Source organism: Candidatus Cybelea sp. (assembly GCA_036489315.1).
Lineage (GTDB): Bacteria > Vulcanimicrobiota > Vulcanimicrobiia > Vulcanimicrobiales > Vulcanimicrobiaceae > Cybelea.
In genome coordinates this window covers 1-52813 of sequence record DASXFZ010000009.1, presented here as the reverse complement: position 1 = coordinate 52813, position 52813 = coordinate 1, and the positions used below count along the sequence as shown (strand labels likewise).

Annotated in this window: 57 protein-coding genes; 35 read left to right on the top strand and 22 right to left on the bottom strand. The window is 64.4% G+C overall.

Annotated features, from left to right (window positions below; all coding sequences use genetic code 11):
* From VGG51_01640 to VGG51_01625, 4 genes are all read left to right on the top strand, one after another.
* The coding region (locus VGG51_01640) for a hypothetical protein (protein HEY1881727.1) at positions 1-532 on the top strand (532 nt) is incomplete at its 5' end.
* Between the two features lie 56 nt (positions 533-588).
* Positions 589-2436 carry a prolyl oligopeptidase family serine peptidase gene (locus VGG51_01635; protein HEY1881726.1) on the top strand — a complete coding sequence of 616 codons (1848 nt, stop codon included), beginning with the start codon at positions 589-591 and terminating at the stop codon, positions 2434-2436.
* A 5-nt stretch (positions 2437-2441) separates the two neighbouring features.
* Positions 2442-3380, top strand: a complete 939-nt coding sequence (locus VGG51_01630; protein HEY1881725.1) for a hypothetical protein — start codon at positions 2442-2444, stop codon at positions 3378-3380.
* 10 nt (positions 3381-3390) lie between these two features.
* Positions 3391-4359 carry a N(4)-(beta-N-acetylglucosaminyl)-L-asparaginase gene (locus VGG51_01625; protein HEY1881724.1) on the top strand — a complete coding sequence of 323 codons (969 nt, stop codon included), beginning with the start codon at positions 3391-3393 and terminating at the stop codon, positions 4357-4359.
* 29 nt (positions 4360-4388) lie between these two features.
* On the opposite strand, the gene VGG51_01620 is transcribed toward VGG51_01625, so the two are convergent.
* A complete protein-coding gene (locus VGG51_01620) occupies positions 4389-5249 on the bottom strand; it encodes a hypothetical protein (GenBank protein HEY1881723.1) in 861 nt (286 codons plus the stop codon).
* A gap of 234 nt (positions 5250-5483) precedes the next feature.
* Between VGG51_01620 and VGG51_01615 the strand changes: the two genes are divergently transcribed.
* The 3 genes from VGG51_01615 (at position 5484) to VGG51_01605 (ending at position 9493) form a co-directional block, all read left to right on the top strand.
* Positions 5484-5897: a hypothetical protein gene (locus VGG51_01615; protein ID HEY1881722.1), complete on the top strand. Its 414-nt coding sequence runs from the start codon at positions 5484-5486 to the stop codon at positions 5895-5897.
* Between the two features lie 79 nt (positions 5898-5976).
* Entirely contained in the window at positions 5977-7020 is a 1044-nt protein-coding gene (locus VGG51_01610) for an NHL repeat-containing protein (protein ID HEY1881721.1), read from the top strand.
* A gap of 112 nt (positions 7021-7132) precedes the next feature.
* Positions 7133-9493, top strand: a complete 2361-nt coding sequence (locus VGG51_01605; GenBank protein ID HEY1881720.1) for a choice-of-anchor tandem repeat GloVer-containing protein — start codon at positions 7133-7135, stop codon at positions 9491-9493.
* A gap of 6 nt (positions 9494-9499) precedes the next feature.
* Here the strand turns inward: VGG51_01605 and VGG51_01600 are convergent, their stop codons facing one another.
* Positions 9500-10450 carry a hypothetical protein gene (locus VGG51_01600; protein ID HEY1881719.1) on the bottom strand — a complete coding sequence of 317 codons (951 nt, stop codon included), beginning with the start codon at positions 10448-10450 and terminating at the stop codon, positions 9500-9502.
* 76 nt (positions 10451-10526) lie between these two features.
* Between VGG51_01600 and VGG51_01595 the strand changes: the two genes are divergently transcribed.
* The 3 genes from VGG51_01595 to uppS are packed head-to-tail and all read left to right on the top strand — an operon-like array spanning position 10527 to position 12174.
* Positions 10527-11126 (top strand): hypothetical protein, encoded by a 600-nt coding sequence (locus VGG51_01595; protein ID HEY1881718.1) that lies wholly within the window; start codon positions 10527-10529, stop codon positions 11124-11126.
* Positions 11123-11485 carry a transcriptional regulator gene (locus VGG51_01590; protein HEY1881717.1) on the top strand — a complete coding sequence of 121 codons (363 nt, stop codon included), beginning with the start codon at positions 11123-11125 and terminating at the stop codon, positions 11483-11485. Before VGG51_01595 ends, VGG51_01590 begins: the two co-directional genes overlap by 4 nt.
* On the top strand, positions 11482-12174 hold the full coding sequence (gene uppS, locus VGG51_01585) for a polyprenyl diphosphate synthase (protein ID HEY1881716.1): 693 nt from the start codon (positions 11482-11484) through the stop codon (positions 12172-12174). Before VGG51_01590 ends, uppS begins: the two co-directional genes overlap by 4 nt.
* An 8-nt stretch (positions 12175-12182) precedes the next feature.
* On the opposite strand, the gene VGG51_01580 is transcribed toward uppS, so the two are convergent.
* Together VGG51_01580 and VGG51_01575 are read right to left on the bottom strand one after the other, a co-directional pair.
* Positions 12183-13388 carry a class I SAM-dependent methyltransferase gene (locus VGG51_01580; GenBank protein HEY1881715.1) on the bottom strand — a complete coding sequence of 402 codons (1206 nt, stop codon included), beginning with the start codon at positions 13386-13388 and terminating at the stop codon, positions 12183-12185.
* Between the two features lie 2 nt (positions 13389-13390).
* Positions 13391-14905: an arylsulfatase gene (locus VGG51_01575; protein HEY1881714.1), complete on the bottom strand. Its 1515-nt coding sequence runs from the start codon at positions 14903-14905 to the stop codon at positions 13391-13393.
* A 120-nt stretch (positions 14906-15025) separates the two neighbouring features.
* Between VGG51_01575 and VGG51_01570 the strand changes: the two genes are divergently transcribed.
* From VGG51_01570 to VGG51_01540, 7 genes are all read left to right on the top strand, one after another.
* Entirely contained in the window at positions 15026-15256 is a 231-nt protein-coding gene (locus tag VGG51_01570; protein HEY1881713.1) for a hypothetical protein, read from the top strand.
* Between the two features lie 247 nt (positions 15257-15503).
* On the top strand, positions 15504-16637 hold the full coding sequence (locus tag VGG51_01565; protein HEY1881712.1) for a homoserine dehydrogenase: 1134 nt from the start codon (positions 15504-15506) through the stop codon (positions 16635-16637).
* The gene (locus VGG51_01560) at positions 16637-17626 is read left to right on the top strand and encodes an alpha/beta fold hydrolase (GenBank protein ID HEY1881711.1); all 990 of its coding nucleotides are present in this window, start codon (positions 16637-16639) and stop codon (positions 17624-17626) included. Before VGG51_01565 ends, VGG51_01560 begins: the two co-directional genes overlap by 1 nt.
* Positions 17620-18813 (top strand): PLP-dependent transferase, encoded by a 1194-nt coding sequence (locus tag VGG51_01555; protein ID HEY1881710.1) that lies wholly within the window; start codon positions 17620-17622, stop codon positions 18811-18813. The genes VGG51_01560 and VGG51_01555 overlap by 7 nt, the downstream gene beginning before the upstream one ends.
* Before the next feature lie 172 nt (positions 18814-18985).
* Positions 18986-19765, top strand: coding sequence for a hypothetical protein (locus VGG51_01550; GenBank protein HEY1881709.1), 780 nt, complete (start codon positions 18986-18988; stop codon positions 19763-19765).
* Between the two features lie 10 nt (positions 19766-19775).
* The gene (locus tag VGG51_01545; GenBank protein ID HEY1881708.1) at positions 19776-20789 is read left to right on the top strand and encodes a hypothetical protein; all 1014 of its coding nucleotides are present in this window, start codon (positions 19776-19778) and stop codon (positions 20787-20789) included.
* A 64-nt stretch (positions 20790-20853) separates the two neighbouring features.
* On the top strand, positions 20854-21141 hold the full coding sequence (locus tag VGG51_01540; protein HEY1881707.1) for a DUF3303 family protein: 288 nt from the start codon (positions 20854-20856) through the stop codon (positions 21139-21141).
* 9 nt (positions 21142-21150) lie between these two features.
* Here VGG51_01540 and VGG51_01535 read toward each other — a convergent pair whose 3' ends face one another.
* Positions 21151-22092 (bottom strand): formylglycine-generating enzyme family protein, encoded by a 942-nt coding sequence (locus VGG51_01535; GenBank protein HEY1881706.1) that lies wholly within the window; start codon positions 22090-22092, stop codon positions 21151-21153.
* A 153-nt stretch (positions 22093-22245) separates the two neighbouring features.
* Positions 22246-22920 (bottom strand): hypothetical protein, encoded by a 675-nt coding sequence (locus VGG51_01530; protein ID HEY1881705.1) that lies wholly within the window; start codon positions 22918-22920, stop codon positions 22246-22248.
* Positions 22921-22992: 72 nt separating this feature from the next.
* Here VGG51_01530 and VGG51_01525 point away from each other — a divergent pair, with 72 nt between their 5' ends.
* Positions 22993-23229, top strand: a complete 237-nt coding sequence (locus VGG51_01525) for a hypothetical protein (GenBank protein ID HEY1881704.1) — start codon at positions 22993-22995, stop codon at positions 23227-23229.
* Positions 23230-23325: 96 nt separating this feature from the next.
* A complete protein-coding gene (locus VGG51_01520; GenBank protein ID HEY1881703.1) occupies positions 23326-23757 on the top strand; it encodes a DUF5069 domain-containing protein in 432 nt (143 codons plus the stop codon).
* Positions 23758-23765: 8 nt separating this feature from the next.
* Here the strand turns inward: VGG51_01520 and VGG51_01515 are convergent, their stop codons facing one another.
* Positions 23766-24200: a DUF6582 domain-containing protein gene (locus VGG51_01515; protein ID HEY1881702.1), complete on the bottom strand. Its 435-nt coding sequence runs from the start codon at positions 24198-24200 to the stop codon at positions 23766-23768.
* 45 nt (positions 24201-24245) lie between these two features.
* Here VGG51_01515 and VGG51_01510 point away from each other — a divergent pair, with 45 nt between their 5' ends.
* On the top strand, positions 24246-24647 hold the full coding sequence (locus VGG51_01510; GenBank protein HEY1881701.1) for a DUF488 family protein: 402 nt from the start codon (positions 24246-24248) through the stop codon (positions 24645-24647).
* On the opposite strand, the gene VGG51_01505 is transcribed toward VGG51_01510, so the two are convergent.
* Together VGG51_01505 and VGG51_01500 are read right to left on the bottom strand one after the other, a co-directional pair.
* Positions 24610-25047 carry a DUF5069 domain-containing protein gene (locus VGG51_01505; GenBank protein HEY1881700.1) on the bottom strand — a complete coding sequence of 146 codons (438 nt, stop codon included), beginning with the start codon at positions 25045-25047 and terminating at the stop codon, positions 24610-24612. The two genes, VGG51_01510 and VGG51_01505, sit on opposite strands and share 38 nt — an antisense overlap.
* A gap of 2 nt (positions 25048-25049) precedes the next feature.
* On the bottom strand, positions 25050-25763 hold the full coding sequence (locus VGG51_01500; protein HEY1881699.1) for a carbonic anhydrase: 714 nt from the start codon (positions 25761-25763) through the stop codon (positions 25050-25052).
* A gap of 77 nt (positions 25764-25840) precedes the next feature.
* Between VGG51_01500 and VGG51_01495 the strand changes: the two genes are divergently transcribed.
* Positions 25841-27523 carry an amidohydrolase gene (locus VGG51_01495; GenBank protein ID HEY1881698.1) on the top strand — a complete coding sequence of 561 codons (1683 nt, stop codon included), beginning with the start codon at positions 25841-25843 and terminating at the stop codon, positions 27521-27523.
* Here VGG51_01495 and VGG51_01490 read toward each other — a convergent pair.
* Together VGG51_01490 and VGG51_01485 are read right to left on the bottom strand one after the other, a co-directional pair.
* Positions 27508-28209, bottom strand: coding sequence for a CADD family putative folate metabolism protein (locus VGG51_01490; protein ID HEY1881697.1), 702 nt, complete (start codon positions 28207-28209; stop codon positions 27508-27510). The two genes, VGG51_01495 and VGG51_01490, sit on opposite strands and share 16 nt — an antisense overlap.
* Positions 28210-28260: 51 nt before the next feature.
* Positions 28261-29454 (bottom strand): inner membrane CreD family protein, encoded by a 1194-nt coding sequence (locus VGG51_01485; protein HEY1881696.1) that lies wholly within the window; start codon positions 29452-29454, stop codon positions 28261-28263.
* A 115-nt stretch (positions 29455-29569) separates the two neighbouring features.
* Between VGG51_01485 and VGG51_01480 the strand changes: the two genes are divergently transcribed.
* Positions 29570-30697, top strand: a complete 1128-nt coding sequence (locus VGG51_01480; protein ID HEY1881695.1) for a cyanophycinase — start codon at positions 29570-29572, stop codon at positions 30695-30697.
* A gap of 21 nt (positions 30698-30718) precedes the next feature.
* Here the strand turns inward: VGG51_01480 and VGG51_01475 are convergent, their stop codons facing one another.
* Positions 30719-31594 carry an AraC family transcriptional regulator gene (locus VGG51_01475; GenBank protein HEY1881694.1) on the bottom strand — a complete coding sequence of 292 codons (876 nt, stop codon included), beginning with the start codon at positions 31592-31594 and terminating at the stop codon, positions 30719-30721.
* Between the two features lie 196 nt (positions 31595-31790).
* Here VGG51_01475 and VGG51_01470 point away from each other — a divergent pair, with 196 nt between their 5' ends.
* From VGG51_01470 to VGG51_01450, 5 genes are all read left to right on the top strand, one after another.
* On the top strand, positions 31791-33041 hold the full coding sequence (locus tag VGG51_01470; protein ID HEY1881693.1) for a hypothetical protein: 1251 nt from the start codon (positions 31791-31793) through the stop codon (positions 33039-33041).
* A 243-nt stretch (positions 33042-33284) separates the two neighbouring features.
* A complete protein-coding gene (locus VGG51_01465; protein HEY1881692.1) occupies positions 33285-35339 on the top strand; it encodes a S9 family peptidase in 2055 nt (684 codons plus the stop codon).
* A gap of 29 nt (positions 35340-35368) precedes the next feature.
* Positions 35369-36280: an NAD(P)-binding domain-containing protein gene (locus VGG51_01460; GenBank protein ID HEY1881691.1), complete on the top strand. Its 912-nt coding sequence runs from the start codon at positions 35369-35371 to the stop codon at positions 36278-36280.
* The gene (locus tag VGG51_01455; protein ID HEY1881690.1) at positions 36264-36767 is read left to right on the top strand and encodes a GNAT family N-acetyltransferase; all 504 of its coding nucleotides are present in this window, start codon (positions 36264-36266) and stop codon (positions 36765-36767) included. The genes VGG51_01460 and VGG51_01455 overlap by 17 nt, the downstream gene beginning before the upstream one ends.
* A gap of 17 nt (positions 36768-36784) precedes the next feature.
* Positions 36785-37861, top strand: coding sequence for a copper amine oxidase N-terminal domain-containing protein (locus VGG51_01450; GenBank protein ID HEY1881689.1), 1077 nt, complete (start codon positions 36785-36787; stop codon positions 37859-37861).
* Here the strand turns inward: VGG51_01450 and VGG51_01445 are convergent.
* Positions 37858-39405: an APC family permease gene (locus tag VGG51_01445; protein ID HEY1881688.1), complete on the bottom strand. Its 1548-nt coding sequence runs from the start codon at positions 39403-39405 to the stop codon at positions 37858-37860. The genes VGG51_01450 and VGG51_01445 overlap by 4 nt on opposite strands.
* Before the next feature lie 53 nt (positions 39406-39458).
* On the opposite strand from VGG51_01445, the gene VGG51_01440 reads away from it, so the two are divergent.
* Complete coding sequence (locus VGG51_01440; GenBank protein ID HEY1881687.1) at positions 39459-39869, top strand: VOC family protein; 411 nt, start codon at positions 39459-39461, stop codon at positions 39867-39869.
* Positions 39870-39886: 17 nt separating this feature from the next.
* On the opposite strand, the gene VGG51_01435 is transcribed toward VGG51_01440, so the two are convergent.
* On the bottom strand, positions 39887-40621 hold the full coding sequence (locus VGG51_01435) for an RDD family protein (protein HEY1881686.1): 735 nt from the start codon (positions 40619-40621) through the stop codon (positions 39887-39889).
* Between the two features lie 44 nt (positions 40622-40665).
* On the opposite strand from VGG51_01435, the gene VGG51_01430 reads away from it, so the two are divergent.
* Positions 40666-41658: a stage II sporulation protein M gene (locus VGG51_01430; protein ID HEY1881685.1), complete on the top strand. Its 993-nt coding sequence runs from the start codon at positions 40666-40668 to the stop codon at positions 41656-41658.
* Here VGG51_01430 and VGG51_01425 read toward each other — a convergent pair.
* The 5 genes from VGG51_01425 to VGG51_01405 are packed head-to-tail and all read right to left on the bottom strand — an operon-like array spanning position 41636 to position 46583.
* Complete coding sequence (locus VGG51_01425; protein ID HEY1881684.1) at positions 41636-42985, bottom strand: DUF58 domain-containing protein; 1350 nt, start codon at positions 42983-42985, stop codon at positions 41636-41638. The genes VGG51_01430 and VGG51_01425 overlap by 23 nt on opposite strands.
* Positions 42978-43934, bottom strand: a complete 957-nt coding sequence (locus VGG51_01420) for a MoxR family ATPase (protein ID HEY1881683.1) — start codon at positions 43932-43934, stop codon at positions 42978-42980. Before VGG51_01420 ends, VGG51_01425 begins: the two co-directional genes overlap by 8 nt.
* Positions 43931-44938 (bottom strand): DUF4350 domain-containing protein, encoded by a 1008-nt coding sequence (locus VGG51_01415; protein HEY1881682.1) that lies wholly within the window; start codon positions 44936-44938, stop codon positions 43931-43933. The genes VGG51_01420 and VGG51_01415 overlap by 4 nt, the downstream gene beginning before the upstream one ends.
* Entirely contained in the window at positions 44884-45648 is a 765-nt protein-coding gene (locus tag VGG51_01410; protein HEY1881681.1) for a DUF4129 domain-containing protein, read from the bottom strand. Before VGG51_01410 ends, VGG51_01415 begins: the two co-directional genes overlap by 55 nt.
* Positions 45645-46583 (bottom strand): hypothetical protein, encoded by a 939-nt coding sequence (locus VGG51_01405; GenBank protein ID HEY1881680.1) that lies wholly within the window; start codon positions 46581-46583, stop codon positions 45645-45647. Before VGG51_01405 ends, VGG51_01410 begins: the two co-directional genes overlap by 4 nt.
* Before the next feature lie 109 nt (positions 46584-46692).
* On the opposite strand from VGG51_01405, the gene VGG51_01400 reads away from it, so the two are divergent.
* Genes VGG51_01400 through VGG51_01390 form a run of 3 tightly spaced genes read left to right on the top strand, consistent with a single transcriptional unit; the run spans position 46693 to position 49276 of the window.
* Complete coding sequence (locus tag VGG51_01400) at positions 46693-47328, top strand: hypothetical protein (GenBank protein ID HEY1881679.1); 636 nt, start codon at positions 46693-46695, stop codon at positions 47326-47328.
* Positions 47322-48086: a hypothetical protein gene (locus tag VGG51_01395; protein HEY1881678.1), complete on the top strand. Its 765-nt coding sequence runs from the start codon at positions 47322-47324 to the stop codon at positions 48084-48086. Before VGG51_01400 ends, VGG51_01395 begins: the two co-directional genes overlap by 7 nt.
* A complete protein-coding gene (locus VGG51_01390) occupies positions 48086-49276 on the top strand; it encodes a serine hydrolase domain-containing protein (protein HEY1881677.1) in 1191 nt (396 codons plus the stop codon). Before VGG51_01395 ends, VGG51_01390 begins: the two co-directional genes overlap by 1 nt.
* Positions 49277-49340: 64 nt before the next feature.
* On the opposite strand, the gene VGG51_01385 is transcribed toward VGG51_01390, so the two are convergent.
* Positions 49341-49667, bottom strand: a complete 327-nt coding sequence (locus VGG51_01385) for an STAS domain-containing protein (protein HEY1881676.1) — start codon at positions 49665-49667, stop codon at positions 49341-49343.
* Positions 49668-49788: 121 nt separating this feature from the next.
* On the opposite strand from VGG51_01385, the gene VGG51_01380 reads away from it, so the two are divergent.
* The 3 genes from VGG51_01380 to VGG51_01370 all read left to right on the top strand — a co-directional run bounded on the left by VGG51_01380 (position 49789) and on the right by VGG51_01370 (position 51363).
* Positions 49789-50040, top strand: coding sequence for a hypothetical protein (locus VGG51_01380; GenBank protein ID HEY1881675.1), 252 nt, complete (start codon positions 49789-49791; stop codon positions 50038-50040).
* A 150-nt stretch (positions 50041-50190) separates the two neighbouring features.
* Positions 50191-50919 (top strand): hypothetical protein, encoded by a 729-nt coding sequence (locus tag VGG51_01375; GenBank protein HEY1881674.1) that lies wholly within the window; start codon positions 50191-50193, stop codon positions 50917-50919.
* 6 nt (positions 50920-50925) lie between these two features.
* The gene (locus tag VGG51_01370; GenBank protein HEY1881673.1) at positions 50926-51363 is read left to right on the top strand and encodes a hypothetical protein; all 438 of its coding nucleotides are present in this window, start codon (positions 50926-50928) and stop codon (positions 51361-51363) included.
* Here the strand turns inward: VGG51_01370 and VGG51_01365 are convergent.
* Together VGG51_01365 and VGG51_01360 are read right to left on the bottom strand one after the other, a co-directional pair.
* On the bottom strand, positions 51360-51581 hold the full coding sequence (locus VGG51_01365; protein ID HEY1881672.1) for a hypothetical protein: 222 nt from the start codon (positions 51579-51581) through the stop codon (positions 51360-51362). The genes VGG51_01370 and VGG51_01365 overlap by 4 nt on opposite strands.
* Complete coding sequence (locus tag VGG51_01360) at positions 51578-51745, bottom strand: hypothetical protein (GenBank protein ID HEY1881671.1); 168 nt, start codon at positions 51743-51745, stop codon at positions 51578-51580. Before VGG51_01360 ends, VGG51_01365 begins: the two co-directional genes overlap by 4 nt.
* Positions 51746-52813: the final 1068 nt, after the last annotated feature.

Below are 52813 nucleotides of genomic sequence, written 5' to 3'. Positions count from 1 at the left end.
CGTCGTGGGGCTCGATCCGCGAAGCTGCAGCGCAAACCTGCGCAGCATCGGCATTAAATCCGGTAATCCCCTCAGCGCCGACTACACGTCGTGCGGACACGCCCTGACCAGCGACGGATCGGATCCGGGAACGCTGTACATTCCCAATCCGCAGACCGGCACGTTCGATACGTTCGGGCAGTTTCGCCAGCCGTGGCAGCTGAATCTCGGCATGCAGACGTCGTACGATTTCAGCCCGCGCGTGACCGGCCGGCTCATGGTCACCAACCTGCTCAACCGCTGCTTCGGCGGTTCAAGCGCGCCGTGGACGGCGGCCTACCCTCCCAACTCCGTGATCTGCGGCTACGTCTCCAACACGTTCTACAACGGCGGCCACTTCTACAACGGCACGGGGCCCAACGATCTCGCCGCCAACGGCGTCAAAGAGAATCCGTACTTCGCGCAGAGTTTCGTGCCGACGTACAGCGACTCGTCTTCGGGTAACTATCCGCTTGCGTTGAACTTCTACTTCGCCCTTCAGGTGAAGCTGTAGTCCCCGCGATCTACTCGCTCGACGCCGGCAATCGCATCGCCGGCGTCTCGGGCGCGGTGATCTCGCCCGACGGCCGGGGCATCGCCTACGTCGTCTCGCGGTCGGTCGTGGAGCGAAACACGTCGGTAGACGAACTGCACGTGTATGACCTAAAGCTCCGGCGCGACCGCCGGCTCTCTCTCGTACACGAGTCGTACTCGAACCTCATGTGGTCGTCCGGCGACCGATTGGCCTATATCGCCGACGATCCGGCAACGAAGACCGATCAGATCTTCGCCCTCGATGCGCGCGGTCGGGAACAGCGCATCACCGCCGGCCGCACCGAAGTGATGGATGCGAGCTGGGCACCCGACGGCGTGCGCTTCGCCTTCGTTCGCCGTGACGCAGTGCCGGTACGCACCGGCGCCGCGAGTTTTCTCGACGGCTTTGCCGTGGGAGACAACGCGTATCTCGCGACGAAGGCGCCGGTGCCGGCGCATCTCTGGCTCGTCGACCTGCGGGGGCGCGAGCGGCGCTTGACCTCTGGCAGCGATTGGAGCCTGCGCGACGACCTTCCCTCGTGGTCGAGCGACGGCCGCTCGATCGTGTACGCTCACGCCGACGGCGTCGCTTACAGCCTACGCGACCGATCCTTCGTGGAGCGCGTCGACGCGGCAAGCGGAATGCGCCACGCGCTGACCCCGCAACGCCATTTCGAAGAAGGGCCGCTCTACGCGCCCGACGGGTCGAGCGTCGCCTACCTCTATCCGCGCGACGGTGATCCCGCTAATGAGTCCGAGGTGTTTACCGTCGCGGCGGCGGGCGGCGAGCCGCGCGACGTTTCCGGAGGCCTCGACCGCCACAGCGAGGCCTTCGCCTGGTACGATTCCTCGCGTCTGCTGATGCGCGTCTACGACCGCACGCGCGTTCGCCTCGTCCTCGGACGGACGGAGCGTGCAGGCTTTGAAGACGTCAGCACGGGTGAGGTCGCCGACGCTTCGATCGAAGCGCAGTGCGCCGCGCGCAATGGTGCCATCGCATTTACCGGTTCGACGCCGCTGCACCCCGACGAACTCTACTATCTGCCGTCGGCCTCCGCAGCTCCCCAGCGGCTCACGAACTACAACGGTACGATCGCGGCGCTCGATCTCGCCCATCAAACCGAGATTGCGTACGCCTCGGGCGGCTACATGCAGTACGCCGTTCTCACCTATCCCCCGGGCTACGATCCGCACCGCAAGTATCCGCTGCTGGTGCGAATTCACGGCGGCCCCAATCTCTCGTCGTTCGTTGCCTTCGATCCGTTCTATCAATACGCGGCCTCGCGCGGGTATCTCGTCCTGGCGCCGAACTATCGCGGTTCGACCAATGGCGGCAATGCATTCCAGCACGCGATCTTCGCCGATCCGAGCGTCGGCCCGGGCAACGACGTGCTCGCGGCGATCGATGCGGTCGTCGCGCGCAACATCGTCGATCCCGGCCGGATCGGCGTCTCGGGCTGGTCGTACGGCGGTCAGATGACGACCTGGCTGATCGGCCACGATACTCGCTTCAAAGCGGCAGTCGCGGGAGCCGCCGTCGACGACCTGGTCGTCGATTATGCGACCGCCGACGATATCGACGACGATCGCAACTCGCTCGGAAGCTCGCCCTTTGCGCCCGGCGCGCTCGCGCAGTGGAGGACCGCTTCGCCGTTGACGTACTTCGAGCGAATCACGACGCCGACGTTGATGTTTTCCAACGTCTACGACGTTCGCGTTCCGATCGTGGAGAGCTACGAGCTCTTTCACGCGCTGCGCGACCGAGGCGTCCCCGTGGAGTTCTACGCCTATCCTACTTCGGGCCATCTGCCCAGTGGGCCGGTGCGAACGGCCGACGTCTATCGCCGCTGGCTCGATTGGTTCGACCGTTACGTCAGGAGGTAGTTACGATGAAGCTCACTCTCGGCTCGCGCGCGAGCGGCGTTTTCGTTACGCTTGCGCTTCTTACCGGGTGCAGCGCGGCCGGAAATCAAGCCGGTCCCGTTGCCTACCCCGGACAACCGGCAACCGCAAAGGCAGCGGGAGATGCGTTGCTCTACGTCGTCGACAACGGCGCCAATACGGTCTCCTATCTTTCGTATCCCAAGGGCAAGACGCTCGGCACGCTGACGGGCTTCGGTTCGGTCAACGGCTCGTGCGTCGACGCGAAGGGCGACGTCTTCATTACCGATAGTCACAACTCCGAGCTCGACGAGTTCGCTCACGGCAGCAGAACAATCCGCAAGCGCCTCAAAGATACGCAGGATTATATGCTCGGCTGTTCGGTCGATCCGGTCAGCGGAAATCTCGCCGTGGCGGCCCAGCCGCGCGACAGCAGTCCGGGCGGAGTCGCCATCTTCACGCACGCAAAGGGCAAACCCAAGGAGTTCGAAGGCTCGCCCGTCTACCTTCCCAGTCACTGCACCTACGATGATAAAGGCGATCTTTTCGTCGATGGCTCCAACGGGCACGCCCAGTTTGCGCTGGCCGAGCTGCCGGCGAAGAGCAAAGCGTTCGTGACGATTACGCTCGACGAGTCGATCGCTGCTGCCGGCGGCCTGCACTGGGACGGAACCTACCTCGCGGTCGACGATCAGGGTGTCGGTTATCAAGGCTCGACGGTCTACCGTTTCGCGATTTCGGGCAGCTCGGGAACGACCGTCTCGAAGGTCGCGCTGCGCGGCTCGCGCGATGTCGACGATTTCTGGATCGACGGCGGCAAGCTCATTGGGCCCGACCAGGGGGTGAGCTCGGCGGTCGTTCGCGTTTGGAAGTATCCGGCGGGCGGAAAGCCCCAGCGCAGTTTCGGTTCTTTCGTCTTTCCCGTTTCGGACGCCGTGAGTTTGTAGGAGAGCATTGATGGAAGGTATCGACCGACGCGACTTTTTACTCGCTGCCGGCGCGGCCGCGACGCTCGCGGCGACGGCGCCGGCGGCGGCTCAGGGCGGCAGCGGCCCAGTCTTTCTTTCGACCTGGAAATGGGGCATCGAAGCCAACGCGCGCGCGGCGCAAGTCTTCGCCGCCGGCGGGTCGGTGCTCGACGCGCTCGAGAAAGGCATCAACCTGGTCGAAGACGATCCGAACGTCGATAGCGTCGGCTACGGCGGGTTGCCCAACGCGCAGGGAGAGGTCGAGCTCGACGCCGGCATCATGGACGGTACGACGCATCGCGCCGGGTCGGTCTGTAACCTCCACAAGATCAAGAACCCGATCTCGGTCGCGCGACTGGTTATGGAGAAGACGCGGCACACGACGATGGCCGGCGAAGGCGCGTTGCAGTTCGCGATCGAGATGGGCTTCAAACCGATGCAATTGCTGACTCCAAACAGCCTCGAGGCATGGCTGAAGTGGAAGAACACGCCCAACCACAAGACGTTTTGGATCGACGCGGATCATCACGATACGATCGGCATGGTCGCAATCGACGGTAAGGGGCAGGTCGTCGCGGGGTGTTCGACGAGCGGGCTCGAGTGGAAGATCCCCGGACGCGTCGCCGACTCGCCGATTGTCGGCTGCGGCTACTACGCCGATGCGTCTGCGGGGGCAGCCTCGGCCACGGGCAACGGCGACGTGATGGCTAACTACTGCACGTCGATCTACATCGTCTCCCGAATGGCCGCCGGCGCGCACCCGCAGGAAGCCTGCAACGATTTGATGCGTTTCATGGCCAAGAGCGCGCCCGATCTGCACGGCGGCGAATACTGCGTGATCGCGATCGACACGCACGGTGAGATCGGCGCGGCCTCGATGAACGCGAAGATGCCGCTGCAGTACGTGCTCTGGCGCAACGGAGCCAACGCCATGCACACCGCGGCGGCCCTACTTTAGCTGAAAGTCACCGTCGACCGAGGCGCGCCCTACTTGTAGGTCTGCACGCAGGTGTGCGTAGCGTCGCTCAGCTCCGGCTGCGTCGTGTACTGCTTAGAGCCGAAGCGATCGTTGGCGAGATTGTGCCAGGCGCAGTCGTCGCCGATCTCGCCGTCGACCCCGCGCCAGCCGCTGAAGGGCTGCGGGTCGGTGATCGCCTCTCCGTATTCGTCGCCGGCCATGATCGTGACGCCCTCATCGGCACCGCTCTCGTCAGAGGGGGGCTTGATGCTGTTTTTGCCGCAGCCGTCCGAGTCGGGCGTGTACGGGAAGTTAATATACGCCAGCAGATCGTTCTTCTTGTAGTAGGTATAGCTGTGATAGGCGCACCAGTTCGCCGGGAAACCTTGCATGCTGCGGCCGTGCGGCGTCGCGACGAGGTAGACGCCCTGCGGATCGTACTTCAGGTGAGACAACGCCTTGATCGCCTCCGCGGCCACTTGCTGATCGGTCGGACTGCTGGGCACCGCCGATTCGTCGCTCCACGTTCCGCCGAACTGATCCTTCGGATTGGTGATGTACACGTTCTTTTTGCCGACGGTCTCGTAGTATTGCGTATAGATGTTGTTGTGTGCGCTGCCTCCTAGGCTCTTGGCGTACGATTCGAGCAGGCTCTGCACTTTGTTCGGGTCGCCGTACTTCTTGTAGCCCCAGAAGACGAGATACAGCTTCGGGGCGGTCAGCACGGCGCCGCCGTTGTACCACAGCAGCAGCTGGTCGGGATGTGCGCGGGCGGCAGAGGTCGCTGGCGGGGGGAGTTGTGTGGTGGTGGTGCTCGAGCAGCCGTACGAAACGATTGCCGCGGCGCATCCAAGTGCGGCCGCGAGCCGGGGAACGTATAACGCGCGCATGCTCTCCTTTACGAGGCCTTGGCGAAATTTGCCTCGAAGCAGCGCTTACTTCGCGCGAGCTATTTCGATCGGAGGTCCTTCATGCGCAATGACATTCGCCTGGCTCCTTTGCTTGTGGGATCTTCATACTTTTCGGCGTCTTCATACTTTGGGACACGCCATATTCGCCGTACGCTCCGCCGATCAACAGCATCCGGTCACCCGGAAGCCTGTTGATCGAAAAGCCGTAAGCCAATGGCGCTCGTCGCGGCGGTCCTCCTCGGTTTCCTGGCTGGGCTGCGCACCTTCACGGCACCGGCCATCCTCTGGCTGATGCGGCGGCCCGGCCCGCTTGCCTATGTGCTCGCCGTGCTCGCGCTGCTCGAAGACGCCGGCGATCTGCACCCCGGCGCACCGGCGCGCACGCAACCGCTCGGGCTGATCGCGCGAGCCTGCAGCGGTGCCTTTTGCGGCTGGACGGTAACCGCGCTGGGCGGCGCCCCGATCTTTGCCGGCGTGCTGCTCGGCGCCCTCGCCGCGGTGGGCGGAGCCTTCGCCGGATTGGCCGCCCGAAAGCTCGCGATCGAGCGACTCGGACGCCTCCCCGCGGCGCTGCTCGAGGACGCCGCAGCGATCCTTGCCGCAGCCGCCGTGGTAGCGTTCGTCTAACCCGAACGCCGGAGGCCTACGCAACGGAAACTCGAAGCGGAGAGCAACGTTTTTTTTCATGCGGTAAGAAAGGGTCTGAATGCGGCGTTGCGCCTCTGTTTGGCGGGGATCGTTCCTCGCTTTCCTCGTTGCTTGCTCTGCGAGCAACAATGGAAGCATCCCGCCGGCGACTCCGCTCGCGCCAACCGGACTGCAGGGCAACGCCGCCCCGGATGCAACCAGCCACGGGACGCTCTTCGTGGCGAACTATTACGTGAGCACGATCTCCGTTGTGCCCCCGGGCTTCAAAGCCCCAACGCGGACGATCTCAAACGGGGTCAGCTACCCCGATTCGCTCGCCGAGGGTAAATCCGGAATGCTGTACGCCGGCAATTACGGCTCACCAAGCGGGAGCTTCACGAGCACGGTTACCGCCTACCCGCACGGCGGCGGAAGTCCGTCGAGGACGATCAGCAACGGAATCTTCGGCCCCTATACGATGGCAGTCGACAACGCCGGCCGGCTTTACGTCGCGAATAACGGCCACGATACCGTCACCGTTTATTCCGGCCGCAGCAATACGCCGGTAAGAACGATCGTGCGAGATATTCGCAACCCGCAGGGCCTCGCGTTCGACGGCAAAGGGAATCTCTACGTCGCAAACTTTGCCGCTAACAGCGTCAGCGTCTATCCGCCCACGAAGAACGAACCGTTGAGGATCATCAAAGCCGGCATGGCCGGCCCCTCGTCGATTGCAATCGATGCCGCCAACAATCTCTACGTTGCTAACGAGCGCGGCAACTCGATTACTGTCTACACGCCGGGCCAGTGGAGCACGCCGCGCCGGCTCACGGCGGGGATTCACCAGCCGATCGCGATCCGCACCGACGGTGTTACGCTCTACGTGCTGAACTACTTGCGCAACGTGCTGGCCGCCTACGACGTGCAGACGCTCAAACGCGTCGCGGCGACCTCGACGGGGATTGCGTGCCCGAGCACGATGACGATGAACCAGGACAGCTCGCTCTACGTTGCCAGCACCTGTCCGAGCGGCGTCACGGAGTACTCCGCGTCCGGCCTGCGCCTGCAGCGGACGATTACCAAGGGCATCAGCGATCCGGTCGCCCTCGTCGTCTCTCCGTAGGCTCGCGCTTCTCACGGTCCTCGCCGGCTGCCACAGCGCCGGTACCGGCGCGCTGACGCCGGCGTTACGGGCTGGCCCGTTTCATGCCGGGGCGGCTTCGAAGATTCGGCACGTGGTCATCATCGTTCAGGAAAATCGCACGGTCGACAATCTCTTCAACGGCCTTCCCGGCGCCGACACCGTGCACAGCGGACTCAATTCCAAGGGATTACGCATCCCGCTGCGGCCCTTTGGCTTAACGACGCCGTACGATCTCGGCCACACACACGGCTCCTTTGAAACCGAGTACGACGGCGGCAAGCTCGACGGCTTCGACAAGGTGACCGGCCGCTGTTTCAACCTGAATCTCTGTCCGGCCCCGCAGATCCGCGCGTACGGCTACGTTCCGCGCAAAGCGGCCGCACCGTACTTCGTTATGGCCGAGCAGTACGCGTTTGCCGACCGAATGTTCCAGACGAACGAAGGCCCGAGCTTTCCGGCGCATCAGTACATCGTCAGCGGGACCTCGAGCGTCGGCAGCGGCTCCTCGCTGCGCGCTGCCGATAATCCCTTTACGCTCGCCGGCGTGCCGACCGGAGGGTGCGACTCGCCGGCGGGTTCGCTCGTTGCGTTGATCGACGCGAAAGGAGCGGAGCATCAGTACGTCTATCCGTGCTTCCGCCGGATCGCACTGATGGATCTGATCGATGCGAAATCGCTGACCTGGCGCTACTATCAGGCGAGTGCCGGCGCGGGGTTATGGAATGCGCCCGATGCGATCGTGCGCGTCCGCGATAGCCGCGAATTCGCACGCGACGTCGTCAGGCCGTCCGCACAGGTGCTCAAACACATCGCCGGCGGAAGGCTCGCCGACGTCGTTTGGATTACGCCGACCGGCCTTGCCTCCGATCACGCTCGCTCGACCAACGGCTCCGGCCCGTCGTGGGTGGCGGCGATCGTCAATGCGATCGGCAAGAGTTCGTACTGGGGTTCGACGGCGATCTTCGTGACCTGGGACGACTGGGGCGGCTGGTACGACCACGTGGCTCCTCCCCGCTACAACTCATACGAACTGAGCTTCCGCGTACCGTTGATCGTCATCTCGCCGTACGCCAAGAGCCGGTACGTCTCGCATCGGCAGCACGAGTTCGGCAGCATTTTGAAGTACGTCGAAGAAACGTTCGGCTTACCGTCGCTGCACACTACCGACGAACGCGCCGACGATCTCTCCGATTGCTTCGATTATTCGCAGGCGCCGCGTACGTTTAAAACGATTCCCGCGCCCTTGCCGCCGAAATACTTCTTGCAGAACCCCTTGGGCGGCGGTCCTCCCGACGACGACACGACGTATCGCGAGCTCTACAGTTTCGGAGCGAAAGCCAACGACGGCAAAGCGCCCGCCTCGCATCTAACGGCGAGCGGATCGGCACTTTATGGGACGACACAGTTCGGCGGCGCGAGCGGTTCGCGCTGCCCCTCCGGCTGCGGGACGATCTACTCGATCGACGCGACGGGGAAAGAGCGCGTGACCTATCGCTTTGCCGGCGGTGACGGCGGTGCCGCTCCCAGCGCGGGGCTAACGCCAGTTGCCGGGGGATTATTCGGCACGACGAGCCTCGGCGGCGCAAACGCAAACTGCGCGGGCGGATGCGGGACGATCTTCAAAGCGAGCCGCGCCGGAAGCGGCGCAACGACGCTCTACCGCTTTGCCGGAGGGGCCGATGGTGCCGCGCCAAACGGCCGGCTCCTGGCACTCGGGAATAAGCTCTACGGCACCACGCAGTTCGGCGGGGCGCGAAACGCACTGTGCACGAACGGCTGCGGCACCGTTTTCCGAGTCGGCGCCGGCGGTAAGCTGGAGCACGTGCTGCACGCTTTCAAAGACAGCGGCGGCGATGGCGACCAACCCGTCGCGGGTCTCATCGACGTCGATGGCGCGCTCTACGGCGCGACGCAGTACGGCGGCACGAGGACGCCGTTTTGTTCGCTCGGCTGCGGCACCGTTTTCAGGCTCGACCCACGCACTGGTGCGGAATCGGTCGTCTACCGTTTTCGGTACGGGCCAGACTCACACGACGGCGCCTATCCGGCGGGGCGGCTGCTCGACGTCGATGGGACCTTCTACGGAACGACGCTCGGCGGGGGCTCGGCCTCGCAAGGCACCGTCTTTCGGATAGAGCGCTCGGGAAACGAGCGCGTACTGCACAGCTTCTCGTGTTGCCGACCAGTACACGACGGCGCAAATCCGCTCGACGGCCTTACCGCTCTCGACGGCGTGCTCTACGGAACGACGAGCGAGGGGGGAGCGAACGAAAAGGGCACGATTTTTAGTATCGCCGGCGACGGCAGCGAGAGCCTTCTCTACAGTTTCGGCGACCGCCCGGACGGGTTGAAGCCGGCGGCGGCGCTCGAGTCGTTCGAGGGTCAGCTCTACGGAGTGGCCGATTACGGCGGCGCCGGCAGCGAAGGCGCGATCTTCAGCTTTTCACCGTAGCGCCGCTTAGCGGGTGACGATCGCCGCGCCGATCGGATCGTGCACGCCCGGAACGCTCGCCAGGGGCTTCCCGCCGGCGGGGAAGGCCCAGCGGTCGGTGCCGCTCGTGCCTTGCGGACAGTAATTGCCGCCGAAAAGCCGGCCGTTTGCGAGCACCGTCTGCGCGATGTCGCACGAGCCGCGCAGTTCGATCGTCTTCGTAACCGCGGCGGTCCTTCCGGAGATCGCAGCCTCGTAAAGACACGACGTCTTTTTTCCGCCGCACTCTTGATCGCCGATCACAAGCGACGAACCGCTGTGCATGATCGTGCCCGGGAAGTGGAGCGTCGCGCCGCGGACGGTTACCGTCGACATGTGCGACGCTCCGGTAGGCAGCAGCGAGAGCGTGAAGACGTTGTCCTTCGTCAGGCCGTCGGTGAAGAGGTTGCCGTGCCGGTCGTACCCGGCGAAGTAGTAGTAGAACTGATTCGAGTCGAGATAGGGCCGCGGCGTACCGCGCGCGTTCTTGAAGACGAGCACTCCGCCCGGGCCGTAGAGATCGAAAAGATTGGTGACCGCGAGATCGCCATTGCGCGGGTCGACCGCGCATCCGACGGGGTACCCGGTCGAGTCGTCGAGCATTGCGACGGGACGCTTCGAACCAGGGCGAAATTCGAGGATCTGCTGCGCGCCGGTATTCGTAATCCAGACGTTGCCGTTGTTGTCGCTGCACTCGCCCTGCGGCTGAAAGAATCCCGTGATCTTTCCGACCATTTTTAAGGCAGGCACCGTGTAGATGTATACGTCGTAGTTGCGAAAGTCCGAGAGATAGAGAAGTGCGCCGGAAGCAGCGGCGGCGGCGTCCTCCCAGGAGGATCCGCTATCGGGCGATGCGGCTATGCGTCCGGGCGCCGCGCCCAGGCTCGCGCCGAACGAAACGGGCGGTTGCGGCGAGGCAGGCGTCGAGCACGCGGCCATCGCGAGCGCCGCGGCGAGCCCGAAGAGCCGGCTCCGAGGCTTGCTCGATGCGAAACTTTGTGATACAAAGTAAATAATGGAACTCCAGCAGGCGCTTTCGGATCTTGCGGAGGTTCGCGATCGCCTTGCCCAACTCCAGCGCTTCGAGGGGTACTCGGCCCCCGCCGCTGCGGCGAGCGGCGTCGTAGCGATCGTCGCTGCGCTCGTGCAGCGCGTGATCGCGCCGATGCCGCGGACGCTGGGAGAGCACCAAGCGTATCTGCTGATCTGGCTCTCGTGTCTCGCGGTTGCCTTGCTGCTCAACTACGGTGCGGTGACGGCCTGGCTGGTCAAGCATCGCGCGCCGGGCGCGCGCAGCCGCTTCCGGACCGCTGCAATCTCGATCTCCCCGAGCATCGTCTTAGGCGGCGCGCTGAGCGTTGCACTCATCGACCTCGGCGCGTATTCGCTTCTGCCGGGAACGTGGTTTGCGTTTTACGCGATCGGACTCTTTGCCTCGCGGGGTGCGATCCCGCCGTCGACGATCGTCGTTACGGCATTCTTCGCGCTGCTCGCGCTCGCGTTCTTGATTACGCCGCTCGTCGGCGCGGCGCTTACCTGGTGGGTGATGCCGTTGGGATTCGGCACCGGACAACTCCTCATCGGGTACTTCATTTGGGTGGATAGCCGGCCGTGAGCGAGCAGCAGGGCGCGCCTTTCGCCTATCCTCGGCTCGAGCGCATCTTTCACGAGCGCGGCCGGCTCGCGATTTGCACCTGCCTTATCGCGCATCCCGACGGCTTGAGCTTTACCGAGCTGCAAGGCGCGTGCGATCTCACCGACGGGAACCTCAACCGTCACCTGCACGCGCTTGCCGAGGTCGGAATCGTCGCGACCGACAAACAGCGCGGCGGTGGGCGTGCGCTTACGTCGTACCGCATCACAAAGCGGGGGCGTCAGCGCTTTCTTGCCTACGTCGACGAACTCGAGAGCGTCGTTCGCGACGTTCACGAACGGCGTGACTCGGTGCCTCGCTCGAAGCTGGCAACGACGTGATTCCTCGCCACGTCGCGATCATCATGGACGGCAATCGCCGCTGGGCACGGGAGCGCAAGCTGCCGGTCGCGGTGGGTTATCGTCAGGGCATCGCCGCGCTGCGGCGCACGCTGCGCGCCGCGCGGCGCGCAAAGATTCGCGTCGTCACCGCGTACGCGTTCTCCGAGGAGAACTGGAATCGCCCGGCCGCCGAGGTCGACCTGCTGATGGCGCTCTGCCTGAGGGCGGCGAGCGGCGAGCTGCGCGCGCTGCGTCACGAAGGCGTGCGAGTTCGCCTCTGCGGGCGCGCGGACCGGCTGCCGGCGGCGACGCGCCGCGCGCTGCAAGGTCTCGTTGCCGCGACGGCCCGCAACGACGAGGTGACCTTGAATCTTGCCATCGACTACGGCGCTCGCCGCGAGATCGGCGACGCCGTTCGCGCGCTCGCGCGGGAGGTCAATGACGGGCTGCGTTCCATCGATTCGATCGACGAGCGTGCCGTCGAGAGCCGTCTCTATACTGCGGGCCTTCCCGATCCCGATCTCGTCATCCGCACCGGCGGAGAGTATCGCCTTTCGAACTTCATGTTGTTCCAGGCCGCATACGCCGAGTTCTGGGCGACGCGGACCTATTGGCCCGACTTTGGGGAAGAAGAGCTGCGAGCCGCTTTAGAGGATTTTGCGCTGCGTCGGCGGCGGTACGGGACATAACCCGGAATCTAATTCAGAGCGAAGACGGCCTGATCCCACTGCCAGAGTTGTTCGAAGAAATCGCGAGCCGGCTCGCGCTCTTCACGTTCGCCGAGGATCTGCGCGATCGTGCGTTTTCCGTCGATCGCTTCGTACAGCCGCAGACGTGGTGCGTCGATCGGCAGATAAAGGTCGGTGTACGTGTGATTGCCGTTGATCAGCACCGCCGCCGCGCCCGCCGGCAGGCGTTCGCGAACCGCGATCGTGCCCGGTAGGCGAAGCGGCACGTAGCGCAGCCATGCGTCGCCGTCAAAACTGACGCCGCCGCGCGCCGGCGCGTCGTCGCGATAGGCGATAACCGAGTGGCGAACCATCGTTCCGCGCAGCAGCTCGAGCGCCGCATATTGTTCCGCCGCGCCGAGCCTTCGCAGCAGGGGCGCGTGCGGCGAGCTCGCGACCGCGCCGCACTCGGGGAGGTACGGTGCCTGGCGCACCCAGCGATCGAAGCGCAGGCCGGCGCGCTGGAGAAGGGCGAGAAGCTCCGTAACGGTATACGCGCGATCTTGGGGATGAAGCAGCGCGTCGGCGAGGCCGGCGACGCTGGTGAAATCCGGCGAACTGCGCAGCAGCGGTACGATAGGATGGTCGGGCGGCAACGCCTTGAGCGTCTCCGCGAGATCGGCAATTTCGTGCTCGCTCCAGCCGATGGCCAGACGGCGGCAGTATTCCTGCAGCATATAGACGCCGGCGCGGCCGTACGGCGCGTAGACCATAACGTGCATCGCGCCGCCGGGCAGCAGCGCCTCCTGCAGCGCTCGGAGGCCGGCATCGGGGTCCGACAGATGGTGCAGAACGCCGGTGCAGATAACGTAGTCGAACCGCTCCCCGAGTACGCCTGCGCGCTCGACCGCGAGTTGCCGCACGTCGAGATTATACAGTGAGTGCTTGCGCTTGAGCTCCTGCGTGTAGGCGATACTGCTCGCGCTGAGGTCGATGCCGACGACGCGGGCGCGGGGCCAGCGCAGCGCGTAATGCGCGGCTTGGGTCGTACCGCAGCCTGCGACGAGAATGCTCCGATCGTCGCGGTACCGTTCGCCGGGCCAGAAGAGGTAGGAATCGGCGCGCCAGCGAGCATCGTCGCAGGCGCGCCGGTAGGCTTCCAGGTCGTCGGCCGGCGGCGGGTAGGGGTGACTCTCGTAGAAGTCACCCACCCCTGCAATGGTATTGCGCGGCATCGTTAGCCGTGCGGGGTCTTTACTTGCTCCATGACCGAGTCGAGGTTGAACGAAGCGGGTTTTTGCCGCGGCGGGAACTTTTCGAAATCCGCGATCTGACCGGCGATCACCGCCTGCATCAGATACATTTGGGGCGCGTGATCGACGCTCCAGTCCCAGTACGTGTTTGAGTTGAAGTCGGCTCGCTCGAAGGGATCGCGCCGCAGGTTCATGATGTGCGGTACGCGCAGTTTCTCAAACGGTGCGGCCCACTGCTCCATCGTCGTGGCGCGCTGGAGCGCTAGATTGAACTTGTAATCGCCGACTCGTACGGCGACGATCTCGCCGTCGTCGCTAAAGTAAACGATCGACTGCCGTGGACTCACCTTGCTCTCTCCCCCAAAATACGGGATCTGATTGAAGCCGTCGAGGTGGACGTTGAACTTCTTGTCGCCGACTTTGGAGCCGTCGAGGAGCTGCTGCGTGACGTTCGGATTGCCGGCGGCGGCGAGTAGGGTCGGGAACATGTCGATGTGCGAAACGATGTCGTTATAAACCGAACCGGGCTTGATGAGACCGGGCCAGCGGATAAAACACGGGACGCGCCAACCGCCTTCCCAGTTGGAGTCTTTCTGGCCGCGGAACGGCGTGTTTGCGCCATCCGGCCAGGTGTCGTTCTCGGGACCGTTGTCCGTCGAGTACATGACGATCGTGTTGTCGGCGATGCCCAGCTCGTCGACCTTATCGAGCATCATGCCGATCTGCTCGTCGTGCACGACCATCCGATCGCTGTACGGGTCCTGGCCGCTCTTGCCGAGATTCTTCTCCGCCACGTGCGTGCGGAAGTGCATCGCGGTCGAGTTGTACCACAGGAAGAAAGGCTGATCGGCCTTGGCCTGCTTCTCCATCCACTCGAGCGCGGCGCTGGTGATCTCCTCGTCGACCGTCTCCATGCGCTTTTTCGTCAGCGGCCCGGTATCGGTGATTTTTTGCTTCCCGACGCGGCCCCAGCGCGGGTCGACCGTCGAGTCGTCGGCGCCCGTCGCCCAGCAATGGAGCACGCCTCGGGGCCCGAACGTCTCCTTGAACTTTGGATCTTTTGGATAATCTGGCAGCTCGGGCTCTTCCTCGGCGTTGAGGTGGTACAGGTTGCCGAAGAACTCGTCGAAGCCATGAACCGTCGGCAGAAACTCGTTGCGGTCGCCGAGGTGGTTCTTGCCGAACTGACCCGTAGCGTAACCGAGCGGCTTGAGCAGCTCGGCGATCGTCGGGTCTTCCGGCTGAAGGCCGACCGTCGCACCCGGCATTCCGACTTTTGTCAGACCGGTGCGAATCGGATTCTGACCGGTGATGAAGCAGGCGCGTCCGGCCGTGCAGCTTTGCTGGGAGTAGTAGTCGGTGAAGAGGCCGCCTTCATTCGCGACGCGGTCGATATTCGGGGTGCGGTACCCCATCATGCCGTTGCTGAACTTGCTAACGTTCCAGATGCCGATATCGTCACCCCAAAGGATGAGGATATTAGGCTTTTTGTCAGGCATTTCCGTATGCTCTCCTAGGTGTGTGGTCTTGGGAGTTTAGCGTAGCAAGCAAGACGGCGCCGCGCTACCCCAAAAACGCACGGCGTCGGGTTACGGCGGTAACTAGGGTATGCAGAGAGCATGAGCGACAAGCGATATTGGTTCAAGCGGCGCCGGTTCGGCCTGGGCTGGAGCCCGAAGACCTGGGAGGGATGGGCCGTGACCGGCGGCTTCGTGCTTCTGCAGGCTGCGCTGCCGGCGATCGTCGAGCGGTCCGGCGGCGGAGGCCGCCGGATTTACGGGAACCTGCGCTTCGGAATCGCGGCCGCGTTCGTAGCGCTGGCGTTTCTTACCGGCGAGCCGATCGCATAAGCCAGTCGAGTATTCACTCGCGTAACTTGACACCCCGGGTCCCCGGTGTTAAGTTACCTGCAATGTCTTTCTTTGCCTATAGCCCGACGATGTGCCCGATGTACGGCATGCGGATGCATGCGGCGGGGTCGTCGTGAAGCGCGCAGAGTAAGTTCGCAAACAAACGCTTCACACGCCCCTCGCCGAAAACGGCGGGGGGCGCGTCTTTTATCCTCGCTTTCCCATCGAAACAGGAGGCCGGGAAATCATGAAAACGACTGTGGGGGTCGGGCTTCTCGGGTGCGGAACGGTCGGCTCGAACGTCGCCGACCGTCTGCACCAAGAGCGCGATGCAATCGAGCGCCGGAGCGGCGTTCGTTACGAGCTTCGCGCGATCGCGATCGCCGATTCACTCAAGGAGCGCTCGAATTCGCTCGAGCGACGGCTATTTACCCGGGACGCGCGTTCGGTCGTCGACGATCCGCAGGTCGATCTGATCATCGAGGTGATCGGCGGAACGACGGAGGCTGCCGAGCTGGTCGAGCGCGCTCTGGAGCGCGGGCGGCACGTCGTCACCGCAAACAAAGACCTGATCGGCGAACATGGGCCGCGCCTGCAGGCGCTGGCGGCGTCGCGCCGCGCTGCGCTCCGATTCGAAGCCGCGGTCGGCGGCGCCATCCCGGTTCTGCGGACGCTCGATGAGGCGCTCGCCGGCGATGAAGTCTTCGGCGTCGCCGGCGTCGTCAACGGAACGTGCACCTCGATACTCTCGGCGATGGAGGACGGGGCTTCGTTCGTCGAAGCGCTCGCGCAGGCGCAGCGATGCGGCTACGCCGAGGCCGATCCCTCCAACGACGTCGACGGCATCGACGCCGCGCACAAGCTCGCGGTCATTGCCCAGCTGGCCTTCGGCCGATCGGTGATCTCACCGCGCATCCGGCGCATAGGGATCACCGAAGTGACGCAGCGCGACGTGGCGCGGGCGCGTATGCTCGGTCGCCGGATTCGGCTCGTCGCCGCAGCCCTGCGGACGGACGACGGAGTCTTCGCCGAGGTCGCACCCGTGCTCGTGGACGAAGATCACGAGTTCGGGCGTACCGCCGGTGCGGAGAACGTCGTCCAAATCCTCGCACGCGACGCGGGTGCACTCGTGCTGCGAGGCGCCGGCGCCGGCGGCGTGGCGACGGGTTCGGCCGTCCTCGGCGACGTTGTCAGCGTCTTGCGCGCGCTGGGGCAGGGGCGCGGATTCGACCTGCGCGGACGCACGAACTCGCTCGAGCCGGCGATCCGCGTCGATCCGTTCTTCAACCGCCTCGCGCACGCCGCCGAACTGCCCGGATATCCCATCTGGGACGACGAGCTGACGAGCGTGCCGTCATCGCGCGCTCTGGTGAACGCGTGATGCGGGAAGAAAGCGTCGCGATCGGCGCGTTGCCGCTGGATTGCGGAGAGATCTTGCCGGCGGTCGACCAGCTGGTAACGCTCTACGGCACGCCCGCCGCCGACGGATCGAACGTCGTGCTGATCGAGCACGCGCTGACCGGTTCGAGCCGCGTAGCGGACTGGTGGCCGGCAATTGCCGGTTTCGGCGCGCTCTTCGATCCCAGCGAGTGGTGCGTCGCCGGCATCAACGCGCTCGGAGGCTGCTACGGCTCGACGGGTCCGGCGGGCAAGCCGTTTCCGCGCATCACGGTCCGCGATATCGTTCGCGCGGAGCGGCGCGCACTGCGCAGGCTCGGAATCGAGCGTCTCGCGTTCACGATCGGCGGCTCGCTCGGGGGCATGCGCGCGCTGCAGTGGGCGGTCTGCGCACCGGAATGCGTCGGCGGCGCGATCGTCGTCGGCGCGCACGATCATCACAGCGCGATGGGCATCGCCCTCAACGCGCTGCAGCGTGAAGCGATCGAGCTCGACCCGGCCCGGGGCTTACGCTTGGCGCGCAAGCTCGCGATGCTCTCGTACAAGAGTGACGAGCTGCTCGCGCGCCGTCACGACCGGCGCTCCGATCGGTTCGGCCGTCCTTTCTTCGATGTCGAAGGCTACCTCGAACATCAAGCCGACCGGTTCGAGCGGCGAATGAACCCGGACAGCTATGCGGTCCTAACGCATGCGATGGATTCCTTCGACGTGCGACCTGCGGTTTGGCGCGCGTCGGAGCACAAGCCGGCGCTTACCTTCGTCGGCATCACCTCTGACTGGCTTTTCCGCGCACAGGACGTACGCGCGGCCGCCGAACGCTTCGCGCGCGCCGGCTTCGACGCAGCCTATCTCGAGCTGCGTTCCGATCACGGGCACGATGCGTTTCTGGCCGAATCGAACGAGCTCGCCGCGCTTTTGAAAACCCGCATCGCGCGGCCGTCTTTGGCCGCAGTTGGGAGCATTTCGTGCTGAACCACGGTTTCTCGACACGCGCGATCTGGAGCGGCCAGGATCCCTGCTCCGCGACCGGCGCGACGATCGTCCCCGTCTATCAGACGGCAACCTTTACGCTGCCGCAGATCGGCGTGACCAAGGGCTTCGACTACTCGCGTACGGTCAATCCGACGCGCAGCGCGATGGAACGCCAGCTCGCGTCCCTGGAAGGCGGATCTTTCGCTTCGGCCTTCTCCTCTGGCATGGCAGCAGTTGCGGGAGCGGTCTCGCTGCTGCGAAGCGGGGATCATATCGTCGCCACGCGAGACATCTACGGCGGGACGCACCGCCTCTTCACGACCGTGCTCTCGCGCTACGGGATCGACGTTACGTTCGTCGATACGGGCGACGTACGGGAGACCTGGGCGGCCGCGCGACCCGACACGCGCCTGCTGTGGCTCGAGACACCGAGCAATCCGCTCTTGCGGCTCTGCGACATCGCCGAGCTTGCGCGGACGCGTCCGGCGAGCGTTCTGCTCGCGGTCGACAACACCTTCGCCTCGCCGTTTCTTCAGCAGCCGCTCGCGCTCGGTGCCGATCTCGTCGTGCACTCGACCACGAAGTACATCGGCGGCCACAGCGACGTGGTCGGCGGTATCGTCATCAGCAGCGAGCGCGAGATCGCCGAGCAGATTGCCTATCATCAGAACTGCGTGGGCGCGGTGCCGGGGCCGTGGGACGCCTACCTCACGTTGCGGGGCACGAAGACGCTGGCGCTGCGGATGCGCGCGCACGTGCAGAACGCGCAGCGCGTCGCCGAATTTCTCGCCGCCCGCGACGACGTGGCCGAGGTCTACTATCCTGGGCTGGTGACGCACCCGCAGCACGAGTTGGCGCGCCGGCAGATGCGCGGCTTCGGCGGCATCGTCTCTTTTCGCCCGAAGGGCGGCGTGGAGCGGGCGCACGCGATCGCCCAATCGACGTCGATCTTTACTCTGGCGGTTTCGCTCGGAGGTGTCGAATCGCTGATCTGCAGTCCGGCGAGAATGACGCACGGCTCGCTGACGGCGGCGCAACGAGCCGAACTCGATATCGGCGACGATCTCCTGCGACTCTCCGTCGGTATCGAGGACGGCGACGACTTGCTGGCCGACCTGGGCGCCGCGCTCGACTCGACTCGGGGGTCGCTTCGAAGGATTGCAGACGCGCCGGCGTGTGTGGTATAGTAGCGCCCAACATGCTCGTACGCATCGCAACGGTTTCCTATTATCGCTATTACGGCTGCTCCAACCGGAGCCGGCACAGGTCGCCATTGCTTTAACGAACGAGTTTCGTCAAAATGCAAAGCCGCCTCGCCGACGCGAGGCGGCTCTTTTTTTACGAGGAGTCAAAAGCCAAATGAACGCGCTGTGCCCGCCCTCGATGGCGCTTGAAGAGTTCGAACGAGCCGTCACCGTCACGATCGACCGTCATCCGATCGTCGCGAGCAACGCTTATACCAGCTGGTTCTCGCGGGGCGAAGCTACCCTCGACGAGCTGCGCGACTTCACGGTGCAGTTCTCCGTCTTCAGCCATCTCTTCATCGAGGCGCAGTTGCGAAAGTGCATCAACGCGATCGACCTGCAAAGCTACCGCGCCGGCAAGGAGATCCTGATGAACGAGCTGGGGGTCGTCTTTACGAAGTCGGGCAGCATCGAAGGCGGGACGTTCCGCTTCGACGCGGGACACTTCGAGTGGCTTGCCCACTTTGCGCAGTCGCTGGGTCTACAGTGGGCACAGGTCGGGAAACGCCGCTGCGGACGAGCTTCGACGCTTGCGTTCTGCGAGGCATTGATGGCCTGGTACAGTTCCGAGGATGAATCGACCGCAGCCGGCGCCTCCTATGCGATCGAACACTGGGCGGCCGCGGGTTTTTGGAAGCAGCTGATCGCCGGCCTTCGGGTCGTGAAGCAGGCTCGCGTTCCGGCGTTGCCGCTGGGCTTTTGGACTTGGCACGACGCGCTCGAGGAGAATCACGCCGCCCACACCGATGACGAGCTGCGCGTGGCTTTTGCCAAGCCGACGTTTTCATCCGAGCGCTTTCTGGCCGCCGGAGAAGCGATGCTCGACGGGGTGGCGGGCTTTTGGAACGGGCTCGAAGCCGCACGCCTGTCACCGGAGCTCGCGCCGGCACGTTAAACTCCACATCATGAACCTTCGCAGGTTTGCGGCCGGCGTGGCGTGCGTCGTGCTGCTCGGCGCGCAGCCGGCGAGCCTTCCGCGCCAACTCGGCGCGCTCGCCGCGCAATACTACGCGCAAGCGGCGCGGATCGCGGTTGCGACCGGCCGCGACTCGACGATGGATTACTATCAGCGTTTGGTCGACGACGCCGCGACGTTCGGTTCGGCCGCACCGCCGGGCGTGAACGCTGCGTCTTGGGATGAGCTGAGGCAAAACTTTGCTCGGCTCGACTCGAGCCTCGCGACGCAGCTGCTCGATAGCGCCTACGCGCCGATGGCTTCGGTCCGGGGCCTCGGCGAGAGGTTCGTGCGTTCCTCTAAAGATGGAACGATGCAGCCCGTCGCCGTCTACGTGCCGCGTTCGTACTCGCCGTCGCGCCCTGCGCCGCTGTTGATTTTCTTGCACGGCCGTCTGCAGGCCGAGTCGCACCTGCTCTCGCCGCAGTACATCGCCGATCTTGCCGAGCAGACCGGTACGATCGTCGTGGCGCCGTATGCCCGCGGCTACTACGACTACAGTGGTTCGGAGAGCGACGTCTACGATGCGTTCGATGCGGCGAGCGGTGCTTTCAACATCGACGTTCATCGGCGGTACCTCGCCGGCTATTCGATGGGCGGATTCTCGGTATTCAAGATCGCGCCGCTGCATCCCAACGATTGGTCCGCGGTGATGTCGATCGCCGGATCGCTGCTGAACTCACGCGCGGGGCACGTCCTCTCGAGCCTCTCTCGGACCAGGTTCTACGTGCTGACCGGGGCGCGGGATCCGATCGTAACGACCACCTTCGCAATCGACACCGCGGTCTTCCTACGCGACTCGGGGCTCGCCGTAACGTTCTATTCGCAGCCCGATGGAACGCACTCGATCTACACGCTTCGCCCGATTTTCGCGCAAGCGTGGCTCGATATGGAACGCGGTGTCGTGCGTCCGCCGGCCGGCCTCACCGGCAGTGGCAGCCTCCCGGAGGCAGTCTCGCAGTAGGCGCAAGGTCCGCGCGGCCAAGGATTCTGCAGCTCTCCCCCTGAACGGCGGCGCTCACATGCGCATGATGATGACGATCCAGATTCCGGTCGACGCGGGGAACGCAGCAGTTGCCGACGGGCGGCTTTCAAAAGTAATCGGCGAGATGCTCGAGCGTTGGAAGCCCGAGGCCGCGTACTTTACCGCCGTCGGCGGCGATCGCGGCGGCGTTGTGGTCTTCGATCTCAAGGATCCCAGCGACATACCGTCGATTTGCGAGCCATTTTTCAACGAGCTCGGCGCGAGCGTCGAACTGACCCCGGTAATGACGCCCGACGAGGTCGCGGCTGGAATCGCGAAGGCGTTTCCTTAGCGAGATTCCCTACTCGTCGCGAAGGATACAGCGAAAGCCCAGATGGCTCATCGACGTATCGATCATCTGCGGCGATCGCGCGGCGGGGCGGAAACGAAGACAGTAGTTCGGTGCGCAGAGATGCGAGCCGCCCTTGAGCACCTTGCGCGGGATGCGAATGTTCGGCTGATTGGGATCGTAACTTTCACCGATGTTCGCCAGGCGCGCTTGTGCGCCGCCGCAGCACGGCTTGGATTCGACGGTGCCGGGCTGCGTGGAATACCAGTCGGTCGTCCACTCCCAAACGTTTCCGGCCATGTCGAACAGGCCGTAACCGTTGGCGGGAAAGCTGCCTACTGGTGAAGTGCGGCTGAAGCCATCGAGGTCGAGCGCCTGCCAGGGAAACTCGCCTTGCCAGGTATTTGCCATGTACTTTCCCCCGGGAATCATCTCGTCGCCCCACGTATAGACGGCACCGTCTAAACCGCCGCGTGCGGCAAACTCCCACTCGGCCTCAGTCGGCAGCGACTTTCCGGCCCAGGCTGCGTAGGCCTCGACGTCTTCAAACGCGACGTGTACAACCGGGTGCAACCCGGCGTCGTCGATTGCCGAATCGGGACCGAGCGGATGGCGCCACGAGGCGCCCGGCGTCCAGGCCCACCACTGCGACCAGTCGCGCAGATCGACGGGTCCGCGCGTCGGCCGGAAGACGAGCGATCCCGGAACGCACATTTCGGGAATCGCCCCCGGATATTGCGCTGGATCGATCGGTCGTTCGGCGAGCGTAACGTAGCCGGTCCCGTCGGCGAAACGCGAGAACTGCTCGTTTGTTACCGGGTGGCGGTCGATAAAAAAGGCGCCGGCTTCGGCGCGCCGCACGGGCCGCTCTTCGGGATAGAAGTCGTTGGAGCCCATCGCGAACTCTCCGCCTTCGATGCGCACCATGTCGTCCACGGCCGCCGTCCCTCTCATTTCTTTTCGCCTCACTCCTAAGCTCGTCAGTTTTTCGATCTTTGCCTCGCACCGCGCGAAATACTCTAAAGCTCGCCAGGCTGAGGCTCATTTATCTTTGGGTGACCGGCTCGCACGGTGCTGCGATCCGCGGGTTCGCGTCGTTCGCGTGCTCTAGCTTCCGAGGAGGTTTATGGCGCGCGCGCCGACGGCGATCACGGTGATCAGCGAAATGATGCTCTGCAGCATCATCAACATTTTGGCGCGCGGCCGCAGCGGAAGCACGTCCGTTGGACTGAAGGCGGCCGACGTGTTGAACGCAAGCGAAAGATAGTCGGCGAAAAGCGGCAGCCAGTCGGCGGGAACGTTGTCCTCGGGATCGCCCCGCGGAAAAGTGAAATCCGTGCGCCCTTTCCAGCCGGATACCCGTCCTGCCGGGCCGCCGCGGTCGATCTGCCAGTATGCCAGTGCGAAGATCAGGATGTTCTGCGTCCAGATCGCGATCGAGGTCGTCAGCAGCGTCAGGCCGCTGATTCCCGAATGTACCCTCGCCATGTCGCGCAGCAGAAGCGCGAGCAGCACAAGCTCCATTAGTGCGGCGAAGGGCAGGATGACGGCTGCGGTCGCGCCCTCTGCGCGGCGCCAAAAGAGGCTGCCGGGAGCCATGCCGGCGGCGACCATCGGTATGGCGAGCAGGGCGGCGGCCACGAACGGTGCCCACCGCGGCATCAACTGATAACGTCCCGGCAAAATCGCCAGAATCACCGGCAGCGCGAGCACGGCGAGCGCCGCGTAAACGCGGGACTGGCGGTGGATCGCAAGCGAGTAGGCCGTAGTCTGACTGTTCATAGCAATCCCTTTCGCTAGATGGCCGCGCCCGGTTGAGTTTGCTAGAATGATGACCCAAGGAGGGCTAAGTTCATGTTGAACGTCTCGCGCATCCTCGTTTTCGTACTCATCGCGTCATTTATCGGGACGAGCGCCGCCATCGCGCAGAACGCCCCGCCGCCGGGTCAGCCGGCTACGTCGAGCCAGCCCAAACAGCAAACGAAGAAGGGCAAATGCAAACAAAAAGGCTGTCCGAAGCAGAAGCAAAAGAAGGCCGCCAAGCAGCAGCAGGCGGCCCCGCCGCCGCAAGGCCAGGCGCCCCCGGGTTAGTCGCTATCGGATCCTAGGACTGCTTTATCGTTGCGCCGGGGCTTCGCGCGAAGCGGGGCCCCAGCGAACGCCGATTACCGAAGGAGAACGGCCCCGATGACGCCGCTCGATCTGCGAAAAGCGCCGCCGCGCGGTGTGCGCGAAAAGCTGCTCGGCTTTTACTTTCTTGCGCGAACGATCGATAAGCTGCGCGCCGAACTTCCCGGCGGAAGCCTTGGCGCCTACCTCAATCACGACACCGGATTCAGCGCCTGGGTCATTCGCCGTCTTGGGCTCGATATGGACGAGCTCAGAACGGTCGTTGCCGGCGCACCCGACGAAGCGGCGGTCGCGCGGTGGCTGGCGACGCGCGTCGATCCGAGCACGGCCTCCGCGCTCAACGCTAAACTCGAGGGCTTCGTCGTCGAGCGGATGTCACCCGAGAATCAGGCGCTGGTTCGAGGCCGTCATCCGGTGATGGCGGCGCGCCCCGACCTATCGAAGATTCTCGACGTTATCGAGGCCGATGACCAGCAAGCGTTTTCGTAGCGGTCTTCCTAGCCTGACTTTCGTTTCTTGCGGGTCGCCGCGGCCTTACGTGCGGCCGTGCGCAGCGTCCCCGTGCGACGCTTCGTCGCCACCGCCTTCTTTGCGGCCTTCTTGGCACTCCCCGTGCGCTTGCGTGTTGCCGATCCCTTACGCGCGCTTGCCGCGCGGTCGGGCTGAGGATGCACGCCGAGCTCTTGCCACGAGCCTTCGCCCAGGTCGACCCCGTAGTGCCTGGCCGCTTTTTTGATATTGGCAAACGCGAGTTCGCGGTCTTCCGCGGAGGCGTCGGTGACCTGGTCGAAGCGCGCGACCGCGTTGCGGACGTGCCGGGCGTCGGTCATCGGTTCTTTGCGCTGCTTGGGGAACGCGAAGACGCTGGCCGGCAGGTCGCTGCGCATCGTAAGCCGGCCGTGTTTTTCGTGAGGTTTCCAGGTAGCTCTCATGCGAAGTAACGTACCCTGCAGGAGGTCGGCCTACCCGGTGAAGCGATGATTGAAATCAAGCTCAAACGCGCGTACGACGAGCCGGCCGCCGGCGACGGATTTCGCATCCTCGTCGACCGGCTGTGGCCGCGCGGTATCAGTAAAGAACGCCTGCAGCTGGATGCCTGGGCGAAGGATCTGGCACCGAGCACGGAGCTTCGCAAGTGGTTCGCGCACGATCCCGCGCGGTGGGCAGAGTTCGCCAAGCGCTATCGGGCCGAGCTGAGGCAATCCAAGGCCGGCGATGCCGTTGACGCCTTGCTCGCATCGGCCAAGCGCACGAAGACGATCACGCTGCTCTTCGGCGCGAGAGACCGCGAGGACAACGAGGCCGTCGTTTTGCAGCGCCTCTTCGCGCGACGAGCCGGCCTTACGGCGAAAAAAGCCGCCGATCGTCCGCCTCGATGATATCGACGATGAACTCCAGCTCCGGATGCTGCGCGAGCGTCTGGGCATACTCGCTCCGAAAATATGCCTCGTCCTGTGCGTGCTTGGGCCTGATGCGGCGTAGCGTCTGATTGATGGCGGAATAGGCCGTGGCGTCCGTCCGCTCGCGCAGCCAGCGCGCCACGTCCTCTTCGCTTGCGCAGTCGCGTACGGCATCGCGTAGCTCTTCTTCAGTGACCCCGAGCCGCTCGAGCAGATACCCTGAAATTCCCATGATCTTTCGGTTGATGAAATAGAGGCCCGGGTCGCCGCCCGGCAGCGTCGCGCGGAGTTTGTCGATGGTCCGCGGCAGCAACATCAGACCGTCGAGCTCCGCGTAACAGCTGCGTGGAGCTCGAACCGTTAAATCGAGTGGTTTCAACCTTAGGAGACCAGCTTTACCTCACCCGTGCCGAGACGATACACGCCGCCGACGAGGAGCACGCTGCCGTCGCCGACGCCCTTGGATATGACGGGCGGACTATTCTTGAGTTTGGCGACGGCGGCGCTTACGTTGGCGGAGATGGCGTCGTCGATGCTGCCTTTGCGCTTCACGACGTCGGCGATGCCGGGCGCGATGAGCCGTTGAATTGTCGTTAGGTGCGGTGGGAGGGTCGCGTTGCTCTCGATTGCCGAGTAAACGGCCTTGATCGCACCGCAGTTTTGATGTCCGAGCACCATGATCAGGTGCGTTCCGAGGTGCTCCTGTGCGTACTCGATCGAACCGGTGACGAGATCGTCGGGGAAGTTGCCGGCAACGCGGGTCACGAACAGATCGCCGAGCCCCTGGACGAAAACGAAGTTCGGAACGACGCGCGAGTCCGCGCAGGTGAGGATCGAGGCAAACGGCGCCTGGCCTTCGACCAGCAGTTCGCGTTTTTCGGCGACCTTGCTCAGCGGCGGGAAATCGTTGCTCACGAAATGCTTATTTCCGGCCATCAGCCGTTCGAGTAGCAGCTTCGGGGGCACGGTCGAGGTCGAGGGTGGTTGGGCGAGAGCCGCCGTGTCGCAGAATCCCGCGCCGATCGCCGCAAGGGTACCGGTAAGAAAGGCCGCACGGTCCACGCGAAATCGACCGCCCGATCCGGGTTGATTCACAGCAAAAAACTCCTTCATCTTTGACGCGGCCGCAGCCGGTATAGGTAATTTCCGCGAAAGAAAGCAACGAGTAATTCGTGCAGAGGCCCAGGTTCCTTCGTTCGCTGTTCGCGCTCTTCGGCGCGCCCTGGCTTTCAGCCGCTCGGGCCGATGCCCAGAACGCGCCGGCCGATCTGATCGTCACCGGCGCGACGATTCACAGCGTCGACGACGCCAACGCTTCGCCCGAGGCCTTCGCCGTGCGTGGCGGCCGCTTCGTTCTGGTCGGCAGCATCGCCGCGGTCACGAAGCTGCGAGGAGCACAGACCCGCGTGCTCGAGCTTTCCGGAAAGACGGTGCTGCCGGGACTGATCGACGCGCATCTTCACCTCACGCAGCTCGGGCTTTCACTGCACGAGCTGCCGCTCTTCGGCGTGCGTTCGTTCGAGGAGTTGATCCGCGCGACGGTCGCCTTTGCCGGAGCCTCGCCCGATCGCTGGATCGTCGGCGACGGCTGGGATCAGAACCTTTGGGCCGGCGAGGCATTCCCCACGCATGAAGCACTCAGCGCCGCGCTGCCGGACCGGCCGGTCGCGCTCGAGCGCGTCGACGGTCACGCGCTCTTCGTCAACGCTGCGGCGATGCGGTTGGCCGGGGTGACGAAAGCGACGCCCGATCCGCCCGGCGGCCGCATCGTGCGCGACGGGGCCGGCAATCCAACCGGCGTCTTCATCGATAACGCGGCCTCGCTCGTCTCTGCGGTCATCCCGCCTCCTTCGGAGGTGCAACTGCGCCGCGCCGCGCTCTCGGGTGCTGCGGAGTGCCATCGCTGGGGCGTCACCGCGATCGGTGAAGCGCGCACGAGCGCGGCCGACCTTGGGCTCTACCGCGAGCTCGCGTCGACGGGCGCGCTGCGTCTGCGCAACTACACGCGCGTCGAGGACGACCCCGAGTTGATCTCAACGGTCTTGAGCGAAGGCCCCGTTTCCGGCGCGTACGACGGGCAGCTTTGGGTACGCGGCATCAAGCTCTTCGCCGACGGCGCGTTGGGCTCGCGCGGTGCGGCGCTGCTCGCGCCCTACGATGACGATCCCGGCAACGTGGGACTGCTGCGAACGACGCAGGCGCACATCGAAGAAGTCTCCGAGCGCGCGCTGCGGGGCGGCTTTCAGATGAGCGTTCACGCGATCGGCGATCGAGGAAACCGCGTGGTCCTCGATGCCTACGAGTCGGCGCTGCGTAAAGTGCCCGCCGAGGGTCACCGGTTTCGCGTCGAGCACGCGCAAGTGCTCGCCGCCGCCGATATTCCGCGCTTTAAAGAACTGCAGCTCATCGCTTCGATGCAGGCGACGCACCAGACAAGCGATATGGCTTGGGCGCGCGAGCGGTTAGGGGCGGCGCGCCTCGAAGGCGCGTATGCGTGGCGTTCGATGCTCGATACCGGCACGATCGTCGCCAACGGCACCGATGCACCCGTCGAACGCGTCAATACGCTGCGGACGTTCCACGCCTCGATCACCCGCCAGGACGAAGCGAACGAGCCGCCCGGGGGCTGGTATCCGCAGCAGCGGATGACGCGCGGCGAAGCGCTCAAGTCGATGACGATCTGGGCGGCTTACGCGAACTTTCAGGAGGACGTCATTGGCTCGATAACGGCCGGCAAGTACGCCGATTTCGTGGTGATGGATCGCGACTGGATGGCCGTGCCGCCCGAGCAGATTATGCAGACGGCCATCCTCGCGACGTATTTTGGCGGGAAGGTGGTCTATGCGGCCTCGTAGGCGCCGCTGAGGAAGCCCCAGAGCGCCTCGCAGGCGTCGTTGGTCGCTGCGAGTACCTCAGCGCGTTTTTCGGGTGAGTCTGCAGCGCGCTCGATCAGCGCCCACTCCGCAGCCGCGTGCTCGACGTCGGCCGCTTCGTGCACGCTGAAGAACTCGAAGCCGGCCGGATCGTCGAAGCCGTAGAATCTTCTCAGCCCCTCGATCTTGACCGCGGCGATCGCCGGCACTTGCGATTCGAAGGCGTGCAGCGCGGCCAAGCCCGCGTAGTACGGGCGGTTGCGGCAGATCTCGGTGAAGGTGTCGATGAGCTGTTGGGTCGCCGGCAGCGGCTGCGTGGCGGCGAGCTGCGCGTCGGAGAGGCCCAGCGACGCTGCAAAACGCTTCCAGAGCGCCGGATGATTCTTCGGGCCGAACTCTTCGTCGATCAGATTTGCCAGAATGGCCTGACGCGCGGCTAGATCGGGCGTTCCATCCGAAGCGAAGTGCGGGGTGTTCGAGTGGACGTTGCTCAGATAGGCCGGCTCCGCGAGCACGTGGTAAAAGTATTGAGCCGCATACTGCCGCAACTGCTCGCGCGAGAGTTCGCCCTTCGTCCAGGCAACGTAGAACGGGTGCGTGAGCAGATGGCGCCGCTCGATGGCGCGCTGTACCTGCTCCTTGAAAGTCAGCGATTCAATGGTTTGCATGCGCGGGGCTTCTCCCCGTCACCGGGGCGACCCTCGCGCACACATCGGCCGCTAGCGCTCGCTCCAGCGAATCCGGCCGGTTAGCTGCATGACGACGAAGAGGGTGACGATCGCTCCGATCGTGATCGTAAGCCCGCTCCAGCCCTCGTTAAAAAGCGCATACGAAAAGAGGATCAGGTAGACGAGCTGCGCGAGGCCGCTCTCGATCGCGGCAAAGCGCCAGCCGACGACGAGCCGCAGATACGAGATCGTCAGGAAGAGCGTGACGGCGGAGCAGATGACGAAGGCCGCCTCGATCGCAATGCGGTCGACGAGGTACGCGAAGAGCAAATGGAATGCGAAGAACGACGCTGCGAGAAAGAAATAGTTCACCGGATGCAGATCGATGCCGCGCAGCGTCGTGATGACGAGCATGACGAAGAAGTAGAAGAAGAGCGCGACGGGAGCCCAAAAGGTAATTCGCTGGGCGAGAGGCCCGGGCTGAAGCGGATAGGGAAACGCCATGCCGACGCCGTTGCCCGTTACCAGCGTCGCGTAGTGCCAATGGAGACGCCACCCTTTGCCGGCGCGCTCCTCCGGCGGATCGGGAAGCAGCGTCTGCGGCGGAAAATCGATCGCACCGAAGTCCGTCGTCATCGTGAGCGTGAAGCCGTTGACCGCAGCAACGTCGTTTCCGAATCGGTACACCCACGTTCCCATGCCTCGCGACGTGTAGCCGACGTTCATCGTCGTTTCGGCTCCGGGGGCGAGGTCGAACGCAACGTACCCTTGATCGAGCGCGCTGGGATTGCTCACGCGCCGGCCGCCGATCGTGCAGTAAAAGTTGGCGTAGGTGCCGTCGGTCGAAGGGAAGGGAAAGTGGACCGAGAGCTCGCGGCTCGTCGTTACGTTGCGGATCCGGTAGCGGGCGTTGAAGCCCACGGCGTAAAGGTTGTACCAGAGCAGCCCGTCGCGACGCTGCTCGAGGTGCAGGTTGACGTCGACGAGGCTGCCGTTCAACGGCACCCCGAGGCTTTCGTAGCCGCGCTCGACGCGTCGCTTATCTTTGTTGTAGGTGTCGACCGCGACCCGCGCACTTACTTGCGGTGCGAGCTGCGTTTGCGCGCTTCCCCACTGTGCGGTCAGCTTCTGTCGCTGGCTCGAATCGGAGTCCGATGTGCGCGCGACGAGGGTTGCGCCGAGAATCATCCAGGCAACGGCGGCCGAGCAGAAGATGAAAACGGTGGCGGCCAGGCGTTTGAACATGCTCTCTCCTCGAGCGCGGTCCGAATACTTTGCGATGCAAAGTTAGATACTTTGTACCACAGAGTAAAGCCGGGAAGCAAGGGGTTCGAAGGGAACTCACGCCTCGGAGGCTGATGTGATAAGCAAAGCGATCCGCGGCGCGACGCTAACGGCAAGCCTAGCTGCCGCTGCCTGTGGTGCGCCGGTTCCGCTGCCGTTGCAGCCGCTCGCCCCGGCAGTGATCCGCGAGCCGGGGCGTCCGTGCCGACCGATTTTCTACAAGCCGCGCGGCGCCCTGAAGCCGCAGCGCGAGCCGCTGCACGGGCCGGGGCTCGTCTTGGGCGGCGGCGGGCTCGACGTCAAGGGCGAGTTCGTTTGGATTCAGGATACGATCGCGGGCGCCGGGACCAAACGCGCCGGCGACCTCGTCGTCCTGCGGGCGACGGGTAATAACGACTACGACCGCTACATCTACCGGATCGCGCCGTACCGTTCCGTGCGAACGCTGCTGATCCCGACGTGTTCGGACGCGCAGACGCTGCGCGCCGCTGCGGCGATCGTCGAGCGATCGGGAGCCGTTTGGTTCGCCGGCGGCAATCAAGCCGACTACGTCATTTGGAAGCACACGCCGATCCAGCAAGCCGTCGAGCACGTTTATGCGTGGGGCGGGGTCGTCGGGGGCACGAGCGCTGGTGAAGCGATTCTCGGCCAGTACGTCTTCGACGCGGTCGCGGAAGGAGACCGGAACACGAGGACCGAGAACGCCGTGCGCCATCCGTGGGAGCGCATTATCAGCTTCACCTACGGTTTCTTCCGCTTTCCGGCGTTGCGGCACGTCATCACCGATCAGCACTTCGTAACGCGCAATCGCTTCGGACGCACCGCGGTCTTCATGGCGCGCCAGATCGCCGACGGAAGGCTTGCGCCGTCCGCGGACGTCCTCGGCGTCGGCGTCGACGAAGCCGCGGGCATCGTGGTCGACAAACGCGGCATCGGAACGCTCCTCTTGCAAGGCACGGGTGGATCCGCGTTCCTGATTCGCGGCGGCCCCGCAAAGCAAATCGTCCCCGGGCTGCCGTTCATCTCCGGGCGACTCGTCGTCACGAAGCTGAGCCGTCAAGGCGACTCCTTCGATTTCAACTCCTGGTGCGGGCGCGAGCCGACCTACGAGGTTCGCGTCGACGGTTCGCAGCGCGAGGGCGCGATCTACACGCCGCACGATCCCTACAAGCCGCCGAAGACGAGCCGCATTCCGAAATGCTAGCCCGCTAGGCTCTCCGGAGCACTAGCGCGCGGCGCGCAGCCTCCCCGGCGTCACACCGATGAACCGGCGCATCAGCAGCGCCATGTGGCTTTGATTGGCAAAACCGGACTGCAGCGCGATGTCGCAGATCGAGAGCTGCGTGCGCGCGAGCAGCTCTGCAGCGCGCTCGACGCGCTTGCGCAAAACGTACTGGTGCACGGAGGTTCCCATCGACTGCTTGAAGCGCACGTTGAGGTGAGATGAGCTGACGCCCGCAACTTGCGCGATCGTCGCTACCGTCAGCTCCGCACCGAGCTGCTCGTGAATGTAGGAAAGCACGCGTTTGAGCTCGCGATCGGGCAAGCCGCCGGCGAGGCGCTCGCGCGACGCGCGGCTCCAGCGGCGCAGCAGCTGCGAGGCAAGCGCGATGCCGAGGCTATCGGCGTAAATGCGCCCGTGCGGCGCCTGCGACTCCAACTCGGCCTTGAGCGCCCAGAGCAGATGCTCGATCTGCGGATCCCGGCACGTCAGCTGCGGGATAAATCCAACACGATCGGGATCGAGCCCCATTTCGATCGCGGTTGTCGCAATGAGGTCGTGCTGCAGGCCGACGGCGAGAAAGAGCGAGCTTCCTTGATCGACCCATTCGACCGACGAGCGCTCCGGTAAGATGTCGAACTCTCCAGGACGCTGCAGGCGCGTGTCCATCGTTTCGTCGCAACGGGCGACGGTCCGCAACGGCCGGCCGACGAGCATCGTGACGTTATGGCGCGCGAGGGTCACCGGCCGGCTCGTGCCGCCGGCGACGCGGATGAGCGAGGCGGAGAAGCCCGCCCAACCACGATCGGCGCTGGTGACGCGCGAGAGAACCTCGAGCGGCCGATCGAGCCAATAACGTTGTTCCGATCGCGCGTCCATCGTAGAGATAAATAACCTTCGGCAAAGCGGCGTGACACTCATCGCCGCGATCGTAGCGCCTTGCAGCACGCCGCGTCGCCCAAATTCTAACGATTTCGAATAGTTTCCAATCGGTTTGTGTTCCGCAGCGGGCAAACGTGAGCGACGGCGAGGCTCGCCTCGTTACGCTTGCTCAAAACCGAACTGGAGGGCAAACGTGAAACGAGCAATCATTAGTGCAGCGGTTCTTGTGCTGGCGGCCGGCGGGTGTTCGGCATCCGGGGCCGGCGATACCGGCAGAATCGGCGAGCTTCCCAGCCGCGTCGTTTCGGCCGGCTCGGGAACCCAATACACGGTCAGCGTGCTGCCGTCGCTTGGCGGCACGAACAGCGCGGCGAACACGATCGACTCGCGTGGGCAGGCGATGGGGACGTCGTTCCTTTCGGGCAACACCACGATGCACGCAGCGCTCTGGCGCCGCAGCGGCGTCACCGATCTCGGCACGCTCGGCGGCCCCAACAGCGCGGTCGAGTGGCCGGTGGAAAACGACGCGGGCTACGTCTCGGGCATTGCGGAGACCTCGATGAAAGATCCGCTGGGCGAGAGCACGAGCTGGAGCTGCCACGACTTTCTTCCCGATGGCGGAAGCTCCGGAGACACGTGCCTCGGCTTTATCTGGCGCGACGGCAAGATGCTGCGGCTGCCGACGCTGGGCGGCAACAACGGTTACGGCGCCGGCATGAATCAGGACGAAGTCGCCGGCTGGGCGGAGACCAAAAAGCACGATTCGACCTGCGTCGCGCCGCAGGTGCTGCAGTTTCTCCCGGCCACCTGGAACGCGAGGACCCGTAAGGCAACCGCGCTGCCGACGCTCACCGTTGGGGGCAAGACCGATCCGGATGGCGCCGCAACGGCGATCAACCATTGGGGCGAGGTCGTCGGCATCTCCGGCATCTGCGATCAGGCCGTCGGGCGTTTCACGGCCCGCCACGCCGTACTCTGGCGACACCACAAGCCGCTCGCGCTCAAAACGATCGGCGGGCGCTCCTGGAACACGCCGACGCCAATCAACGATCGCGGGCAGATCGTCGGGTTTCTCAATCGCCGCGGCAAGGCCGATCGTCACGGCCAGCCGGATTTCGTCTCGGTCATTTGGACGAATCCAAACTCGCGGCCGACGCAGATCGGTACGCTCTCAGGCGACTCACTGAGCGAGCCGACCTCGATCGACAACCGGGGCGACGTTCTCGGGGTCTCGATTCCAAGTTCCGACGTCTACCTCTGGCAGAACGGATCGCTGACCGATCTCACGAAGCTGCTCGCCCAGGCCTATCCGCAACTGCGACTGGTCAGCGTCGGCGGCATCAGCGACCGCGGTGAGATCGCCGGGCAAGCCTGCGAGCTGGTCAGCAGCGCCTGCCCAGCCTCCAACCCGACGCTGGTCACGGTGCTTGCCGTCCCGAACTGAGGGCAAGCACCTCTTAAAGATTTAGTTGACAACGCTTTCGGCCTGCAGTACCATACAACTAAATCTTTAAGAGTTCTGCTGATGGAGGCATCGTGACGTACCAGACCAACCCCTCGACCAAAGAGCTTCCCCGCGAGGCCCGCCCGCGGGTCCGCATCCCCGAGATGATGTCGAGCCGCATCTTCCCGGGTTGGGGACCGCAAGTCTAGGAAACCGCGGCCGGGCGCGTGCTGTATAAAGGGCATGCGCCTGGCCGTTTTGCTCCTCGCTCTGATCCTCTATCCCCTGGCCGTTTCGGCCGCGCCGGTGGCGCCTGAGGATCTCTTCAAATTCACGTTTTTGAGTTCGCCCGCGATCTCGCCCGACGGCGCCCACGTGCTCGTCGAAGCCTCGCGGATGAACGGACCGAAAGACACATACGATCGCACGATCGAGCTCGTCGACGTGTCGACGGGCAAGCTTTCGCCCAACGTCACCAAGCACGTGGGAGACGGCGATTTTGCTTGGATGCCGGATAGCCGAAGCTTCGTCTTCGTGCGCCGCGTCGAGAAGAAGAAACCGCAGCTCTATCGCTACGCGCTTGCCGGCGGAAAAATCGTCGCGCTCACCGACATCAAGCAGGGTGTAGCGAGTCCGGTCGTTTCGCACCGCGGCGACCGCATCGCGCTGGCCGTCAGCGACACCGATCCCGCGCCCGCCGCGCAGATCGACTTTGCCAAGGCCGGGTTTACGCCGAAGGACTCTCAGAAGAAGAGCGACGTCCGCTTTATCGATCAGCTCTTTTTCCAAGCCAACGGCCAAGGATATGTCTACGATACGCATACGCACATTTGGATCGTCGACGCCGACGGTTCCCATCCCAAACAGTTGACGTCGGGCAAGTACTCGGAAGGCTTCGACGCGTGGTCGCCGGACGACGGCACGATTCTCTTCGACTCATTGCGTTACGAGTCGGTCGACAGCGGGCCAAACGACGTCTATACGATCCCGTCGACCGGCGGCACGATGGAGAAAGTCGCCTCTCCGCTGCCCGCAAACTTCGGCGTTACTTTTGGGAGCGACGGCAGCCGCGTATACTACCTGAGCAACGACGTCAAAGACTCCGCCGAGCTTCCGGCCTTGGTCTCGGCGAATCGCGACGGCTCCGATCGCCGGGTCATCGTCGAAAAGAACACGGTTTCGTGGGGAGATTCGCTGCTCGCCGACATGAAGGAGGGCGGGGGACTCTGCCTCTCACCGCTTCCCGGCGCTAAGCTCGCGCTGCTCAACGTCGACGGTCCCGGCTATTCGAACCTGCGCATGCTGGATCTCGCGAGCGGGGCGCTGGCCAACGTCACGGCGCCCAAGGGTGAAGCGTGGGGCTGCACCGTCTCCCACGACGGAAGCCGCGTAGCCTATCTCTACAGCGATTTTTTGCACCCCGCGGACCTGTACGTGGCCCCGACAGGCGGCGGGACGCCGCGGCAGATCACCGAGGTAAATCGCGGATACCTCGCCTCGGTTACGCTTTCGACGCCGCAGGAGTTCAGCGCGCAAGATCCCTCCGGCTCTGCGGTACAAGCGTGGTTTATGCCGGCGACGACCGGTTCTCCCGGCGAGAAGCATCCGACGCTGCTCGACATTCACGGCGGCCCGGAGACCCAGTTCGGCGACACGTTCTTCCAAGAGTTCCAGCTCTACGCCGCGATGGGATATAACGTCGTGTTCTGCGACCCGGCCGGCAGCACGGGGCATGGCTACGCCTTCGAAGAGTCGCTCGAAAAGAATTACGGCGACGCGATGTTTGCCGACACTCAAGCCGTAATGGATGCGGCGGTGCGCAGGCCGGAGGTCGATGCTTCGCGCCTCGCCGTGCTCGGCGGTTCCTACGGCGGATACGCGACGCTGTGGGTCGTTTCGCACACCGACCGCTACAAAGCCGCCGTCGCCGAACGGGTTGTCAGCAACATGCAGAGCGAGAATCTCGCCGCGGACTTCGCCGGCAAGAACGGCTTGGCCGGCGGCTACTACACGATGGGGCCGGCGTGGGATCCCGCCAGCACGCTCTATGCGAAGTTCTCACCGTTGACCTACGTCGCAAACGTGCATACGCCGCTGATGATCCTGCACTCAGAAGACGATACGCGAACCCCGATCGACCAGACGCTGCAGGAGTTCACCTCGCTGAAGATCCTCGGGCGAACGGTCCAGTATGTTGCCGTGCCGGATGAGAACCACGACCTCTCGCGCACCGGCGCGCCCATCCACAGAGTCGAACGTCTGCACCTCATCCTCGACTGGCTCAAGAAATATATCTAACGCCGGTGTCGTCCTAGCCGAGTCGAAGGATGCTCTTCCTAGACGAGCCCGCCGTACGCGCGCTGCTGCGCTGGGAAGAACTCATCGGCGCGATGGAGCGCGTGCTGGCGGATTTTTCGCGAGGAGCGGTTCTACAGCCGCTGCGCACCGTGCTGACGATCGAAGAACGGCAGCGCTACGTCGGACTGATGCCGGCCGTCGCCGGCGACGTGATGGGGCTGAAGTTCGTTTCGTTCTATCCCGTCAATGCCGGCACGGAGTTTCCCACGCACCAAGCGACGATCGTGCTCTACCGCACCGATAACGGAGAGCCGCTTGCGGTGATGGACGGCCGCTTGATTACCGAGATGCGCACCGCCGCCGTCTCGGCGGCGATCACGAAGTATCTGGCGGCGCCCGGGAGCCGCGTGCTCGCCATTCTCGGCAGCGGCGTCCAGGGCCGCGCGCATCTCGAGGCGCTGCGCCACGTCTGCGACTTTGCCGAGGTGCGCGTTTGGAGCCGTACGCCCGAACACGCAACGGCATTCGCCCGCGAACGGGGCGCGGTCGCCGTTTCGAGCCCCGAAGCGGCGGTTCGCGGCGCCGACGTCATCGTCACGGCAACGGCCGCGCGCGAGCCGATTCTGCGCGGCGCATGGCTCAAAGCCGGCGCGCACGTTAACGCGGTTGGCTCGTCCCGGCCCGACTGGCGCGAGCTCGACGACGAGGCGATGCGCAATACGGTCGTCGTCGACTCGCGCGCGGCGGCGCTGGCCGAAGCCGGCGACGTGATCGTACCGCTGGCGCAGATCTATGCTGAGATCGGTGAGATCTTCGCGGGCAGCAAAGCGGCCCTTCCGGCGGAGACGACGGTCTTCAAATCCGTGGGGCTCGCCGTCGAAGACATTGCGGCCGCGCGGCTCGTCGTCGACGCTTACGAACGCCGTGAGCATCGTTCTTGAAACGCAGCGGCTGATCGTTCGCCGCTGGGAAGACGGCGATGCAGACGCGGCCGCCGCCATCTATGCAAAACCCGAGGTGATGCGTTACATTCCCGGAGGCGTTTGGAATCCGGAGCGCACGCGGCAAATCCTCGCGCGGATGCGTGAGCTCGAAGAGCGTCAGGGATTCGGCTTTTATCCGCTCGTGCATAAGGGCAGCGGCGCCCTGGCCGGCCATGCCGGGCTCGGACATCTCGAAGGCGGCGATGAGATCGAGGTCGCCTATATCCTCGACGTACCGTTCTGGGGCAGCGGTCTGGCGACAGAAGCGGCGCGCGCATTTCTGAGCGACGGGTTTGCGCGCCACGCGCTGACGCGGATCGTGGCGGTTGCGTTTCCCGAAAATCGCGCCTCGATCGCCGTCATGCAGCACTGCGGAATGCTGGCCTGCGGTCTTGCGCGGCACTTCGGGCGCGACGTCGAAAAGTACGAGGCTTTGAGCAAGTGAGCGGGAACTTCTGACCCATGCTGCTATTTCGCCGGACTCAAGTAGTCGTTCTTTTAGCCGCGCTTTTCGCGGCCGGCCCGACGGCCGTCGTCGCTCAGACCGTTACCGTGACGGTCAACGGCCAGCCGATGTATCTCAATCCCGGACCGATCGAACGCAGCGGTCGCGTCTTCGTTCCGCTGCGCGGAATCTTTGAGCGTCTCGGCGCCGCCGTCGTTTACGCTTCGGGCACGATCAACGCGACGAAGGGGAGCACGACGGTCTCGCTGCAGATCGGCTCCACGCAGGCAACGGTGAACGGCCAGGCGCAGATTCTCGACGTCGCCCCGTTCATCGTCGGAGCGAGCACGTACGTGCCGCTGCGTTTCGTCGCGCAGTCGCTGGGCGCGCAGGTCGGTTACGATGCCTCGACGCGCGTGGTCGCGATCGTCGGTGCATCTGGCCCGGGCCCGGTTCCGCCGCGGCCGTATCCGCCGGAGCCCCCGCCGCCGCCGAATCCGCCGCCCAACAGCATCGTGAATCTGCGCGCGCGCCAGCCCGCGCCCGACGCGGTCGTGAACGATCGCTTCATCGTCATCTCGGCCGAGTTTACGCATCGCGTCGCCCCGCGCAGCGTTCGCGTGCGGCTCGACGGCAACAACATCACCGACCGCAGCGGCGTATCGCAGACGGGATTCTCGTATAAACCCCCGGCGCCGCTGGACTTCGGCTCGCATACGGTGCGTATCGACGGACGCGACGTCGGCGGGGCGCCCTTCGACCGCGCGTGGTCGTTTAGCGTACGGCGCTCGGCCCCGGTACCGATCACGCTGACGATCAATCAGCCGGCTCCCGATACCGCGGTGGGGCGCACGTTTGTCGTTGCGGGAAGTACCGTACCCTACGCGCGGATCGACGTTACCGCCGGTGCGACGCCGTCGCTCAACGGTCAGTTTAGAGGTTCGACGACCGCCGGCGGCCAGGGCAACTTTCGAATCAAGGTGACGCTGACGACGCTGATGGGCCAGCAGTCGGTGCGCGTACGCATCACGGCCACCGATCCTTCGACTTCACGCAGCACGGAGACGACGCTGCAGCTGCGGCTGAACAACTAGTCGCGATCGATGCGGTGGGCCGCGACGCGCCGGTCGGGGCGCGCGATCGATTCGTAGAGCGCACCGGCGCCGACGATCAGCGCCATTACGAGCAGCGTAATCCAGCCGTAGTTGAAGACGGCACGGCCGCCCGATAACGGGCCGGGCCAGACGATGTCGAGCAGCATCAGAATCAAGTAGAGCGCGCCGCCGACCGTCACCGGAACTCCCCAGCGCCCGAGCGAGAAGACTCCGCTCGGGCGCCAGCCGCGCACTCTCGCAATGAGCGCCCCGAAGACGGTCAGAAAGAAGGCGAGATAGATTCCCGACGTTGCGAACGATACGAGTGCGTAGAGCGCGTTGACGTTAGCGGGATAGTCGAACCAGAGCACGTGCACCGGCCTGCTCGGATTGACCAGGACGAGCAGCAGAAAGAGAAACGGAACGATCGTGCCGACGAGTATCGCGTTGCCGGGCGTCCGGTGCCGCGGCGAGATCTGCTTGATCTTGGCGCTCAAGGGCAGCGCGCCGTCGCGCGCCAGCGCGAAGGCGACGCGAGCGCCCGCACCCTGCACCGCCGTGCCGCAACTGAAGAACGCAACGATCACCATCACGAGGAAGAAGTCTTGCAGCCACTTCGGCAGCACCGCGAGGATGCTGTTGATGCCGCCGCTGACGACGCCGCCGATGCCGGCGGCGGGTGTTGCGAGCAGCAGCCCCGCAACGAGCACGAACGACGCGATTCCGCCGTAGAGCAGCGCGGTGCGCATCGCCTTGGGAACCTGGCGCTGCGCCTCGATCGTCTCTTCGGAGATGTCGCCCGCCGACTCAAATCCGTAGAAGATGTAGACGTTGGCGAGCACCGCGACTAGCGCCGCACCGGTCCACCAGTTTCCGCCGAAGTCCAGCCCCAACGGGTTACTCTTCAGATGCTCGACGCCTTGGGTGGAAAAGACGAATCCGGGATGCTGATGGAACCCATAGATCGCAAGCGCAATGAAGACGCCGAACGTTCCGATCGTCTCGACGTAGACGCCGAAGCGCGCCACCCGCCCCATGACCTTCGCGCCGATCCAGTTCAAGATCGCCGAAAGAACGATGATGCCCCCGGCGATCGTAAAGATCGCGAGATGGTTCGCCGGATCGAAGTGCGTGCCGAACCAGATGTTCGAGAGCGAGGTCACGTACCCGACCGCCCCCGAGTCGACCGATGCTACGGTCGCGAGCAGCGCAAAACCATAGATCCAGCCGATAAACCATCCATAGCGCGGCCCGACGTTGTACTTGCCGTATTGGTAGAGCGCTCCCGAGAGCGGATACTCGCTGGCGAGCTCCCCGAAGACCAGCGCTACGAGCATCATCAGACCGACGACGACCGGAATCGTCCAGAGATAGCGCGGACCTCCGGTGCCCAGTCCGAGCGTATAGAGGGAGTAGATGCCCACCATCGGGCTCAGGTAGCTGAAGGCTACTGAGAAGTTATCGAAGAGTGAGAGTACTCTCGAAAGCTCTTGGCGGTAACCGAGCGCGGCGAGACGATCCCCCTCGTTTGGCGCATTGACCACGCCAGGTGCTTTCGCGCTTGTTTTGGAAGTTCACCCGCCGGTAGGCACCCCAAATGACTCGCCCGCCTTTCGCCATCGATGCCATCGACCACGTGCTGCTGCTGGTGCAGGGCATGGATGAGTCATTGGCGTTTTACGAGGGCGTCCTGGGCGCGGTCCTCGAGTCGCGGCTGCCGGATTACGCGATGGCGCAGTTGCGCGTCGGGCGGTCGCACATCGATCTGGTCGACACAAAGTCGCCTCAGGGGCGTTGGGGGCGCCCCGGCGGCGCGGGTGGGCGAAACGTCGATCACATCGCGTTACGCCTCGGGCTCTGCGACGAGAGCGCGCTTCGTGGACATCTCGCTGCGCGCGACGTTGCCGTCGTCGAAGAGCGCAGTGAAGAGGGACTCGAAGGCCGCAGCCTCTGCCTCTACATCCGCGATCCCTCCGGCAACCAAATCGAACTAATTCTCCCGCTATAACGCCCTTCGCGCGATCCTTAGAGACGCTCCAAAAGAGCTTCGTCATCCAAGGCGGCAAGCTCCGCCGGCACGCGGGCGCGTGCGCGCGCCGCAAGCCGCGCAGCGAGTTCTCGGCGCCGCTCCGGGGGAAGGGCGTCGCGGCGCTCCATGAAGCGCTTGATGATGGCGCGTTCGTCGCCGTCGAGATATGCCGTTGCGGCGTAGACCGGCTCCTGGCGGCGAAGCGGCAGATCGCGCGGCTCGACCAGGCCCGCATCGCGCACGACGATCGTACCCGCCGCCAGGTCGCCGAGCCGTTTGTTTTCCGGCGAGATTAGTGCGCTGATCGCCGCGAGGATGTAATAGCCGACGATCTGCTCGCCGACGCGAATGAGGTTACGGATCAGCGAGGCGCCGAAGTCGATCGGATACCCTCCATCCTGCACGACCCGTAGACCGAGAAGCCGCTTCCCGGGCGTCTGCCCGTTCCAGAGCGCCTCGAAGACGATGAAGTAACCGAACATGACGATGAAGACGACCGCCACAATGAGCGCGATCGCCGCGCTTTCCGCAACCTTATCGGAGGTCGCGGCGATGACGTGACGGTCCGGCACGCGCGACGCCGCGAGAACGATTCCCAGGAAGATTGCAATCAGGATGCCGATCTGGATCACCTGATCGACCATGAGCGCGAGGAAACGGCTGCCGAGCCCGGCGAGCTCGTAGCTGAACGCGATACTCTCGGGTGTACGTACGTCGACGGTACGATCCACCGCAGCTAGGTTCGACGGCCGCTTTTCGCCAACTCCTTGGAGGCTTGACACAGAGGGCTTTTATCGCGCGGCGGTCCGAGACGTGGCAACGGCTCGAAGCGCTGCTTACGCGCATCAGACGCCGCGGCATACGCTCGCTCTCAACCGACGAAATGGAGGAGCTCGGCCGGCTCTATCGGGCCACGACCAGCGATCTGGCCTACGCGCAAGGCCGCGGCTTCGACCGCCCGCTGCTCGAGTATCTGAATCGCTTAGTTGCGCGCGCCCACGCGCTCGTCTACGCAGAGGGCTCCAAGAGCGGGATGACCCGGATCTCAGACTTTTACGCGGCCGTCTTTCCGCGGGAGTTTCGGCGATCGCTCCCGTACGTCGCGATTTGCACCGCCCTGACGGTCGCCTGCGCGATCGTCTCCTACGTCTTGGTGCGTAATCACCCGGCCGACGTCTACGCGTTGCTGCCGGCAGGCCTCGTCCCGGATGCGATCCGCAAAAGCCTTCACGACTCGAACTTCGCGGTCGATGCGAGCTTTGCGCCGGCGATGTCCGCGCTGATCATCACCAACAACGTAAAGGTCGCGATCGTCGCTTTTGCCGGCTGCGTGACGCTCGGAGCGCTGACCATTTACATCATCGCCTTCAACGGGCTGATGCTCGGCGGGCTCGCGGCGCTTTTTACCAATGCCGGATTCGGTGCCGACTTCTGGGCTACGATCGCGCCGCACGGAGTTATCGAGCTGACGGCGATTCAGATTGCCGGCGCCGCCGGTCTGCTGATCGTCGCGGGGGTGCTCTACCCCGGGCGCCTGCGGCGCCGTGACGCGATCGCGGCTAACGCGCGCCGTGCCGGCACGCTGATTGTGGGCGTTGCCTCGATGCTCGTCGTGGCCGGCACGATCGAAGCCTTCGTCTCGCCGCGACGGCTGCCGCCGGCGATTCGCATCGCGGTCGGCCTCGTTACCGCCGTGGCGCTGGCCGCGTACTTTTCCGGTGCGGGGCGCCGAGCGGAGCCGGTGCCTATAGAAGACCGCGCCGCTTAACGCGCAGATACTCGTCGATCAGCGCCGTCGTCAGCGAGGTTGCGGGAACGTCGATCACGATCGCCCCGGTGCGCTCCAAAATAGTCTTCGCAACGCGGCGCTCTCCCGCCAGGCCGAGCGCAACTTTTGCGCGATAGGCCTCACCCACGCTCTCGGGCTCGTTCGCAAGCGCCGTATTTACCGCCGCGTCGTTCATAAAGACGCAGATCAGCAGGTGGTGTGCCGCAAGCGAGGTGACCTCGGCCATCAGCGTCGCTTGGGCGATCGGATCGATGACGTCGGTGAGAAAGACGATCATCGAGCGCTTGTGGAGGTGGTGGCGCAGATAGGCGAAGGCTCGCGCGTAGTTCGCCTCCTCGAAGCGCGGCTCGACGTCGTAGAGCGCCTCGGAGAGGCGCGCGATCGAAGAGCGCGTCGAACGGGGGGCCAGCGCGGCAAGAATCTCGCGTGCGAACGCGACGAGCCCGACGCGATCGCTTGCAAGGCCGGCGATGGTCGCCAGCGAGAGCGCCGCGGTTACCGCATAATCGAGCTTGCGGAGTGCGCCGGGCGCACTGCCGATGCGCGCCGTCATGAGCCGCCCGCAGTCGAGCAAAAGCATGACGCTTTGACTGCGCTCGACTTCATGCTGCGCGACCATCAGCTTCCCGCGCCGCGCCGTGGCCTTCCAATCAATCGTCCGGAAGGCGTCGCCGTCGCTCCATTCCCGCAGGGATTCGAATTCGGTGCCGGCACCGCGAAGCTTCATGCGGCGCAATCCTGCCTCGATGACGCGGTTGCGGACGTGAAGCGCGCCGTACCGTTCGACGGCGGAGAGATCTGGATAGACGCGGATCTCCGTCGATGCCTCGATCCGCCGCCGGCGCCGCAAGAGCCCGATAGGGTTCTCGTACCAAACGTACATCGTTTTGAGCTCGTCGGCACCCCGCGAGAGCGGGGTCACCGGGCGTACGAGCCGCGCGCGGCTACGGGGCGGCACCTCGCCGGCGAGCTCGTCGACATCGAAGCGCAGCGCAACAACCGGCGTCTCGATGATGCCGATGCGCAGCGATCGCGTTGAGGCATTCTCGATCGTATACGAAAGCTCGGCTCGCGCGCGCAGCGCGAAGTGCGCGGGCGCGGTGCGGACGACCGAAACGAGTTTTGCGGGCGACCCCATCGCTGCGTCGACGAGCGTCGCAACCGCGAGTGCCGCTCCTAGCGCGATCGCCAGCGGCAGGAAAAGCGAGACGCCGGGGGCGCACGCCAGCAGCAGTGCGATCGCCGCCAAGATCCAGAGAAAGCGCGCCGTGACCCATACCGGGAGCCACGGGGTGAATCTACTCACGAGGTACGGGCAGCGCCGCGAGGATCTCTTTGACGACGTCGCGCGCCGAGATACCCTCGATCTCGGCGTCCGGCGCAACGATCAATCGGTGCGGAATCACCAAGTCCGCGACGTCTTTGACGTCGTCGGGCGTGACGAAGTCGCGTCCCGCAATGGCGGCCGCTGCTTGCGATGCCGCCAGCAGGCCGATACCGGCGCGTGGTGACGCACCGAGCGTTAGGCGCGGATTGGCGCGTGTCGCCGCGACGATGCGGTACGTGTAGTCGCGCACGGCATCGGAGAGATGGACGCGCCGCACGGCCTGCTGCGCATCGATCACCTCGGCCGCGTTGGTCACCGGCGCAATATCCGACGACTCGAGCGCGCGCGCATCGAACCCGGCGGCAGCGCGCGCGAGCAGCTCGAGTTCCTGCGCCTCCTGCGGATACGAAGACTCGACCTTGACGGTGAAGCGGTCGAGCTGGGCCTCGGGCAGCGGATAGGTGCCCTCGTACTCTATTGGGTTCTGGGTCGCGCAGAGCAGAAACGGCTGCGGCAGCGGGTACGAGACGCCGTCGATGGTCACTCGCCCTTCCTCCATCGCTTCGAGCAGAGCCGACTGCGTTTTGGGCGGCGTCCGGTTCACTTCGTCGGCCAGCACGACGTTGGCGACGATCGGCCCGGTGCGCGTCGTGAACTCCGCGGTCTGCGGGTTGAAGACCGTCGTTCCGACGACGTCGGACGGCATCAGGTCCGGCGTAAAGGCGATTCGCCGGAACTGCAGGCCCAGCAGCAGCGCGAGCGCTCGCACCGCGAGGGTCTTGCCCGTGCCGGGCACGCCCTCGATCAAGACGTGTCCGCGCGCGAGCAGCGCGATCGTCAAACCGGTGGTCACGCGTTCCGCACCGACCAAAACACGATCCATGCCGGCCGACACGCGGCCGGCGATCTCGCTAACGTTACTGTTCACGCGTGCTCCTTTCGCCGCCGGTACGCCAGAACTGCCTCGTGCAGCGCGGCCGCATCGCTGGGCCGGGTCCGTGAGCGGCGCAGCAGCTCCGCCATCGCCGCAATGTACGAAGACGAGTCGCGCTCGTCGAGAAACGCGGGCAGGTAGGGCGGCGCCGAACGCACGTTGGCGCCGACCAGCGCCAGGACGACGATCGCCACGACGATCCAGAAGGCTGCGCGAACGGGCTGCGGCAGCGCACCCCACATCGTCAAGCCGTCGTCGTAACCATGAACGTATTCGTCGAAAGCGGCGGCACCGTGGTTGGCGATCGTGTTGTAAGCGAAACGCAGGTTATCCGCGTCGCGCAGGTGCCGGTTTCCAAAGAGCTGCGGGGCGGTGACCGCGATGACTTCGCCGCGCCCGAACCGGTAGGAGACCGCGACCATGCCGCGATCGTTGGCGAGCAGTGGTGTTCCGCGCGCAGAGCTGAAGGGAAAGACCGAACTCACCGGGCCGAGCACGCGGCGTACGCCGGCGGTATAGGCGTTGCGCGCGAGGGCGATCGCCGTCGCGGCCATTGCATGACGGCTCGTTCCAACGCCGGGCGTTATGTCGTTGCGTCCCGCAAAATCGGTGTCGATCGCCACAAATCGGCCGCCGCCTTCGACGAAGCGCTTTATTGCCGAGGCGTCGTGCTGGTCGAGGTGCTTCGCCGAAGGGTCGCTCTCGTAGCCGGTAACGACCAGCGTCTTTATGGAGGGATCGAGAACCGCGACGACGCGCTCGAGGCGCCGTACCGGTACTCCGGCCGTGCGCAGCACTTCGTAGAGCGCGCGATAGCCGTTCGGCCCCGTATCGAAGGTAGAGAAGACCGAAACGGGTTGATGCGGCGTGGTCGTATTTGCATACGCCAACAGGATCAGTATCAGGGCCGCGCCGGTGACGACTGCGACGTCGAGACGTGCTTTTATGTTCGCACCCCCTGTCGCAGTGCGCCGAACGCGTCTCTCGCGCGCTCCCATTGCGCCGCCTCGACGCTGCGTTCGGCGTATGCCTTCTGCGTGAAAGCAGCGGCGACCGCATCGAAGGGTGGGACGAGCGTCGCGGATCCGCTGCGCAGTTGCCGGCGCAGGTCGCCGACGGTTGCGCTGCGCTTCCCCGCCACCGTGCCGCTGCGCTCGAGCAGTGCAACGGTGGCGGCGAAGAGCAACAGCGCCGCATTTCCGTACTCTCCACGGTTGGCGGCGCCGCACGCTTCCCCATAGAGCAGCGCCGAATCGGTACTTGGCGCCAGGGGTTCGCTTACCACTCGCTTTACGGCCCGGCGAAACGGCAGGTTGCGCAGGAGAAGAAATGCGACCAGCAGCAGCGCGGCCGCGACGATTGCGAGCACGCCGTCGCCGATAGCCGCGGCGCCGCGGCGGCCGATGTGGGCGTGGGCGAAGATCGAACGCCAGAACTGATCCCAGCGATCGCGCAGCCATTGCCAGGTGCGCACCCACCACGGCTCGGGTTCCGGCGGTGCAGGAGGCGGTTCGCTCAGCCGGTATCGGCCGGCAATGGCGAACTCGCGCTGGGCGATCGCGCGAAGGCCCACCGGAGCGCGCGTGTTTGAACGGGGAGAATCGAGCTGCGCCGCCTTGTGCGACCGATCGGCCTGCAGCCAGCGCGAGATCAGCGCTTCTCGCGATGGCGTCGCAAGTGCAGCCGCGGCCGCAACCGCGAGAATCACGCGGGCTGCGCGCCGGTCAAACGATCGAGCGAGGTTTCGAGATCGAAGGCTTCACGGCGAATGCGTACGTCGAAGTAGTAGATCGCGAGCAGCACCACGCCGAACGGCGCAAGCGTGGCGCGAGCAAGCGATTCGATGATGGCCTCCAAGGCCGGCTGGTGGGCGAAGGCGGCCACTAGTCCGAGCATTCCCAGCATCATCGAGCCTCCCAGCACGACACCGCCGGCGGCGATCGAGAAGAGCAGCGCACGCCAGAACTCGGTGCGGTTGAAGACGCGCGCGAAGCCTCGCCGGAGCGATTCGCCAACGCCGCACTCTTCGATGACCGCCGAGTACATCGCAAAGACGAGCGAGACCGCAAGTGGCGCGAGCAACGGAGCCATTACGATGAAGCCGGCGAGCCCGGCAGCGAAGCCGAACCAAAACGCGAAGGTGCTCGAGGCTGCGCCCAGCGCGATCACGACGACGACGATCACCACGACGATGACGATCACCGCGAGATACCAAGCCAGGAAGGCGAACAACTGAAAGAAGAGCAGTGCGATGATCTGGCGCCAGCGCACCAGCACTGCCTCGTAGCACGCGCGAAATTCGACGCGCCGGTTACGATAAAGCCTCGCGACGCCGACGGCGACCGCGTTGAGCGCGAACGGCCAGAAGAGATACGTGATGAAGAGAAGGATGCCGAGCGCCGCGACCGATGCCGGGGAATCCAAAATCGTCGGAACGTGTTCGACCTTAGCGTGTGCGGGATTTTCCAGAACCTTGGTCATCAGGTCGAGCTGCGGCTGGGAACTGCGATCCAGAACGTACTGCAAGATCGACAGCGGCAGGATCAAGACCATGACGATGCCGGCGAACGGCACGATGTTACGAATATAGAGCGTAACGGCCCGGTCGAAAATTTCGCCGAAGCCCAGTGGTCGAAGCTCCACGCGCGCGCCTTCTGGCAAGGAGATTCGAATCCCCCCGGGAGGGCGAGGCGGATGTTCGGCGGCGTCGCAGAATTCCCGTATCAGAATGCTGCCTTTCGCAAAACAAACGATGCTCGCGGTCGCTTTCGCGGCTCTGTCCGGCGTCGCCGCCGTCGCGGCCGGCGCGTCGAATAACGCGTTGGGCGCGTGGCTTCCCGATCCGGATACGGGCTTCACGGCCTGGGCCAACGGACAGGCGGCCGCGTCCTCGGCGTACGACTACTTCGTCTGCGGCAACGCGACGCCGGCCGAGAAGAAGCAGAGCTTCTATTATCCCGGCAGCGCCTGCCCGCTGGTCAAAAATGGGACGTCGTTTTCATACAGTACGCCCGAGCCGAAGAAGGTCAACATTCTCTACGACGCCGCGCACGGAATCGTGCTCTACGATAAGGGATGCTGCGCGTGGCGCGGCTTTGCGCTGACGCAAGGCGTCACGCGGCCGCCGGCACCCGTCGCCGCCATGGACCTGCACGCGGTTCACACGATGCGCGGCGTGTCGCTGGGGATGAGCCGCTCGGCCGTGCAGAAGATCTACGGGGCGGCGAAGCCGCACGCGGCGAAAGAGCGTTCCGGCATGATGACCCTTTCCTACACGACGATGCGCGGAACGCCGTCCAAACCCAGCGGCGATGCGTGCGGACAGTTCCAAAGTTTCTTTTTCCGCCAAGATCGTCTCGTCTCGATCGAACTGCTGACGGGGTGTTAGCGCTCTTCCTCTTCGGCCTGGCCGCGCTAAGCACGCCGAGCCCCACACCCCTTCCCGCGCTCAGCCCGGGACCGACTCCAACGCCGGGCAAGCCGTTGCGTCATCTGGAGTATACGTTCAGCGTCGGCGTGCAGGGCGTGCAGAACTACGCCGTCGAGCCCGGCGGCAGCGGCGTGCAAACCGTCGACAAGGGAGGCCACATCGCCACGCCGGAGGGCGGAAGCGGGACGATGTACGTCGACGTGCTCTCGGTCGCGCCGGACGGGGCGCTGGTCGTGCGCATCGCCGAGCTCGTGCGGGGCGATGCGCGCCCTCGTCAGGCCTTTAGCTGCAGCGTCTATGGAAACACCTCGGTGCTGTGTCCCTCGACGCCCTCGCCGAGCCAGGCCGAGTGGGTATTGCTGAGCTATCTCGGTCGACAGTTCGTAGACGCTGCGCCGTGGAACGCGCAAGGGCAGTGGGAGCGCACGGAGCAGTCCGATCAGTTCGAGACGACGGAAGATTTTACGCTGGTCGACGCGAGCCAGCAACGAGCGGTGGTCCACGAAGTCAAGAAGATGACGCTGCATAACGGCGGCTTCGATAACCAAACGTCGGACGTGATGATTACGTACGACCGCACGATGGAGGTGCCGACCTTGATTCACGATGACGTAGTGACGACCGGCGGCGACGAGGCCAGCCATGCAAAGTACGATTTCAGCCTGAAGCACGACTCGATGAAATCCGCGCGGCCGCCCGCGACACCGAAACCGTGATGCGCGCCGCGAGCGCCGTTGCCTTGTTGCTCGCGCTCCTGACGCCGTATGCGGCACGCGCCGCAGGTACCGATTCTCCCGCGGCCATCGAGAGCATCGTTCGCAGCTCGATGGCGGCCAATCATCTGCGGGCCGCGATCGTACAGGTTCGGCGGGACGGAAATAACATCTACACGGGCGCCTTTGGCGAGTCGATGACCGGCGTTGCGGCCACGCCGGATATGCACTTTCGCAACGGCGCGCTAGCCTTCACTTACATGGCGACGCTGCTGCTGGAGTTCTGCGATCAGAAGAAGGTGACGCTCGACACGAAGCTTTCCCGATTCTATCCAGAGCTTCCCGACGCCGATCGCATCACGCTTGCGGACCTGGCGCGGATGACGTCGGGCTACGCCGATTACGTCTATCAGGACGAGCTGCTCAACGGTTTATACCTCGATCCGTTTCGTCAGTGGACGCCGGAGGAGCTGATCCAGATCGGCGTCAGCAAACCCCTGCAGTTCGCGCCTGGGACAAACTGGGGATACTCGCACACCAATTACGTGATTCTGGGCCGGGTGCTGGAGAAGATCGCGGGCATGCCGCTCATCGATGCGCTCCAGAAATACGTTTTGGATCCAATGGGGCTCAAGGAGACGAGCGGCAACAAGACGCCGGCGATCCCGCAGCCGGTATTGCACTCGTTTACCTCGGAACGGCGTGAGACGCTCGGAATCGCCGCGAAGATCCCGTTCTTCGAAGAGTCGACCTACTGGAATCCTTCGTGGACGACCATCGACCAGGCGGTCGAAACGACGACGATCACCGATCTCAGCATTTCGCTGGAGGCGGTCGGGACGGGGAAGCTCATCTCGCCGGCGTCGTCGGCCGCGCAGATCACGCCGAAGCTGATCGGCTTCGGACACCCGCAGCCGAACTGTCCGGCGTGCCGGAAGAACGACCTCGCGCTGAGCTACGGGCTCGGCGTCATCTTCTCCGGTCCGTGGGTTACACAAACCTTGGGGTTTGCGGGTGCATCCGGAGCGGTGGGCTATCTCCCGGCGCAGAGGGTGACAATCGCCGTTGAGGCGACAAACACGGCCGCCGCGTACGATCAAAAAGGCGGTGCCGGCCTCGGTGCGACACAAGTCTTTCGCGCGCTCGCCGATGCGGTCGCGCCGGGTACGCTCCCTTCACCCGACCCGCAGTAAAGTAAAACTCTAGAGACTTCGTGTGCCTTCAACGCGCCGTGAAGGCGACCGAAGCGAGCCGCCGTTAACGTGAAGGCTCCTCGGCTTGGGCGGCCTTCATCGCATCTTCGATCCGCTCGTGCAGCGGCCAGAGCGCGTCAAAGCCGGTGATCTCAAAGAGCCGCCGTACGGTGTAGGGCGGAGCGGCGAAATGCGCGGCTGCGAAGTGCTTCTTGATGACCCGCTCCTGATACATCGCCATGAGGATCGACAGGCACGAGGAGTCGATGTACGTGACGTTGCTCATGTCGATGACGACGCTGGGCTCCCGGCGCGCCGAGGCGAGCGCCTCGCGCAGTTTGCCGGCCGTGGAAATATCCCATTCAGGCTCATCGAGCCGAATTAGAATCATAGGCACGTTGGCTTAAACAGGCTTGGTTTGAAGCCCTCCGGCCAGCAGCCAGGCACTTGGGAGGCCAAGCGGCCGTTGCGCCGGTTTAGAACGCCGCGCTTCGCGGAAACGACTAGAGCCGATGGAAGCAGATGTTCGAACGAAGCTCACCGCACTGCTAGCCGAACGCGGGCTAACGTTATCCTCGTTCGATGGAAAGACGTTGGTCGTCCATTACGACGCCGCGGGCGACTCGGAAGTGCAGCAGGGCCATGCCGTCGACGCCGCGTCTTTGTCGCGCTACGTGCAAGACGTCATCGCGCAGCAACCGGGGAGCGAAACGATGTTCCCCGGACTTGTCGATGTCAAGGTAGAGCTCTCAGCGACGCATTAGCGCGGGCGAGGCCGGCAGCACTGCCCGTTGCCCCTGACCGGGCCGATCTCGGCCTGGGAGATGCGCCTTCGGCATCGAATGCTTTGATCGAACACCGCGTTGAGACGAGGTGTAATCGAGGCGTCCGGAGGGTGGATGGTTAGCTTACGAATGCTGCCTGCCGTTGCGACTATCGCGCTGATCGCGGCTCTCGGCGCCGACGCCCCTGCACAAATGGGCCCCCAACAAGGCGCGAGCCCCTGCACGTCGAGCATTCGCGTGCTCTTCAACCAGTTCGGCCAGACGCATATCCCCGCCGGTTCGACAATCTGGTTCTCTGGCGTGCTCGAAGGCATTCAGAGTGCCGGTACGCGGGCAGTCGCGCCGCTTCGGATCGACGTACGGCAGTCGCGTATCACGTTTGGACTGTGGCCGTACGTCATCGACATGCCCGACAGCACGATCACGATCGACCCGGCAGCCGGCGCACCGCAGAGGTGGTGGGTCGGCAACACCTCGTGGTCGGTCACCTACGCGCCGGCGCAGGTTCCCGAAGCTTTTTTTGATGGCATGCCCTACCGGGCACCCGAACCGTTCATTCCCGGCCATAGCGGCCCGGTTACCTGGACGGCAACGTTTAGCGCTTCGCGCCCCGGCGTTACGGTCCGTTGGGCGTGGAGTGCGGCGGCGTACTCGCAGTTTGGTGCCAACGGGGGTCTTCTCGTAAAGCCGCTGTCCGTACCGGTGCCGGAATTTCAAAATTCCGATCCCGCCGGCACGCCGGAGCTCTTCAAGCAGTACGTCGTTGCGGGAGCTACGGGCAGCGGGACGCCCAACTACACGGGTGCTCGCAGTGAAACCACATCGGTTACGGCGTGCCCCGCATCAAAGAGTCCGTAGCCGACCATGCATCCCCCGACGCCCGTAATACGCCAGTCCGCGCGCATCCTCATGATGCCCAACGGCTTTGCCGCGCCGTCATTTGCGTCGCCGGTTTCGCAGGAGGTGACATTCGCCGACGGCCGCAGCGCCGCGGCCGTCAGCCGCTGCTATACGACGGACCTCTGCGCGTTGATTTCGTATGGGAACGGCGATCGGCTCGCGATCTATTCCGAAGGGGCGGCGTACTGCCGGGCCTACGTGCTGCACTTCGAGCGAACGAGTTTCGGGCGGACGATCTACGCCTTTTCCCGCGTCCTCGACTATGACGATCCTCCCGCCGCGCACGGCCGGCATTGCCTCCGCACGCGCACGACCCGTATCGTGATGGACGGCGGGCGCGAGCAGCTTACGATTTCCAAGAACGCAGACGGTACGCTGCGCTTTCACTTTGGCGATCTCTAGGCAGCGGAGAGATGTTTAGCGAGCTCCTTGTGAAAGCGTTCGAGTTCGCTCAGTGAAGTGATCTGGGGCATCTCGAACTCCGTCTTGTGAAGCTTTTGACCGGGCTGGGCCGCTCCGATCATTATGACGGATCCATTCCGAGATGACGCGCCGGTGCGGCCGACGTGGGCAGCGACGATGGTTCCCGCATCGTTGGTGAGCACCGTCAGCTTCGTCATGAGAAGGTGTCGCTGAAGTCCGCCGACCAATAATTCCCGTCGACCTGGTCGTGGAACGCCTTTTTGCTGACCTCGACGATGGTCACTGCCCTGTAAATGTCGAGGCCCACCTCGATGTTATCGGAGTAGGCGGGAACGCGGTTTACGGTGGTGGATATCTCCATTGGGGGGTCGGCCTCCATCCTGTACCTGCAGCCTACTCCCGCGGCACGGCGTCTTCAAGGCCCTTTGGCCCCAAACGCGCTAGCACCGAATGCCGCCTTCTACGAGCGCATCGGCCTATTTCGCTCTTGCGGCGAACGGTTACTTATGACTATCGCGAATCGGATAGTCCGGTCTCTGAACGTATACGTACTTCTCGCCGCAAATACGGCAAATATTCAGCGGACTTCCAAAATGCTCGTGCGGCTCGAACGTCTTTGCGACTTTCGTACGCTTCTTGACCGGTGCTGTGGGTTCGATGATGTCTACTCTTATCGGCTCCCGGGTCAGGAGCAGCGCCGCTCCAAATCGGAGGCGTTCTTTTCTTATTCGAGATTCAGGGCGAAGGACCTCGATTCTTGAGAACCGTGGCTAAAAACCGGCAAAAGTAGCAACTTACACGAGAATTTGGCGTTTTTCGAAACCTCGACCGGCTGGTTCCGGTAGTAACGATCGAAGTGACACAACCGCAAGATTGGAAAGTTGAACTAGTATGATGGCCACCGCGAAAGTCTTAGATCGGGCGCGTGCTCCCGAGGCCGTAGATGATGCCCCTAACGGCAGCGTCGACCGCAGCGCGTGCGATTACAACCTGTACGGCACCTCAAGGCGAAGAGATTTCATTTTTAGCGTTCACTAGCGCCCGCTGACTGCCCAAACGCACAGAGTGGTGACGTACACCGTTCCATCACTCTGACCGCCGCCGACGTTGGTTGTGCCGGCAGGAGCGTTTCCACCCATGACTCGATAGAGAACCGTTTTCTGGCCCGAAGGCCTCGCCACGTCGTGGCGAGCGTTCGGTTTGCTCGCTCGCCGCTCAGCCGCAAAGGCCTAGCTGGGCGGGCGTCATCGCGGCAGCGTTGGCGGCGCGAGGTTAGCAGCCCGGATAACACGGCGGGAGCGGAGGAGGAGGATAGGGCGGGTACTGCTGCTGCGGGTATTGCTGGTACTGCTGCTGCGGGTATTGCTGGTACTGCTGCTGCGGGTATTGCTGGTACTGCTGCTGCGGGTATTGCTGGTACTGCTGCTGC

Coding starts and splice junctions, on each gene's coding strand:
- VGG51_01625 (HEY1881724.1), top strand. CDS start 3,391: ATGGAAGGTATCGACCGACGCGACTTTTTACTCGCTGCCGGCGCGGCC.
- VGG51_01560 (HEY1881711.1), top strand. CDS start 16,637: ATGCGGGAAGAAAGCGTCGCGATCGGCGCGTTGCCGCTGGATTGCGGA.
- VGG51_01415 (HEY1881682.1), bottom strand. CDS start 44,938: ATGGGAGCGCGCGAGAGACGCGTTCGGCGCACTGCGACAGGGGGTGCG.
- VGG51_01550 (HEY1881709.1), top strand. CDS start 18,986: ATGAACGCGCTGTGCCCGCCCTCGATGGCGCTTGAAGAGTTCGAACGA.
- VGG51_01630 (HEY1881725.1), top strand. CDS start 2,442: ATGAAGCTCACTCTCGGCTCGCGCGCGAGCGGCGTTTTCGTTACGCTT.
- VGG51_01475 (HEY1881694.1), bottom strand. CDS start 31,594: ATGGACGCGCGATCGGAACAACGTTATTGGCTCGATCGGCCGCTCGAG.
- VGG51_01595 (HEY1881718.1), top strand. CDS start 10,527: ATGGAACTCCAGCAGGCGCTTTCGGATCTTGCGGAGGTTCGCGATCGC.
- VGG51_01380 (HEY1881675.1), top strand. CDS start 49,789: ATGGAAGCAGATGTTCGAACGAAGCTCACCGCACTGCTAGCCGAACGC.
- VGG51_01535 (HEY1881706.1), bottom strand. CDS start 22,092: ATGAGAGGGACGGCGGCCGTGGACGACATGGTGCGCATCGAAGGCGGA.
- VGG51_01390 (HEY1881677.1), top strand. CDS start 48,086: ATGCGCGCCGCGAGCGCCGTTGCCTTGTTGCTCGCGCTCCTGACGCCG.
- VGG51_01385 (HEY1881676.1), bottom strand. CDS start 49,667: ATGATTCTAATTCGGCTCGATGAGCCTGAATGGGATATTTCCACGGCC.
- VGG51_01530 (HEY1881705.1), bottom strand. CDS start 22,920: ATGAACAGTCAGACTACGGCCTACTCGCTTGCGATCCACCGCCAGTCC.
- VGG51_01375 (HEY1881674.1), top strand. CDS start 50,191: ATGCTGCCTGCCGTTGCGACTATCGCGCTGATCGCGGCTCTCGGCGCC.
- VGG51_01565 (HEY1881712.1), top strand. CDS start 15,504: ATGAAAACGACTGTGGGGGTCGGGCTTCTCGGGTGCGGAACGGTCGGC.
- VGG51_01620 (HEY1881723.1), bottom strand. CDS start 5,249: ATGCGCGCGTTATACGTTCCCCGGCTCGCGGCCGCACTTGGATGCGCC.
- VGG51_01465 (HEY1881692.1), top strand. CDS start 33,285: ATGCGCCTGGCCGTTTTGCTCCTCGCTCTGATCCTCTATCCCCTGGCC.
- VGG51_01460 (HEY1881691.1), top strand. CDS start 35,369: ATGCTCTTCCTAGACGAGCCCGCCGTACGCGCGCTGCTGCGCTGGGAA.
- VGG51_01490 (HEY1881697.1), bottom strand. CDS start 28,209: ATGCAAACCATTGAATCGCTGACTTTCAAGGAGCAGGTACAGCGCGCC.
- VGG51_01570 (HEY1881713.1), top strand. CDS start 15,026: ATGAGCGACAAGCGATATTGGTTCAAGCGGCGCCGGTTCGGCCTGGGC.
- VGG51_01400 (HEY1881679.1), top strand. CDS start 46,693: ATGCTCGCGGTCGCTTTCGCGGCTCTGTCCGGCGTCGCCGCCGTCGCG.
- VGG51_01510 (HEY1881701.1), top strand. CDS start 24,246: ATGATTGAAATCAAGCTCAAACGCGCGTACGACGAGCCGGCCGCCGGC.
- VGG51_01600 (HEY1881719.1), bottom strand. CDS start 10,450: ATGGCCGCGTGCTCGACGCCTGCCTCGCCGCAACCGCCCGTTTCGTTC.
- VGG51_01540 (HEY1881707.1), top strand. CDS start 20,854: ATGATGATGACGATCCAGATTCCGGTCGACGCGGGGAACGCAGCAGTT.
- VGG51_01615 (HEY1881722.1), top strand. CDS start 5,484: ATGGCGCTCGTCGCGGCGGTCCTCCTCGGTTTCCTGGCTGGGCTGCGC.
- VGG51_01450 (HEY1881689.1), top strand. CDS start 36,785: ATGCTGCTATTTCGCCGGACTCAAGTAGTCGTTCTTTTAGCCGCGCTT.
- VGG51_01575 (HEY1881714.1), bottom strand. CDS start 14,905: ATGCCTGACAAAAAGCCTAATATCCTCATCCTTTGGGGTGACGATATC.
- VGG51_01520 (HEY1881703.1), top strand. CDS start 23,326: ATGACGCCGCTCGATCTGCGAAAAGCGCCGCCGCGCGGTGTGCGCGAA.
- VGG51_01365 (HEY1881672.1), bottom strand. CDS start 51,581: ATGACGAAGCTGACGGTGCTCACCAACGATGCGGGAACCATCGTCGCT.
- VGG51_01545 (HEY1881708.1), top strand. CDS start 19,776: ATGAACCTTCGCAGGTTTGCGGCCGGCGTGGCGTGCGTCGTGCTGCTC.
- VGG51_01515 (HEY1881702.1), bottom strand. CDS start 24,200: ATGAGAGCTACCTGGAAACCTCACGAAAAACACGGCCGGCTTACGATG.
- VGG51_01610 (HEY1881721.1), top strand. CDS start 5,977: ATGCGGCGTTGCGCCTCTGTTTGGCGGGGATCGTTCCTCGCTTTCCTC.
- VGG51_01580 (HEY1881715.1), bottom strand. CDS start 13,388: ATGCCGCGCAATACCATTGCAGGGGTGGGTGACTTCTACGAGAGTCAC.
- VGG51_01370 (HEY1881673.1), top strand. CDS start 50,926: ATGCATCCCCCGACGCCCGTAATACGCCAGTCCGCGCGCATCCTCATG.
- VGG51_01360 (HEY1881671.1), bottom strand. CDS start 51,745: ATGGAGATATCCACCACCGTAAACCGCGTTCCCGCCTACTCCGATAAC.
- VGG51_01525 (HEY1881704.1), top strand. CDS start 22,993: ATGTTGAACGTCTCGCGCATCCTCGTTTTCGTACTCATCGCGTCATTT.
- VGG51_01485 (HEY1881696.1), bottom strand. CDS start 29,454: ATGTTCAAACGCCTGGCCGCCACCGTTTTCATCTTCTGCTCGGCCGCC.
- VGG51_01440 (HEY1881687.1), top strand. CDS start 39,459: ATGACTCGCCCGCCTTTCGCCATCGATGCCATCGACCACGTGCTGCTG.